This is a genomic window from Legionella bozemanae (genome assembly GCF_900450575.1).
Lineage (GTDB): Bacteria > Pseudomonadota > Gammaproteobacteria > Legionellales > Legionellaceae > Legionella > Legionella bozemanae.
In genome coordinates, this window is record NZ_UGGY01000002.1 from 1 (window position 1) to 57,671 (window position 57,671).

Sequence of the window (57,671 nt, forward strand, 5' to 3'; positions counted from 1 at the left end):
ATGGGGAACCTTTGCTCAATTTTTCATGTGAGATTTAAAAATCTCATGAAAGTGATTCCATCTGCTAGAAAAGCACAGTTAGTAGATTATATACTTCTCGGCTGGCAATCTAGCACTTACAAATTAAAAAACTCCGATCGAGTCTGGTTTATGAAACCCTATGCTCAAATCGTAGAGGACACAGGAATTCCTAAAAGCACGCTCGAGCGATATATCAAGGAATTACATGAGGAGGGGTTTATTGAACGCCGGCAAGCTCTTTACAGCCGAACCAAAGAACAAGGTGGATTTGAAGTCAAGAAGGGAACATACATTCATATTACTGAAAAACTACTTGCTCTGATTAAATCTTCTGATCCTGTTACAGGGTCACCCCAGATTAATACAACACATATCCACAACGATCAAAACGATTCTTATCAGAAATGTAATGAAGAGAAGGGTAATCTAATTTCAGAATGTAATAATTTTGATATAAATGAGGGAATCGATCCCCTCAAAATGAGGGGATTATATATAAGTGATCTTTATTCTTCTTTTTCTATTAATAATATTATTTTTAAAAAGTTAATTTGTTCTGTGGATAAACCAACATTACAAAGATTAAGCCAGCAATTCGAAACAATTCAGAATTTACTTTACTCAGAAATCAAAGAAGAAATCCCTGATGAAGTAAAAAAACTGCTTTTGGGAACTTTTTTCAATTTAACCTTTGAACACAAGAAACAATTTTCATCCCCCAAACAACTGGCAGCCGAATACTTATTTGCCCTATTAAATATCGATTTTTATTTACCTAATGTTGCGTGTTTTAAACACCGAAATAATATTCTTTCCAAAATGATTCGGCGCAATCAATGGCGAACCCCTAAAGGTTTTTATAAGCATTTCTATTTGGGGCAGAATTTTAAAGACAAACATGAATTACTTGAACAACACTGGCAACAAGAAAAAGATGAGGAAATCAATCTTATCTATAGTATGAACCATGATGATAAAGACGATCGGTTGATTCAAATTGAATCTCAAATGTATGAAAAAAGCTGCTTAATTGATAAATTGACTCAAAGTATTTATCAACAATCTAATGAAGAAGTTATATTCAAGATTCGAGAACAGATTCAGAGCTTAAGACTTGAATTGGAATATCTATGGCATCAACAAATGCTTATTGAGCAAGAAAGTGAGCAGCAACATCTTTTGACTAATACAAAACTTTGTGCATGAGTATACTAAAAAATAGTAAATTGAATTATTTAAGATCAAATACAAGAGTTATTCACATTTTCTGTTGATAACTCTGTGGGATAACAGTGGGGTTGCAAAATGGAATATACGAAACAGATATTAGCAATGCTAAGAGAGGGCGATTTTGCACATCCTGGAGAAACTGAGGCAATCGAGCTTTCTTTGTCACCTATCGCTAAAAACAGTGAAGCACGCTTACTTGATGTCGGATGTGGATTAGGTGGAACTGCTCATTATGTACAAAAAAAAGGATGGGGTACAGTTACAGGCGTTGATATCGATAGTGATCTTATTGATCGCGCAAAGACGAGCTATCCTGATGTTCAATTTATATGCGAAGATATTTTGAACAGCACTAAGCTTGCCCACAAATCATTTCAATGTATCTATAGCTTCAGTGCCTTTTTTTGTTTTGAATCGCAAGAAATTGCTTTAAAAAAATTATCACAACTTTCAGATTCCCATGGGAGGCTCGTTTTATTTGATTATTCAAGACCCGATGCGACACCAATTCAAAGCCCCTTTCCATGGTCAAAAACAGCTTCTCGTTTTAATCCAATTTATTTACCCGAATTAAAACAGCAGCTTTCTGAAACTGGATGGAGATTTAATGAAAGTGTTGATCTAACTGAGTACTTTATTCGTTGGTATACGCTTTTATTACACTCGTTTGAACAAAAGCGCGAGCAGGTTGAGCAGCAATTTGGTCAACACGCTTGGGATATTCTGTATTCAGGATTCAAGCAATTATTGAGGGATCTCAATACAAAAAAAATAGGTGGTATTGTGGTGTATGCAAGCCTGAATCATGTTTAACCTATTTTAAGAACCGATATTTCTAACAGGAAAGAAGGGTACTTGAGAGTGTACATGCATTCGAGACTTATTATTCGATGTCTTTATCCGAGATACTTTTTCTATAGAAAAAACAAAGAACCATTTTATAATGACACCTATTTTTTTCTTCATGGTATCTTATGTTTCGACTCTTAGTTCTACTGTGCTGTATCTCTCTAAGTTATGCCCAGTCTCCAGGCTCTTTTTCACAATCTAAGAAATGCAGCCCAATTATTTCAGAAACACCCACAAACCATATATTGCCGATGCCGTTATGAAGATAAAGAAGTCAACTTAGCCAGTTGTGGTATGCAAGTTGCTGATTCAGTCAAAAGAGCACATCGCATTGAGTGGGAGCATATTATGGCTGCCGAACATTTTGGGCGGCAATTTGCATGTTGGCGTGAACCAATGTGTGAGGACAAACAGGGCAAACCCTATAAAGGGCGACGATGTTGTGAAAAAATCGATGAACAATTTCGCCATGTGGAAGCCGAACTTTATAACTTATGGCCAGAAGTTGGGGTGGTGAATCAGGCCCGTTCGAACTATCGGTTTAGCGTGTTGCCAGAACAACCCGATTATCTGGGATGTACGATGAAAATTGATAAAAAATTGCGGCGTGCTGAGCCGCCTGATTCTGCCAAAGGAGTTGTGGCACGCGCTTATTTATGGCCGAACATTATGGATTATCATTAAGCTCATCGCAAAGACAATTGTTTATGGTCTGGAATAAAACATTTCCTCCAAGCTCCTGGGAAAAACAATGGGCATTGCACGTTGCTGCAATTGAGGGATATGAAAATCCTTACATTATAAATTGGCAGGAAAATGCATCGCTTAGGATGACTTCTCGATAAGGAAAATAACTTTGGTGGTTTTTCTTGTTGGGTCATTGGCATCATCCATTTGATAAGAAGATTTTTTTGTGTAAATAATGAACAAAAATTTTCCCTCTATTAACTCAATTTATTTTGAACTGTGTTTCAATACTGAATCAAAAGCAAACGCACGAATTCTTTTTATGAGTAGTTCACGAGACTGTTCTCATTAATCGGGATTAAGGGGCTATACTGATAAGACTTCCTAAATGGACGAAATCATGTGTGGTCGATTTGCTTATGTGGCGTCAATATACAGGGATACCTACTTCAATAGGAATTGGTGCCACCAAAACCTTGGCTAAAGTGGCGAATCATTTATGTAAAAAGGTCTTGAAAATACCGGTATTCAACATCACGTCAAACCGTGAGCAATTATTAAAGCAAATTGCAGTAGGGGATATATGGGGAGTAGGGCGGCAATGGGAAAATAAATTAATCGCGCGCGGCATTCATACTGCCTATGATTTGGCAATGACCAATACACATCTTTTAAAGAAGAGTTTTAATGTCGTGTTAATGCGTACGGCCATGGAGCTTCAAGGAGTTTCCTGTAATGGTTTAGAAGAGGTTGAACCAAAAAAAAGTATCATGTCGTCAAAAAGTTTTGGGCAGATGCAAACCCGATACGCCTCTATTGCCGAATCGGTAAGTAGCCATTGTGCCCGGGCCGTTGAAAAAATGCGTAACCAGCAATTGGTAGCGCAGCGCATGTTTGTTTTTGTCCATACCAATCGGTTTCGGGAAGATTTGGCACAACACTTTCAGGTCATGGAGTTTCGTTTTGTTAATGCAACCGATGATTTGCGATTAATTACTAAAATCGCCAAACGTTGTCTGCAACGTATTTTTAAACCAGGGTATTACTATAAAAAAGCAGGGGTATGTCTTGAAGATTTAATTCCTAAAAACCCTCGTCAGCTGGACATGTTTCATCAGCCAAGTGATGAGCAATTACATCATACGGAACAACTGATGTGCGTGTTTGATCAAATCAATCAAAAGTATGGAAGAAGCACGATTCGACTCGCGGCTGAAGGATATTCAAAACCCTGGGCAATGCGTGCTGAACTTAAATCACCTGCCTATACCACGCGGTGGTCTGAGGTTCCCCAAGTTCGTTTGTATTGAAAGGTTTCTATCATGAATGAATTAAAGGACAAAAAAATTGAAATGAATCCGATAAGAAAAATCATTCATATTGATATGGATTGTTTTTATGCTGCAATTGAAATGCGTGATTTTCCTGAACTTGCAAATAAACCAATAGCAGTAGGAGGGGCGGCTGACCGAAGAGGGGTTATTGCAACATGTAATTATGCGGCACGAGCATTTGGAGTACGCTCAGCCATGTCCACAGCTCAAGCCTTAAAATTATGTCGCCACCTCGTCTTATGGCCTGTACGCATGGAGGTTTATCGAAACGAAAGTCAGTACATTAGAGCTTTATTTGAAGAATATACCGATCTTATTGAACCTTTATCCTTGGATGAAGCTTATCTTGATGTAACAGATTCTTCTAATTGCAAAGGAAGCGCTACGTGGATGGCACAAGAATTGCGCGCGCGAATTTATCAGACACGACAATTGACAGCGAGTGCCGGAATTGCCCCCGAACAAGAGTTTGGCAAAAATTCCTAGTGATGAGCATAAACCTAATGGACAAAAGGTAAGAAGCCAGAAGGAGTGGCTGCATTTATGATTGATTTACCGTTGCGATGCCTATCATTATGGCTCTGTTTACGTCTTTAGTGTGGTAAGTAAAAAGAGTCGATAAGAGCATCAATTTAATTGTTATTCGCATAAAGTGATTTTGAGTTACTTTCATGGATGATATCAGTTATTATGAAATAGGGTTAGCATACTGATTATCTCTAGAATAAATATAAATCAATATAATATCAAACTTAATAAGTTCATCTAGGAACAAGTGGCAGAAGGGAATGCGTTTTTTCATTAAGATATCAATGACAATTTTGTTAAGTGTGCTGTTTCAGGAGGCGGCGGTTCAAGCAGCACCCTTAACCTTTCGTGAAGCTTTGGATATTGCTTGTCGCAATAACCCTGAATTACAAGCAGAAATGGATAAAGCACAAGCTATGCGTGGTGCCTTTATTCAAAGTGGCTTGTATCCTAATCCTCAGCTGACCTTAACTGCGGAAAATTTTGGCGGGTCTGGAAGTTATTCAAGTTATGAGGCCGCAGAAACGACCGCATCTATAACACAACCCATTCCTTTAGGCGGTCGTCTTAAGTATCTGAAAAAAGCAACCTATGCAGATTATTTAGCATCTCTAGCTCAAATAAATGTTCAGAAAGCATCATTGTATATGGCTGTAGGAGGTGCTTATGTCGATGCATTTTATGCAGTTCAATGGCATCAGGTGACCCAAAAACTTGTTCGCTTGAATCAGGATATTGTGACTGCCATCGATAAACGAGTTAAAGCCGGGGTAGGTGCGGAGCTTGATTTGCGCTTAGCGCAAATTCGCTTGGGGGACGCACGTATTCAAGAGCAAAAAGCAGGGCGTGATGCGCTCTTCTTACGGGCAAAATTGGCACGGTTACTGGGTAATGGTTTACGTGTGGACAGACCTTTGGTTGACAAAGGCTTGCCCGATGTGGAGTTAAACTGGTCTGAGTTGTTGAAAAAAGTACCGCAAAGCCCGCAAATGCTGCAAATGCAGCTGCAATTGCAAGCTAAGCGCGCCGCCATTACTGCGGCTAAAAAATCAGTATGGCCTGATTTAAACATTCAATTGGGTGGTCGGCATTTTGAGGATGACGACAGTAATGCTGCGGTAATGTCCGTCTTTGCAGATGCACCTGTTTATAACCGCAATCAGGGGAAGATTTTGACTGCGGAAGCACAATACTCCCAAACAACCTATGAGTTTCAAGGGACGCGTCTTGAGGTACGTCAAAATGCATACAATGCCTTTTTACAGGCGCAGCAAACTAAGTTTGAGGCACAATTGGTGACAAAATCTCTGCTGCCATTAGCGCGCAAGTCAATTAAGCTCGCTCAAGATGGGTATCAAATGGGGCGGTATACGTATGTTGAATTATCTACGTCGTTAAATAATTTATACGAAGAAGAGCGCCATTACCAACAAGCCCATGCCGATTTTCATAAAACACTCATTCAATTGACTGGTCTTTTAGGGTTACATCCGACAAAGGAAAGTAAATGAAACTTATAAAAAAATGTGTCTCCTTGTTCTTCTTAATTATCTTTTTATCGACAATAATGACTTCTGTGGTATTTGCGACAGATGAGGATAATCAACAGAGTGAATCTCAAGAAGAGTTTGAAAAAGGGCCACAAGGAGGGCGTCTTTTTAAAAAAGACAATATAGCCCTTGAATTGCTCCTCTTTGAACGCGGGATGCCACCCCATTTTCGTGCCTATCTTTATCAAGAAGGAAAAAAAATTTCTCCTAATTCATCGCAACTTACTGCAGAACTAACCCGGTTTAATGGAAAGAAGGAGGTTATTACATTTAGTCCCGTTGAGAATTTTTTACAAAGCAATCAAGTGATTAAAGAGCCTCATTCATTTGATGTGTCACTTCAATTACGGGTTTCAGATAAATCCTACAACTGGCAATATAACACTTATGAGGGACGTCTTAAATTAGTTCCTGCCATACTTCAAGCCGCAAATATACAAACCGAAAAAGCAGAAAGCCAAACCATTAAAACTCAATTAAAAGTAGTGGGAAAAATTGCGCCTAATCGCGATACTATGGCCCCCATCTATGCTCGCTATGCAGGCATTATTAAACTGATGAATAAAAACTTAGGTGATGAGGTGATTAAAGGCGATTTACTAGCAACCATTGAAAGCAATGAAAGCTTACAAAATTACAACATAAATGCACCTATCACAGGAACTATAGTACAAAAATATGCAACCAATGGCGAACTAGCGCAAAATAATAAACCCATTTATGATGTGGCGAATTTAACCAACGTATGGGCTGACTTTACCTTATATCGCAAAGAAACTCCGCTAGTAAAAAAGGGAATGACTATTGATGTAATTGGTGATGAAGGAAAACCAAAAACGACAAGTTATATCTCCTACATCGCACCTCTTGGGATAGAAGACAGTCAAACCACTTTGGCACGTGCAGTCTTACCCAATGAGCAGCGCTTGTGGATTCCCGGCATGTATGTCAACGGTTATATTATTATTAAAGAAAAAACCGTGCCGGTAGCGGTGCTTCTTACGGCATTGCAACGCATGGGCGACCAAGACGTAGTATTTGTCCAACAAGGCGATTATTTTGAAGCGACACCTGTAGAACTTGGCCAACGAGACAAACAATGGGTTGAGGTTCTATCCGGGCTTGATGCAGGCCAGCATTATGTAACTAAAAACAGCTTTTATCTAAAGGCGGAGCTGGGTAAGGAAGGCGCAAGCCATGAGCACTAAGGATTAGAGATGCTGGAAAAAATAATACGTTTTTCTTTAAAACATCGTTGGTTTATTCTGTTGTTTACAGTGATTATTGCTTCGTTTGGTGTTTATAATTATCAAAAGCTTCCTATTGATGCCGTACCTGACATTACCAATGTTCAGGTGCAAATTAATACAGCAGCCTCTGGATACTCGCCTTTTGAAGTAGAGCAGCGAATCACTTTTCCTATTGAATTAGCACTCAGCGGTCTACCCAATCTCGACTACACCCGCTCGTTATCTCGGTATGGATTGTCGCAGGTGACGGTGGTTTTTAAAGACGGAACTAATATTTATTTTGCAAGACAATTGATTAATGAGCGCTTACAAGAAGTAAAGGACAAATTACCGCCTGAGGCAGAAACTACCTTAGGACCTATTTCTACAGGTCTTGGTGAAATTTTCATGTACACGGTGACAAATAAGCCCAATGTACCTAAAAGTCAACGATACAACCCCACGGGGCTTCGCACCATTCAAGATTGGATTATTAAGCCACAATTGCGCAATGTGGAGGGTGTTGCGGAAGTGAATACAATTGGAGGTTATGCAAAACAATTTCATATTACGCCCGATCCCTCCAAGTTAGTGCGTTATAATTTAAGCTTAAGTGATGTGGTTGAAGCACTCCAACGTAATAATGCCAACGTGGGTGCGGGTTACATTGAACGCAACGGAGAACAAAATCTGATTCGCGTCCCCGGACAAGTGAAAAACATTCCTGATATTGAAAATATCGTAATTGCCAGCTTCGAAGGAACTCCAATACGAATACGTGATGTGGCGGACGTTGCCTTCGGTAAAGAGTTGCGCACAGGAGCAGCTACTGAAAACGGTCAAGAAGTGGTTTTGGGCACGGTGTTCATGTTGATGGGCGAAAACAGTAGAACGGTTTCTGAGCGGGTTGCTGAGAAGATGAAAGAAATCAACAAGTCGCTTCCTGAGGGTGTTGAGGCTGTTATTGTTTACAACCGCACTTTGCTTGTTAATGCAACAATTAATACGGTTAAAAACAACTTACTTGAAGGCGCCCTGCTCGTTTGTATTATTCTTTTTTTATTTTTAGGAAATATCCGCGCTGCATTGATTACCGCTATGGTCATTCCCTTATCCATGTTACTGACCATTACGGGCATGGTGACTCATAAAATCAGTGCGAATCTTATGAGTTTGGGGGCACTGGATTTTGGTTTGATTGTAGATGGTGCGGTGATTATCGTAGAAAATTGCATCAAGCATTTAGGGGAAAAGCAACATGACGCCCAACGACTTTTAACACTGGAAGAACGTTTAAAAGTGATTTCTTATGCGACCACCGAAGTCATTCGCCCCAGTATTTTTGGGGTTTTTATTATCACCGTGGTGTATCTTCCCATTCTTACGTTAACGGGTGTGGAGGGCAAAATGTTTTTGCCTATGGCAGAAACGGTAATTATTGCCCTAATGTCCTCAATGTTATTTGCGCTTACTTTTGTACCGGCAGCGATTGCTATTTTTTTGCGAGGACGTGTTCAGGAAAAAGAAAATTGGCTAGTGCATTACCTTTCAATGGGCTATGCACGTGTTTTGCGACGTTGTTTTCATGCGCGGCGTTGGGTTATAGGGGCTGCAGCTGTATTGGTTTTGTTGAGTTTGTCCATTGCATCGCATCTGGGTGGCGAATTTATTCCAAGTCTTGATGAAGGCGATATTGCCATGCATGCCATGCGTATTCCTGGGACAAGCTTAACCCAAGCCATCGCCATGCAAGATTTGGTTGAACAGCGCGTGAAACAATTTCCAGAGGTAAAAGCGGTATTTGCCAAACTGGGTACTGCAGAGGTAGCGACCGATCCAATGCCTCCTAATGTAGCAGATACCTTTATCATGCTAAAACCACGCAAGGATTGGCCTAATCCCAAGAAAACTAAACAAGAATTGGTGCAGGAAATTGAAAATGCAGTGCGGCAAATTCCAGGGAATAATTATGAGTTTACCCAACCCATTCAAATGCGTTTTAATGAATTGATTTCCGGAGTTCGTAGTGATGTCGCGGTCAAAGTATTTGGAGATGATATGAATACTTTATTGGAAGTCGCTGAAAACATCAGTGCACAACTAAAAAAAGTACCAGGAGCTGCGGATGTCAAAATCGAGCAAGTGAGCGGATTACCTCTATGGACGGTAGTCATTAATCGCGATACTTTGGCGCGTTACGGTTTGCAAGTTGGCACTGTTCAAGATGCCATTGTCATTGCTACCGGTGGAAAGAAGGGTGGCGAGCTTTTTGAAGGAGATAAGCGTTTTGATATCGTCGTACGATTACCTGAGTCTTTTCGTACTGATCCCGATGTATTGCGTGAAGTCTTTGTACCACTTCCTCCATCTAAAGATGGTGAGCGACATTTTATTCCCCTAAGTGAAGTAGCAAACATGGTGCGAAGTGAAGGGCCCAATCAAATCAGTCGTGAAATGGGTAAACGCAGAGTGGTGGTAAGTGCCAATGTTCGAGGTAGTGATTTAAGTACTTTTGTGACTATTGCAAAACAGCGCATTGAACAGAACGTTAAAATTCCCAGTGGTTATTGGATTGACTGGGGTGGGCAGTTTGAGCAATTGCAATCTGCCTCCCAAAGATTACAGATTGTAGTTCCCGTGACGCTACTTGGCATTTTCTTATTACTATTTATGAGTTTTGGCAGGGTAAGAGATGCATTGCTGGTGTTTACAGGCATTCCTCTGGCTTTAACTGGAGGTGTTTTTGCTTTGTGGCTACGTGGTATCCCTTTATCTATTTCGGCAGGTGTTGGATTTATTGCCTTGTCAGGGGTGGCAGTACTCAATGGCCTTGTGATGATTACGTTTATCAATAAGCTTCATGAACAGCAAAAATTTTATTTAAAAGACGCGGTATTGCAAGGTTCTTTAGCACGGCTAAGACCCGTACTCATGACGGCCTTAGTTGCCTCTTTAGGGTTTGTACCTATGGCACTGGCAACAGGAACGGGCTCTGAAGTGCAACGACCGCTGGCGACGGTGGTGATCGGGGGAATTATTTCTTCTACGTTTTTAACACTATTGGTGCTTCCTGGCTTGTATTATGTGTTTCATAAACGACGCCCAAAGAATCACTTAAAGAAAAACCCTCTGGATAATCAATAAGTGAGCAATGCGATTGAGTTGATTCACTTTGACTGATAAGGGATGACAGATTTGACAATTTAAAGAGGTTGTCTATATTTATAGTTAAATACTTATTTAACTGTTGAACTCAATATGCTAACCCACGATCAACTGATTACTTTAAGCGATACATTGCATTTAATGGGCGAGCCCAATCGCTTGCGACTTCTACTCACATGTCTTAAAGAAGGGCCTAAATCCGTGTCTGAATTAGCAGAACAATTGAAGCTTTCCGTTCCCTTAGCAAGCCATCATTTAAGTTTGTTACGTTCTGCACGGTTACTGAGTGCCAATCGTGAGGGAAAACATATTTATTACAGTATTTTTGATACGCATGTACGTTGTATTTTGGACGACATGTTGCGCCATTTTGCTGAAGATGATGAGGAGAATTAACATGAACCTTTTAAAACGCTTTCTGGGTAACTACTTGAATGGGCATCATGGGCAAAATCGTAGTTCTCATCAAAATGGATACGGTAATTTCCATCATAAGCAAAAAAATCATAACAACAACTACATGTCTCAAAATGAATCACAGGGAGTTATATGTACACGGTGTCAAAGTCGCAATGAGCCAGGAGCTCGATTTTGTGGACAATGTGGTCAGGCAATCCAAAATACAGTGTGCCGTTGTGGTGCATCCATTCCTGCTGGAGCTAAATTTTGTGGCCAATGTGGGAGCTCCTTATGACAACACCATTAACAGCAACCACCTTTTTTGTGGCTGGGCTTGATTGTCCTGCAGAAGAGCAGCTCATTAGAAAACAGTTACAAGATGTTTCTGAAATTGAGCATATGGAATTTAATTTTATTGCGGAAGAGGTCACGATTCATCATCGTCTCCCTGTCATTGATGCATTGCAGCAGCGCATTGAATCATTAGGCATGAGTGTTCGCAGCCAAGGTACACGACGTTTAGCTAAAGAAGGCGAAAAAGCAGTCTCTGATTTTTCTTGGAAAATCATTCTACTAGCGGGTATTTTGGCGTTGTTTTCAGAAATTATGGCCTATTATCTGAATACGGAATTTTCAGTCTGGATTATTGCTCCTGCTTTATTGGCGATTGGCTTAAGCGGTCCTCCGACCTTTAAAAAAGGGTGGTTGGCGTTGCGTACCAAGGCAATGAATATTAACAGTTTAATGTTGATTGCCATTATTGGAGCGATATTTATTGGTGCATGGCCTGAAGCGGCGATGGTGACGGTATTGTTTGCCTTGGCTGAACGTATTGAGCGCTATTCTTTAGATAAAGCTCGTCTTGCTATTCGCAGTTTAATGCAAATCGCACCGGAAATTGCACGAGTAAAACAGGATAATGGGCAATGGCAAACGACTCCTATTGAGCAAGTGCACTTAGATGCTGTTTTTAAAGTAAAGCCTGGAGAGCGTATTCCTTTAGATGGAGTGGTTGTTTTAGGTAAAAGCACGGTTAATCAAGCGCCGATTACGGGCGAGTCCATGCCGGTGAGTAAAGAGATAGATGATACGGTTTTTGCAGGTACGCTTAATGAGTATGGGGTACTTGAGGTCAAAGTCACTAAGGCATCGGGAGATACCCTTCTTGCCAAAATTGGTAAGGCCATTGAACAGGCGCAAGCAGAGCGCGCGCCGACACAACGTTTTGTCGATGTATTTGCTCAATATTATACGCCAATTATGGTGATAATTGCAGTTCTTATCGCATTAATCCCACCTTTGGCTTTTGGTTATCCTTTTTATGACTGGATCTATAAAGCGCTCACTTTATTAGTGATTGCATGCCCTTGTGCGTTGGTTATTTCGACCCCGGTAACAGTGGTGAGCGGATTAGCCTCTGCAGCAAAGCATGGACTTTTAATTAAAGGTGGAAGTTATTTAGAAACTGGACATCAATTAAAATTAATAGCCTTAGATAAAACTGGAACCTTAACTGAAGGTAAACCAGTAGTGACTGATTTTATTGTTCATGATAAGCGTAGAACAAAAGACGAGTTGCTTCTCATTGCTGCAAGCCTTGATAGTCATTCAGAGCATCCTGTCGCACATGCTTTAGTAGCCTATTGGGAGCAAGAACAACCCCGTTCTGAATTATTAGAGATTGATGAGTTTGCGGCACTCCCTGGTCGTGGCGTGAAGGGGTTGGTGCAAGAGGAACTGTTTTATGTAGGGAATCATCAACTGGCTGAAGACAATCTCGTATGCAATCCTGAAATAGAAAAAGAGCTGAAACGATTGGAGGAAGAAGGAAAAACCACAATTATTTTAAGCAATAACACTACTGTACTTGCTTTGTTTGCGGTGGCCGATACGTTACGTCAATCCAGTCAGTGGGCTATTTCAAGGCTTCATGAGCAAGGTATAAAAACAGCGATGCTGACAGGGGATAATGCAGTAACGGCACAGGCGATAGCCAAACAGGTAGGTATTGATGAGGTGAAGGCCAATGTATTGCCTACGGATAAACTGCAAGCGATTAATCAATTGTTAGAACAATATAAAGCGGTAGGAATGGTAGGGGATGGTATTAATGATGCGCCTGCTTTAGCCAAAGCAAGCATTAGTTTTGCAATGGGAAAAGGGACAGATACCGCATTGGAAACAGCCGATGTAGCCTTGATGAATGATAATTTATCCATGCTGCCTTTGTATATTGATTTGAGTCGCAATACAGCAAGGATTCTTCGACAAAATATTACATTATCTATTGCCATAAAAGGCGTGTTTTTCGTTTTAGCCCTTGGAGGTATTGCTACTTTGTGGATGGCTGTTTTTGCGGATATGGGGGCTAGTTTAATCGTTGTAGCGAATGGATTGCGGCTTTTGAACTCTCATAAAGGGCATGCGGAAATTCAAGAGGCTTAAGAATAACGAAAAGAGGAATAACTCGATGGCTCAAGCAAGTGATATGAGGTGTCTTATGGTTGATTCTTTGCTTTTTTTAGTAGTCGATGATTCCTTGGGCGAACGAATTCTTATACGCACTCAATTGCAGAAATTGAATCATAAGGTGGATATGGCCTGTGATGCGAACGCTGGTTTGGATCTTGCTTTAATGAGACGTTATGATGTGATTTTAATTGATAAGAATTTAACACAAGGATTTAATTGTCAGGAGTTGGTTATGCACATTCAAAAGTATTCGGAGTTGAATCAAGCAACGCCTATCGTGATATTGACGAAAAATCGTCACATAGATGAAGTACAACCGGAGGCAATGCAGTGTGTGAAGCCTTTTACATCACAAGATACCTTAAAGCTGATTGAATCAGTAATCCGGCTAAAGCGCACTAAATGAAGTAGCTGCTCTTGATGTTATTGAGTTATCACAGGATATCTATTTTTGAGGAATAAAAATGAAAACAAGAACTGCAAGCGGGTTATTATTTTGGACGATGTGCATTGGCTTTTGGGGAATCGGGTTAGTGTCTTGTACTTCGACTCAATCAATCCCCAAGGAGGCTCATCCTGAAAGTCAGTATGCTGGGGGCTTTGGTGGTAATGGGGAGCATGTGCATGAATTACATAACAAGAAAGTTCAGGAACACTAAATATGGAAATGAATCTATGGACTTGGTTACTGCTAGGGTTGTTGAGTATTGTACTTGTAGGTGTTTTGGTTTTTCTCAAAAAACAGAAGAAAACCATTCACTTTTATTCTTTTTTAATCATCCTTTTAATCTTAGCAGCTATTTTTTTTCATGGAGTATGGTTTAAATTGCAATAATCTGACACTGATTATTGAGCGAAGAGTAGGGGATTTGACTCCATAGAGGAGTAAGTCCATTTGTGTAGGGTATTGTGCTTTTAGTTCCGGGGCTAGTGACTATTCGAAGCACATCAACGAATTAATGATGTCCATGTCCGTGTCCATGGGGACGATATCCACCAAATGATTTATTAACTGATGTTTCATTTTTGATGTCATCCTTAGGGTGGACACAGGAGCATAATAAAGTGACTGAAATTAAAAGACAACCTCTCCAATTTTTTAATAAGGTATGTTTTGTCATATATTTTCTTTCTGTATGGACTTATTACACATTATAGACAATGAGGCATTGAATATTAAAGAAATCGATTCGGATTTTAAATTAATTAACATACTGACTTAAGTAAAAATATAGGTCATTTTGTATTATTTTTTGGAGTGATCACCAGAAAAATTCTATTAAAGAATTATGAATGAGCGGAGATTCTAAAGTCTCGTTCTAAATAGGAGGCGGTAATGAACACTGATGCAATCCCACGACGTTTTGTGATTCCATTGGGTGCCCGATTGTTTATTGGATTTATGACACTTGGATTACCTTTATTAATATTGATTATGCTTTTAGTGCCCAAAGTAAACTATATAATCCACCTGAGTCATAAAATTCAAAATGAGAATTTGCCGCCCATTCTTGATTCCCAAATTTATCAAGCTCAAGACATTTTGGAGCATTGGGCAATGACAGGAGACCCAAAAGATAAGACTTATTTTGACAATATATGGAATGAAATTCATCAAGTTAGAGTCCAGGGTGATCAAGTAATCCAAGTGTTAGATAATCAAGAAATACAACATAAATGGAAAAAGCTTCAACAACTTTATAAATCTTTGCATCAAACTCAAGCATCAATAATAAATACTCCAAGAGATCCTAATAATCCAGATAATGTAGAAAATAGCAGGAACAAAACACGAGCCATTCAAAAATCAATGATAGATCTCATTGTTGGTCCTTATTCGGAGATAACGGGTAAAAGAGAAGGGGGGCTATTTAGAGACTTATCCAAAGAAATTGAATCCCATATAAATGAAATAGATAAGGATTTAATTTCTTTAAAAGAATCTGCTTTGTGGCTGTTGATTTTAGCAATTGTTTTAACAGTGATTGTCCCTTATATGACACAGCGAGCATTATCTATTCCACTGGATTATGCAATAAATGCTGCTGAGCGAATTGCCGCAGGAGAGCGAGACGTAGCAATCGAAATCCTATCATCAGATAAATTAGGGAAGCTGCTTTTATCCCTAAAAATCATGCAAGATGCAATAAAAAAGAATGAAGAAATGCTTCGTACTAAAGAGGAGGAAACTCGAGTGTTATTGGAAACACTGATTAATTCTTCGAAAAAATTTAGTCTACATAGCAGTAAAGTTGCTTCCGGTGATCTTCGTCATCGTCTTGAAATTGAAAACGAAGGCATATTACAAGATTTGGGTCGAGATTTAAATTCCATGACGGATAGACTTTCATCGATAACAAAAAAAATTACACAAGCCAGCAGTGATATCGTCACGATGGTTGGAACGGTACTTATTTCTGCTAATAAACAAGCAAAAGAAATTAGTTCTCAAGCATCTGCGATTAATCAAATCAGTGCTTCATTGGAAGAAATAGACCATAGTTCTAAAAATACTATGGCTAAAGCTCAGGTTTTACGAGAATTGGCTCAAAATACCTATGAACAGGGAAAGCGAGGTGCTCATTCTGTGGAACAAAGCATTCTGGGTATTAGGACCTCAGAGGAAAAGATGAAACTTATTGCGCAAACTATTCTGGATTTAAGTAACCACATGCAACAAATCAGTGAAATTACTTTAGTAGTAAATACGCTTGCCCAACAATCCAAGATGTTAGCATTGAATGCATCAATTGAAGCATCAAAAGCAGGAGAATCGGGAAAAGGTTTTGCCGCAGTGGCCACTGAAGTAAAAAACCTTGCAGAGCAATCAGAACAGTCCACGGTACAGGTGCAAAAAATTCTTGAGGACATACGGCGCAGCACGGAAAAAGCGGTCATCGTTACCGAGGAAGGAGCTAACACTCTTGATTCAGAAATTAAGCTTATTGAGAAAGCAGGCGACGTTATTCATGCACTAAGTAAAATGATTAATGAAGCATCGATTTCTAGCCAACACATCGAGGTGTCTATCAGGCAAGAAGCAGTTGGAATTGAGCAAATAGTGGAGAGCATGAATGAAATTAATCGTGCTACCGCAACTTTTTCTAGTGGCATAGAGGAAATGATGGCATTTATTCATCATTTAGATGATATTGTGAAACACCTAAAAGAGGATATTAGTCTTTATAAAGTTTAGAGGGTTTCATTTTAATTAATTCATGGCAGAGTGTGATTTTTAATGCAGTTATATATCTACAGATGCTTTTTAAAGATACACCGAATTATTGCTATTCCATTACTCAATCGATTAATAATGTTTTACTTCAATAATTAATTATTTTTAATAATCACTGGGTTTTTGTATGCATGATGATATTCATTCAATTGTTCCATGCTTTCAATTAAATTTGGAGGACATCGATAAGCCTTAGCATAAATGGCATGTATACTGATGTCGGTTGTATGACCAGGTTGAGAGTGGTATCTTTCTATTGATGTGTGATGCTTTTCAAATACAACAAGGTTTGCCCCCAATTTGGCTCCTTCATTTTTAAGAAAATTTATGTCATCGGTTTTTAGATTTTTCTCTAAGCCAAGCGTAAAATGAAGTTTTTTTCCATGTACATCACTATTAAATATTTTCCCTAAAAATTCACATGATTTGGCCATTTTAGTACTTTGATTATAGATAACCACCACTTTCTCTGCATTTGGTTCTAACGATCGAGGAACACAGCCTACAATTAATTGTAGGGCTAATATAATTAAAATAAATATTCCCTTAATCATTAAATATCTTATTAATGTATATGTTTACTGAATATTAATCATAATGCATTATCAATTGAAATAACATCATCTACGTTCTAATGATCGGCACCCAAACGGCACGCTCCCGTAGACAATTGCACACCGTGAAAGACAGCTAGTGTTTTTTGGAAAAAAGCACAAGAGCGCAGAATGGTAATGTGTTCGATTCCCGACGCTAACCATATAACTTCTTGATTTATAATTATTTACTTTATACTTATTTTCAAAGGGATTTTTCGGCTTATTCATCTCCATAATGTTATTTAATTATATTGTAATTCCTCAATTTAAACCTTTTGACTCTTATAGGTTTTGTATTATATTTAACTGCATCATGCAGCTAGTCAGATTTTTTTCTTTGTTTTTCACGATTAAGTGGCTCTACAAAACGTGTGGGGAATTTTTATGTTTCAGAGATTAAAAAAGGGGATTGTTTTTCCATGTAATGTAAATGCAATACTTCTTTTTTATTAATGGAAGCAAGAAACTCAAGGTAAAACTCCTCTTCCATATCAATATGTTCTGAATCATTTTTTTGCCTACAGAATTCAAAAAGATTTTTTTCTTCTTCATCAGGAGGGATTAAATCGAATATTGAGCTGGCAATTAATTGGTTCATTTCTTTAGCTGCTTTATAAATTTTAACTCTTCTTTTGGAATTGATTGGTCAGTCAAAGTACTTTTATGGATACTTTGTATCAATGTGATAGTTGTATGTAACTTTTAGCATTATTTGGCAGGGAAATTTGTACTTTAGATGGCATGCTTAAGCTGTACCAATTAATAGGCATTCCCTAGCAGCCAGGACTACTTCATGGGTAATATTTTTTATATCATTCAGCTTTAAAATTCTATCAATCTGCATAAATAATCTATTTATTAATCGAAAATTGCCATTGGTTATACGTATGATGGCTGTCATTGCTTCATGATCAGCAAAATCATCTGGCTTAAATGTTAAATTTAACTTTTTCCAATGATGTTCTAACATAAATATCATTTCTTCTTTTGAAAGAACCCTGTACTCATGCGCAAATCCGATTCTTGAATATAGCTGGGGATATCTTGATAATTTTTTTTCTAAACCAGGCATTCCAATAAAAATAAAGCTTACATTTAATTGATCGTATAACGCTCGCAAAATTTCTAAGGCGGTAACATTCAATCGCTCTGCCTCATCAATAATGATGAGTTTAAAGTAATCCTTATAATCCACAATACTGGCCTCTATTAAAGAATCAATATGCTTTGCAGATAAATCTGGTTGTTCGTATCTTATCCTGTTAATGTTTGCTTCTTTTACTATTTGATTGAAGATTATTTGTTCCTTTAAAAGCTGATTATTCATTTGATAAGGCGAGAATGGAGGCATCGGTGTATACAAAATAGTTTTACAATCATATAACTCTTTCGGAGCTTCACTTGTGATAAGCGTTCCAAATTGATCTTTTGGAATAGAGTCTTTTAGAGGCTTGTCACTATAATGTTCTGCCGATTTTGTTTTTCCCACACCTGGTGGCCCGTAGCAAATTCCAATGTATTTGTACTCCATGCATGCGTCGCAAAATTCTTTAAACCGGAGATATCCTTTCGTCGTAATAAATTCGTTGTCATTCATATTGGTATCTTTTAATTGTGATATTTTTTTGTTTTTCTGGCTTATTTATAGATTCTTTTGGCAGAGTACCTGGTATTTTTCCAGGACATTGTAAAATTGCATCGACTAATGATTGGCGCTTTTTTATATTGTCACGTAGTTCTTTTTTTCTTTGGCTTCTGGCTGCGATAATTTCTTTTAAGCTAGTAGTACCGCTATCTAAATCCTGTGAAATAGCACGGCATAAAAACTTACCTTGATAAAAAACATAAATTTCCGCCATATCTCTTGGATCGTAACGAATTAGCACTTCTTGTCCAATAAAGCCGGCTAACGTTGTAGAAAAATATCGTAATCCTTGGAATTTTATGCCTTCTCTGTGAACTTTTCTTGGCTTCGTAATTGTTAATAATAGTAAGTCGAGAACTTCTTGGCTTTTAGGAAGTTGCGGTAAAAATTGATTGGCTTGCCAGTGTTGAACTGGTGGAATCTTCGTTGTGCTATGGACGCTATGGTTATAGTCACTGAGGATAAATGCCTTTAGCTTGGACTCAAAAATTTCTAAAGTAAAACATTTATCTTTTTGAGTCATTATCCCATTCTGGAGATAACCAGGTAGATCTTGCAGAAATTGTTGATTAATTGTGCCAAAAAATCGTTCTACCTTACCTCTGCCCCTTGGCTTCCCAATACCTGAAAAAATTAATTGGATCTTCAATGAAGCACAAACCTCTTCTATATGTTTTGAAGTAAAATCGGAGCCATGATCAGTGTATAGTATTTCTGGGACCCCACAAATAGGCCAATTACTTTCACTCTTTTTCCATATAGCCTGTCTTAATGCTAATGCAGTTTGTTGGGCTGTTGGGGCATTAAAGCTTAGGTAATAACCAGAAATTGCTCGGCTATAATCATCAATAATAATGGTTAACCATGGTCTTTTCAGCTCTCCTTTACCATCATGCACATAAATATCAAGCAATGTATGATCAGCTTGCCAAATTTGATTTGGTCTATCAGCTTCTCTTATATAAAGAAGATCAAATTTTTGTTGATACGATTTTGTTCCATCACGTGCCAGGCAAATCAAATCGGGAGGAATATTTTTAATTATCTTTGCAACAACCCCATAGCTAGGCTTTGGAAGTTTATGATCTTGTGCATAAAGTAAAATTTGACGATGAATAGAGGCAACCGTTCTTTTTTGTTTTTGTAAAACTAATCCTTCTATAATATTCACTAAATTATCAGATAATTGCCGATATTGCCCTTTATCTCTCCACCTTTTTTGTTCTAATCCCTTTAAGCCATTATTTTTGTATTGATTAACCCAACGATGCAAACTTCTAATGGGGATTTCTTTGTCTTCAGAAATGAAGGTTAGTGTTGAAATATTATCCAAATAAGGTTGAATGATCTTAAATTTATAAATCGCATTCTTTTTAGTCATTTTGATTAAACTAGTCCATTAAATGTATAATAAAAAACGGTCGTTATTATACATATATTTTGGATATACAAAACAGTTTATATTTTTATTATTAATTGTATAATTGATACCATCATTTAAAGTTAAATGTAAACAAGTTAATTTTTGATTAAATTATGACCAAAACAATTGCCTATATTCGCGCCTCCACCGATAAGCAAGATTTGAACAATCAAAAACTGGAAATTTTTGAATTTGCCAAAAAACATAAACTTGAAGTAGATGATTTTATCCAGATGACGATTTCAAGTAGGAAAACTAGCAAAGAACGTCGTATAGATGAAATGCTTGCCGCATTAAATGGTGCGGATACTTTAATTGTTACTGAACTAAGCAGATTGGGAAGAAGTACCGCAGAAGTTATTGGTTTAGTCAATGAACTAATAAAAAAACAGGTACGGGTAATTGCCATAAAACAAAACCTTGATATTAAACAGCATGATATGACATCAAAAGTCATGATTACCTTATTTTCTCTTTTTGCTGAGCTTGAGCGTGATCTTATTAGCCTTAGAACTAAAGAAGCGCTTGCCAATAAAAAGTCACAAGGAATTCAGTTGGGTAAGCCAAAAGGCACGATTCAGAAAAGTAAGTTCGATAAAGATGCGGATAAAATTAAGGAACTTTTAGCATTAGGTTTGTCTGTTAGGAAAATCTCAGTTTTTTTAGGATATAGCAATCATATAGGCCTCAATGCCTATGTTAAAAAGAGGAAACTACGAGCGGCTATTCCGTAACATGATTGTATTTAACTGCATTTACCAATTGCAAGAATTACATTACGAATTTTAGAAATAATTTTTTTTGAAATTAAAATTAATAAGGTATTTATATAAATACCGAGTGTACAAGAGGATACTACATGGGTTGCGAATGCCATCAAGCTGCTGTCATAGCAGATAGAAAAGTGCTAAAAATAGCATTAACATTAAATTTTGCCATGTTTGTTGTAGGATTAATTGCGGGAATTATAGCAGAATCTACAGGGCTTATTGCAGATTCTTTCGACATGCTTGCTGATGCATCCGCATATGCTTTGGGTCTCTTAGCAGTAGGTCGAGCTATGCGTTTTAAAACCACAACTGCAGCGCTTAGTGGAGGTTTGCTATTAATTTTAGGAGTCGGAGTATTAGTTGATGTTGGGCGGAGAACTTTATTAGGTAGCTCTCCTATGAGTACTATTATAATAAGTATTGCTTGTATATCCCTGGTCGTAAATGGTGTTGTTTTGTATCTACTTCGCCGATTTAGGAATGGAGAAATCCATCTTCGTGCTACGTGGATTTTTACCAGAGCTGATGTTATTGCAAATCTAGGAGTTATCTTGTCAGGAGGATTAATAGCAATAACAAATTCTCGCTATCCTGATTTGATTATTGGAACTGCTATTGCTCTGTATGTCATAAAGGAAGCATTTGAAATTTTAGGCGAAACTCATAAAACACATCTTGAATCCAAGCAAAATTAATGGTTGGGAGCACGTCTATAGTGCCAATTAAAAGTCTAATTTTCCTGCCAAATAAAAGGAAAAGTTACAAGGAAACCCATGGATTTATTGGATCGTCAAAATACGAAAAATCAAAAGTTTGTGATAGATAAGATTTTTCATCCTTTGGATGTGCATTTTGACACAAATTCATTATCTGCCTGGCTGTCCTATTATTACTCAGTCCATGTGAAAGGCGCTCCTGAAAAAACAGAGCAAGCAAAAAAGAAAGACTTATCTAAATTCATGCAATTTTTTCAAATGGAAGTAGGGCACGACGTAGTTGACAGTTGGACTCCTGCAGTCAGTAAGCATTTCCAAAAGAACTTATTAAAGACAATTTCTGAGAAAACCGGAAAACCTTTTAAAGCAACATCAATTAATCGTACCATGGCAACCATTCGTCATGTTGGTCGGTGGCTCCATCAGCAGCGCCCATTATTGGCAGGTGATCCTCTAGCTCAGGTTAAGGATTTACAAACCGATGCTCCCGATTGGAATGGATTATCTTCCAGACAATTAATGCGTTTAAAATCAGCGTGTGAACAGCGCATCAAAAGTTGTACTCGAAAAAATCAAAATCCTTTGATGGAAACCGCCCTTTTTTATGTATTATTGGGTACAGGGCTTCGTGAATCGGAAGTGGCTTCGTTAAATGTAGGTCAATATCGACAGAAGAGTTTATGCGAGGTACTACGCCATAAGTCTAAACGTATTAGCCAAAAAATTCCTTTGCCACAAGAGAGTAGGGGATATTTAGATCAATATTTAAATACTAGAAATTCTAACGAGGACGAGCCTCTTTTTGTAACACGTTATGGTACTCGCTTGCAAACCCTTGATGTTTACAGAATTTGCCAAAGAATTTTAAAACAAGCATCGGCATTTTTGCCTGAGCAAGAGAAGTTTGAATTTACGCCGCATAAACTAAGGCATACTTTTTTAAAGAAAGTGACCGATAAATATGGAGTGCACTTTGCTCAAGAACTTAGTGGTAATGTGTCTATTAAAGAAATATTTAGATATGCCAAGCCTAGCCAGGACGAGATACAAGAAACTATTGAGAATCTTTTTGCTTAACGGTGGTGAAAATGGATGAAAAAAGTTATTGGGTTTACATGTTGCTCTGTGACAATAATACCTATTATACAGGATATACAGATAATATTGAAAAACGGTATCAGTCGCATTTGAATGGAACTGGTGGTTGTAAATATACACGAAGCTTTAAACCCATAAAGTTAGCTCAAGCCTGGGAAATTAAAGAAGGAAAGGGCAGGGCGATGCAATTGGAGCGGTTAATTAAAAAATTAACCCGATTGGAAAAGGATAATTTGGTAAATGAACCTAATTTACTGATGAATAAATATAACTGAGGCCATCATGGATTTTAAAATTATTCCTATCCAAGTAGAGCACATTGAAGCTTTTTGGTCTGCGGTAGACAGTGTGGCTTATATTTATTTTCTTATTATGTACTCAACAGAGACTAAGTTCATTATAATTGAGTTACCTAATTATGCTTAATTATCTGATCTATTTTAAAGGCTTTTACAATGACTCTGGATTTAATTCTTACTAAAGATGAACTGCAGAAAAAGATTTATGAAATACGTGGTATCCACGTTATGCTTGATAAGGATTTAGCAGATTTATATGGAGTTAAGCCGATTCGCCTTAGAGAACAAGTCAAGCGTAATATTAAACGTTTCCCAGAAGATTTCATGTTTCAATTAACTCCCGATGAGGTGGAAATCTTGCTATCGCAAAATGCGATACCTTCAAAAAAGAGTCTTGGAGGGTTTCTGCCTTATGTATTTACAGAGCAAGGTGTGGCTGGAATATCAGGTGTATTAACAAGTGAGAGGGCGATAGCAGTTAATATTACTATTATGCGAACTTTTGTGGAAATGCGTCGATTTCTCTCACTTAATGGGGAGATCATTAATAGACTTAGCATCTTGGAAAAACGTCAAATTGTACACGAGATAAAGGCCACAGAGCAGTTTGAAAAAATTTTCAATGCATTAGAGGACAGAAGGGATCATAATGAACAGGGAGTATTTTATGATGGCCAAATATTTGATGCATACCTTTTTGTTTCAAAATTAATTAGAGCAGCAAAATCATCAATAATTCTTCTAGATAATTACATCGATGAATCAGTGTTAGAACAATTGGCAAAGTCAAAACCTAATGTGCAGATTTGTATATTGACTAAGAATATTAGTAATAATTTAAAACTAGACATTAAAAAATATAATGAGCAATATAAAAAAATGGAATTTGTTCAGTTTAGTTTATCTCATGATCGATTTTTAATTATTGATGATCACGATATTTATCACATTGGTGCTTCATTAAAAGATTTAGGGAAGAAGTGGTTTGCTTTCTCGAAACTAGAGTGTGAAAGTTTTGGTCTAATGGAACAAATAAAAAATGCAATAAAAACGAGCTTGAGTCACAATTTATGACTCAACCGATCTTTTCATCCAATTAGCCTATCGGTTACCCCCTAAGTTATCTAATGGCGTATACATCAGATAAACAGAGCCAATGGCTTAAAATTCCTTAGAAGAGGGGAGGGATATCTATCAAATAAAATCTCTTAAGTCTGAATACTTTTGAAACCAAGCATAGTAAAATAAGAGAGCGTTCATATCACTCAAATAATATCTCTTTTGTCAGAGGTGGGGTTACTTCATTACTGTCAAGTAGCTTGATAGCTTTATCTATATTATCAATAAAAAATCCTCTTCCTATCAATAACCGAGTAATTTTTCGATAATCATTAGGATAATTGTTGGGGTCTAATTGACCTATATTTTTTTTCAATGCACTTAGTGTTCTTTCATATTCTAAATGTTGCTGAACCTGGTCTTGTTCAATTCGAATAAAATCTTGCAGATCTTCTGGGCTAGGTTCATAAAAAGAGGCATATGGGCGCAGTTTAATCGTTTCTCCGCCTAATAATTTTAATTTGCAACCATTATGGTTATATTTTATAAAATAACCTTTTAAAACATTCCCGGAAGAGTTAACGACAACTTTATGGTAGATGGGAAGTTTCCAATCATCACTTATAAGCATTCGATTATCATTAATAGAAGGAACGTTGGTTTTAAAATCACAATCAATAGATTGTGGCTGAATACAAACTTGTTTTTGATCAGATTGACGAATTCCCTTTATCAATTCACCTAACTCATTCACCAATAAAACATCTTGTGTTAATAATTCTACGTCAAAGTATTTTAAACTAGCGCCAATAGAAATTTTAGAGGCTAATTTTTCTAATTTGCGTTTCGTATAGATTATATTTTCAATATGGCATTTTAGAATGAAAAGTTCAAAATCGGTTGCATTAGTAATACGCGTTAATTCTTCTTGAAGTAGAAATGGCATTTTGATGGTTTGAGTAGTCATATAACTATTTTACATATAGGTTAAAAGGGAAGAACATCCTAAAAGAACTTCAATATAATCAAATTTTATTTCATTGAATACTATGGCGGATCGATTATTTTCTTAGGTCTGATAACACGATTCTCAGATTTAAGAAGGGCGACCCAACTTTTCCCATCTTGCTGACACATAAATTTATTTTGATTCTGATAAGATTTCTTTCTTATGATCAGCCAGTAATTTGAGAGACTCATTTTTATTAATAAAAGAGACAGGTAAAATCCAATCTATAAAGGTAATCACTGTCTTATCCAAAACAGTTGGCTCAACACCGTAAGTTTTTGCAGCAAGTTCGGAAAGCTCTTTTATGGTGATATAGGTTTGTTTTTCTTTTTTCTCTAGTTTTGATTGAACTGAATAAGAGTGAAAAAGGAATATGCCAATAATAGCTATTGGCGCTAAGTATTTATATGTATTTCTTATAATGCTTTTCACTTAAATATCCTTTTTAAAAATTGATAATGCTAACTAACTTAACTATCTATTCCAATAATCAAATGAATTTAATTGATTATTGGGATGCATATTGCTAAAGCTGGAATGATGATTAATATGGTGATTAATGGAGTGATTGAAATTAAATCCAAATGGACTTCCTCCTGCATCATAGGAACCAATCATAGGCAAACCAGTAACAGGATTTACTCTAAAAATATTATGTGGATTATTATTGATTAATTGCTGGTGGTTAATAGAAAGATGCTCACCCTGATTTAATATACCATGTCCCTTAATTACATTAGGTAAAATATGTCGTTTAAAAAATTCATTTTCCATGTAATTAAAATTAGCATCTTTTGATGTAATGGCTTTTTGATATTCGAGATAGCCTGGTGGTGGTTCTAATACAAAATCCTTAATTCTAATAAGCAATTGCATTAGTTTTTTTATACGATCAATTAACACCTCCTTTTGAAAAAATAGTTTCATTTTTTATCCCACTTTATAATTAATCCCTTCACAAACGCGCAAAGGCACGCGCTCTTTATTTATTCCATTGGCCATTATTCTAACTATACAATAATAGTACTTCATAAGGATTGCGCCTAGTTGTATTTCCTGATTCTACACACACCACGCAATGTGATTGCTTTAAAGAATTTGCGCATAACCATATGATTTATATATAAATAACTAAACAACCCTTTAAAAACGAGTAATTTAAAGTAAAATCCCTATGTATACAATTGTATGCATATACCCCTTGTAAAATCAATGGATATCAACTTAAAAATACAGTTGTATACATAAATAATACTATTGTATACTTGTATTGATTCAATAAATGAGCCCCTCTATGAAAGAAAATGATGTCATTACCTTACGTATTTCAGAATATGAGCGGGAGTACTTAAATAAAATTGCACATCAATTTGATTTACAAAAACGAGGCTCATCAGATATTTCGCCAGCAAAAGCATTAAAATTTCTTTTAGAATTTTGCCTGCATAATGAAATTTCACCACATAAAAAAAGTGAAAATCCATTGCAAGATATAAGAAAAATGATTGAACAAATTCATGCATCCATACCCCATTTGATGTATCACAATCATTATCAAAGCTTAGTTATTTCATCCAATATTAATGACGATTCCTTGAAGGAAATAAAACAAAAAACCATCAAATATTTAAACGATAATTTCTCAGGATTTCAGAATAATTCATATAAAGAAGTTCGGTTTAAAATGAACGGAATTGGACTTAAAACAATACCTATAGAAGAAGGTGAATCGTTATGGAAATAACTATTGATGTTGGTGCAGATACTCTTCATTCGTTGAATAAAATAGCAAAAACAAATAACACCGAATTAAATATAACTGCAGCAGAAATGCTATCATTTGGCGCACGTATTTATCTGCAATCTTTAGAAAAAAAGACAGATGAATCAACCCAATTATTGCTCGAAAATAGTGTTCGCTCGATACAAATTATTACTGAAATTTTATACAGCGTATACAACAAAGACCTGTCTAAAATGGGTGCTTATGATGCAGAAACGGCACTAGCTATGATTGAACGAATGATTCCAAATATATTAAAAGGAATTTCTTAAATCGTTCTCATCACTTCATGATTTTATGGAGATTTTGGGGTGGAAAAAGCGAATTTATTTCCTCCTTCAAAGAAATAACAGACCTGTTTTATGATTAAACCAAATCACTTTGAATGCACATCTTTGTAAGATAACATTTCGAATAATTGCTCTTCTTTTTCAGGAATAAAGCCACAGGTTTTGCTCCATTCCTTGGGTTTTACCGCATATCCAGCCCAAACTGGCAATGAACTTTAATCTGTTCTCTAAATTCCCAAATATTCTCTAATTAATTCAACTTGGTGTTTTGTTGAATCCATACCATTTATAATGAAATCGGCTTTACTCTTAAACTCACGATCTTCAAATAAAGGTCTTGATTCACTTAAGTAAAATTCTAACTCGTCTAAAAGATCTTCTTTAGTTTTATCAGTATTTTTATAGTTTCTAAGTACCCAGCGACACAAAGATACATCTAATGGCACATTAATATGAATCCAAGTATCAATATAGATGCCAGTCTGCTGGTGAAAACGTCCTAAAGGTGCATCAAAAATGATATATTGCTTGGGATTAACAACACTATTCTTTACTGGATGAATAACTGCTTCCCCAGATTTAAGGACTTTAAGAACTTCAGCTAATTTTGGATAGTCCCATTCAGTGTAATTTTCTCCCCTTTTGTACCAATCGATATAATCTTCAGGTCCATTTGAGATCTCATCAAAATCATCCCAAGATATAAAAGGACTATGTAAATAACTGGCTAATTCTAGGGTAAGTGTTGTTTTTCCAGCGCCCATGTTTCCACTAATACCAATGATATGAGGGGTTGAGATTTTATTCATTTTCTGTAAAGTCTTTCGACAACTCTTCTTCTATCTGCTCTATTGTGGGTAATGCAGTCTTAATATCATTAGGCAATGACTCAGTAAGTTTATACTCTGCAAGTCCAATTGGTTTAGTCATATCGCGAAGAGCATACTCAGCAACAACCCCAACTTTTGAACGACATAAAATTAACCCTATAGAAGGGTTGTCCCCTGGTTGGCGTAACAAATCATCTACAGCTGATAAATAGAAATTCATTTTACCGGCGTATTCTGGTTTAAACTTACCTGATTTTAAATCAATCACAACAAATGCCCTTAACTTGATGTGGTAAAACAACAAGTCGATATAAAAATCTTGATCTTCAATTTGAAGATGGTATTGACGTCCCAGAAAAGCAAAGCCTTCTCCAAGTTCAAGCAAAAATCGTTCAATATGAGCAACCAATCCTTTTTCTACTTCTCTTTCATGAGCATCTTTCCCTAAACTTAAAAAATCAAATAAATATGGGTTTCGAAGTGTTGCTTGTGCAAGATCAGAATGAGGAGATGATAATTTTTTGTTAAAGTTAGTAATAGCTTTCCCTTCTCGTTTATATAAATCGGATTCAATTTGCATTGATAATACATTTCGAGACCAGCTGTATTCTTTTGCTTTTTGGATGTAGAATTCTCTTTCCTTTTTATCTGGCACTTCATACATCAGTGTAATGTTATGCCCCCAGGGTAATTGGTCAATAGCTTGTTGACCAATTTCATCTAGGTTATATTCTTCAGCGAAACGTCGCATATACTTTAGGTTTTGCGGACTAAACCCTTTCATTTCTGGAAATTCACTACGTAAATCACGACTTAGCTGCGTAATAATTTTAGCCCCCCACCCATGTTGCTTCTGAGAATTGATAATTTCTGTTCCAATATGATGGTAAAGCAGAATAAGTTCTTTATTTACACTCAGAGCCGCTCTGTACTGACTTGCAGCAACTTTCGTCTTAAGATCATCCAAGAATTGAGTGTAATTGATACCAGTAATGTTCTTTTCCATATTAAGTTCTCTTTGGTAATTTCATTACCATTAAATGAGTTTTATGGCCTGTAAAAAAACCGCCTTGCATCGAGTATTCACCTACTGGTTCGAATCCAGCTTGCTCATAAACATGCTTAGCTCTAGGATTGTTTTCATCAGGATCAATGAAAAAAGTATCAGCCAGATTATCGATCTGATTGTGGTAGAATGCAGTAAATTTCTTCAAGGTTGGTGCAGCCAATCCTCTTCCTAAAAAATCCCTATTCCCTATGCCAAAATCAAGAGAGACGGTATGCCCATCTTTTGATAAATAATATTTATGAAGATCAGTTACATCATTTTGTGACTCTAATATTTCGTCGCTTAGCAGAAAAGCAAATGGCTCATTATTAACAAACCCTACCCAATATTTAGTGGTACCGTAAAAATAGTGTTGCTTACGTCCATAGATAAAGTTGAGTATGTCATCTTTATGTTCTTTGCTGTTATCCCAAAAATCTTGTATATGGGGTAAGCTAAGCCAGTCAAATATAATTTTTTCGTGTTGAAGATTAGCTTTCTCAAAACATATTGAGTCGATTAAATTTTGATTCATGAAAAATCCCTGCATTTATTGATAAAAGCTTTTAGTGATAAATACTTGCCATAGCCTAAGTGTGTTGCAATAATCTTTTGAATAGGAACACCCAGTTGATATAGATGTAAAATTTTATCTTTGTCTTTATCGTACATTGAGGCTTGTATTATCCCTTTCGGTTTACCAAGCTTAATACCTTTAGCAACTCGTGCGCGTAACCCTTCCTTGGTTCGTTCTGAAATAAAATCTCGCTCCAATTCAGCCAACATTGAAAAGATCGTGATGAGCACTTTATTTGCCACATTATTCTTGGCATTAGGATTTAAATCCAGATTTTGTTTGATAAGTATCAACCTGGACATTTTATCATGAATAATTATTTCTATAGTATTCAACGTTTCTTTTATTGATCGACCAAGCCTTGATAATTCAGAGGCAATAACCACATCATCAGGTGATAATTTATCTAACAACTCATCGATACGACGTAACTTAGTAGACTTACGGGAGGACATCTCTAATTCAATCCATTCGTCAACCATGAGTTTTTGCTCAATGCAGAAACGACTAATGCTGTTTTTCTGACTTTCAACACTTTGATCCTGAGTACTCACCCGAACATATCCATAAATCATGCTAATGCCACCTAATTTTCACTGGGTTTTGTATTAAGGTATTTTGCACATATAACACCATCATATTGTTAATCGTTTATAATGCACCTTAATGATATAATTTATCGCCTAATAAAACGAGCGTTAAAAGAATTAAATTTGATGTCCCGGATGTACCTTAATGGCAAAGCTTGAAATAATGACCCCTGCAGAACAAATTATTTTTAATAGTCCGCCAAATTTTTCCCCTGATGAACAAAATAAATATTTTTGTTTACCACCAGAGTTAGCCGTCTGGCTGAAAAGCGTGGATAGCGTCACCAATAAAGCTGGATTTATTTTATTGTTTGGGTATTGCCTGGTAGGAGCGCGATTCTACCAACCAAGACAGTTTTATGAATCTGATCTCAAGGCCATATGCCAGCTATACGGCTTTGACAACAATGAAGTGCAACTAAAAAAATATAATCAGCGGACGTTTAATTACCACAAACAGATAATTCGTGAATATCTGGCGATAAAACCCTTTGATGAAGAGGCGAAAACATTATTCAGGGAGAGTATTCATGATCGCGTTGCCCGTCGCTACCCACCAAAACAGATTTTACAGGATGTATTCGATCTGCTGAAAGCCAGGCGTATTGAGATCCCCCGCTATAATCGATTTGCCCTGAACATCACAGAGATAATCAGTGATTATGATAAACATCTGATTCATTTGATTGAGGATCAATTATCCGATGGTCACAAAATCAGTATGGATGCTCTTCTAAAAATAGATGATGCTGATTCTTCAACCATTGCCAGACTTAAAACCATCAGTCACTCAAGAAAGCCAAAGGAGATTAAGAAAAGTATCGAGGATTTTCAACTAATCCAAAGTATTTATAACAGTGTTAGTCCCTTGCTCGATAAACTAAATCTGCACAATGACACCGTCAAGCATTATGCAACCTGGGTTCGCAAGGCCAGTCTGTTTCAGATTAATCAGCTTCAGCCTGATAAACGCTATCTCCATATCATTTGTTTTCTGGTTCATCAATATCAGTTAAGACAGGATAATTTTGCAGATATTTTACTCAACTGTGTGAAGGCAACAGAAAACGCCGCTACAAAAAATGAAAAGGAACAGATCTTTAAACAGAAAGACCAGCAAAAGGAAACCCTGCAATTATTATCAGATGCAAGAATATCCTATAAGGCTCAACTGAAAAAAATTGAAAAGCTGGCAACATCACCTGTTTTAAGCGATTCGGAGAAAGTTCAGCAAATCAGGCAATTGCTGGAGGACTATCACCAGCACCTGGAAATCTATCCACCGGAACCAAAACTGGATGAATATACAAAACAGGCACTTGATGAAATGAATGCACAGAACTATTACCAGATATTGGAGGATTTGTCCCTTAAATTACAGAACAGGGTGGCTGATATCTTGCGCAATATTGCATTTGATATCCCGGAAAATCAGGATATTCCTGCCATTTTAGTGGCCATCAAACACTATCAGGCCAAAACAGGTAATGTGGGGAAAGAGGCGCCAGTCAGCTTTTTATCTGAAAATGAACAGGCTGCACTTTATTCCAGTGAAGGTAAATTCAGGATCTCCCTTTATAAGGTGTTGCTGTATTTTTATACGGCTGATGCTTTAAAAGCGGGTGTTATCAGTCTGAAGCCAGCCTATCGCTATCTGTCACTGGAAAACTATTTACACCCCAAAGAACATTGGCAGGCTAACAGGAACAGGTTACTGGAAGAAGCAGGGTTACTCGATTTTGCAGACATTGATCAATTAATGGAAACCCTTCATAAAAAGCTCCACGGGGCATACCATAAAACTAATCGCCGTATCAAGGCAGACAAAAATCCTCACATCAAATTTGATTCAAAGGGACGAATGGTGCTGGCAACACCCAAAGTCGAAAAAATAAATACGCAGTCAGTATCTTCTCTGTTTGCTGATCAGAAATATACATCGGTACTAAAAATGTTGAGTGATATTCAGCGGTTAACTGGTTACCTTGATTGCTTTCGCCATCACAGCGTTAAAGACAAGAAGATCTTGCCCAAAACATCCATATTTTATGCATCGATTTTAGGAATGGGATGCAATATAGGCATCAGCAAGATGGCCAATGTCTCCAAAGGGATTACGGAAGATGCCCTGGAAAACTTTGTAAACTGGCACATGAGTCTTAATAATATTAACGCAGCAAATCAATGCATTCTTGAGCTGCTCGGCAAGCTATCATTAGCCAGCATCTATCAAAAAAATCCTGGTGAATTACATACATCCAGCGATGGACGAAAAGTCAGCGTAGTTGTTGAGTCATTGAACGCCAATAAATCATTCAAATACTTTGGAAGCGGCTCAGGATCTTCACTTTACAGCTTTATTGATGAGCTAAACCGCCTGTTTTATACTACGTCCATCAGTAGTTCTGAACGAGAAGCAGCCTATGTTGCTGATGGATTATTACATAATCTTTCGATCAAGAGCACAATCCATTCCACTGATACACATGGTTATTCTGAAGCAATTTTTGGGATATTGAACATGCTTGGGATTTATTTTGCACCCAGAATTAAAGGTCTGAAGAAAGCCACCCTATACAGCTTTAACTCCAGAAGCACCTATGAAACCAAAGGATATAAAATACTCCCGCATCGCTATATTGACACTGATTTAATTAAAACCCATTGGGATGATATTTTGCGTTTGATGGTTACGATTAAACTTAAAGCCACAACGGCATCACAACTGTTCAAGCGTCTCAGTTCATATTCAAAACAACATCCATTGTACTGCGCCATAAAGGAATTTGGACGGATTATTAAAAGTCTGTTTATTCTTCGATATATTGATGATGTAGAATTACGACAGGCTGTTGAAAAACAGTTAAATCGTATTGAGTTATCGAATAAATTCTCAAAAGCCATTCTGTTTGGTAACAACCAGGAAATTCAATACAGCAGCAAGGAGGAACAAGAAATGGTTGTTGGTTGCCAGCGCTTAATCCAGAATGCAATTGTATTATGGAATGAGCTATACCTTTCGCAAAAATTGGCTCTGTTAGAGGATGAAGCAAGCAGGAAAGCACTACTAACCATTATTCGCAATGGATCGACTTTAATCTGGCATTATGTCAATTTGCATGGGGAATATGATTTTACCCAGGATATTGAAGAGCAGGGTATGGTGTTTGATATGGACAAAATATTGGCACTTAAAGTCGCTTAGCTATCTCATTGCCAGTTTGGGCTGGATATGCGGTGAAACCCTTCCTTGGGGTTTTCGTAGGTGCCAAATAACATATCCCACCATACAATATCCCCGTAATTATTTTTATGTCGATTGAATTGGTGGTGAATTCTGTGCATCTCTGGACGCTGAAATACATACCCTATCCACTGTGGTGTTTTAACATTGGTATGGTAGAAAAACTCACCTATCGCGGTACAAGCGGTATAAACCATACCCGCCTCAATGGATAGACCAAGAACTGTATATACCAGTAGGCTGCCAATGATAGAGTTCACAATCATTTCGCCAGGATGTTTGTAAAACGATGTGATGACCTCAAGCCTTTGTGGACTATGATGGATCTGATGAAACCCAACCCATAAAAAATCAAATTCATGACGTGCTCTATGCCACCAATAGAACACAAAAGTTGCGATAAAATAGGCAAAAAAACCACCAGCGTAAGGAGGTAAATAATGTGACATATGAAAAATAGACCATGCAGAAAACCATAATTCCCATGTATAACCTGCCAATGTAACAACGCCAATTTGCACTAGATTAAGCAATACCACCCTAATAGGCCATGTTTTAACATGAGGTAACTTCCAACCAGGAACTAATCGCTCAATTACAAAGCAGATTAAAAACAGTGCGAATACAATTTTTAGCATAGTAAACTCCGTTAAAACATAATACCCGAATGAAAAATAGTGCAGCACAGACATAATTCAGCCTGCTCATTTTTAAATTTAAAGCTCTCGCTCCATTTCTCGGTTAGGCTGTGGTTTATTAAAAGAACGAGTACGTTCTACAAGTTCCCTGTGTTGCACGCGCTCTTTAATTCCATTAATTAACCCTTGATTGAGCCGTATAAACTCATTGCCATTTTGTATATTCAGTTTGTGATCTTGCTTGATCAACGACTGAATTTTCTTATCTTGATTTATTTTTTTGAGCTCCGGCTCCTTGTTCTCTAAGGCACACTGCTTTTTAAATTCGTCTAAACTCATGAGCCGGTTTAATTGTTTTTTAAGCTCGTCCATTCCTTCCTTAACAAGCACATCGTTTAAATCGGTATTTTCTTTTTTAGGGATCACAATGGACACATGGATACCAGAATCGTGTAATTTCTGAGCAGCTTTTATAATCGTATTGGTTTGTTCATTTTTTGCATATTTATAAGTGTCTTTTCCGTCATTATCCAAGCAAAAAACCACTTGTTTAGGACTATTTTTGGGATCAATATTTGAAAAATTTGCTTTTCCCAATACAGCATACACACGCGCATATTCATCGACCTGAAGTATACTTAATCCTGTCTCAATCCCTTCTGTAAAATAAGCGATGTCGCCTTTACCATGGTGATTTAAATTGACAAAATAATTACTGATTGAGCCAAACGTTTGTTTCACAGATTCACAAGACTTATCCTTATTAGCAGAATGAGGTTCTAATTTAGTGATCTGAACATGGTGTATGTTACCCTGTTCATCTTTACTAAAAGCCAATAGTGCAGGAACATGCTTTTGCCCATCTTGGGTCCTGGTGTATACCGAACGACAAAAGCGAAGATCAGCATGATCATAATGCGCTAACCCACGATGAATGATTAAGTATTTTTCAGCGATGGTGCCTTGAATAGGCTGTGATTGTTGAAATAACTTTTGGGCCAGTTGACGTTTCCCTTCTTTGACTTCCCTCTCTTTTTTCTCATTCAATTTTTGTGGTGCTTTACGCTCGTATTCAGGAATGTAATGGATATATTGCGCTGCATGCTCCAGAGTTTCTTTAAAACCGGATAAACCCTTCTCACGTTCAATAAGATGAAATAAATTTCCCGACTCCCCTGTCTCAAAATGGTGCCAAAGACCTGAATCAAGATAAATTTTCAAGCTTCCTTTGGCTCCATATCGATATTCGGATTGGGTTGATAATCGATGATTCGGCTCTCCTAAAAGGCTTTTAACTAAAGAATCAGATACGTTCAATAATCCATTATACAGTTCTTCCGCATTAATAGACGGCTTTTGAGCAAACTCATATTTTTTTATGAATGGAAAATCTTTTACCTGTTCCTTAGATTCTTCCAGAATGTGTTCCTGAGCTCGATCCAGTAATTTCGTACTAATTCTTTGCTGTTTTTGTTGCTTCAAAAGATAAGCCTCTTCAGTCAATACAGCGGAGGTTTTATCCGCATCGCGTTGTTTCAGGGGATCTTCAAGTCTTTTAATTAAACCCTCAAAATTATCGGTATAAAAAGTTGCTTGATGGCTTGCACGAGTTGCATCAATTTCATGAGATCGGTGGGTGGTTACAACAAGACGGTCCTCCAATTCCAAGGCAATCATGAACTTGGATGTAGCACCCTGACTGGAATAAGCCGTATTCGTATAGGAATAATCCCAATGAAGATCTGATTGTTTTTTTAAATTCAGCGTGACCTGATTTTTACTGTTGCTTAAGCCTATTGTTTCACCAAAAACCTGTGTGACCGTATATTCTTCATTGGCAATAATGCCGCGAGCGTCATCATTTCGTTTTAATCGAATCCGATCCCCTGAGGCTAAAGGCCGTTCGTGCAATTTATAGAAGGAAGGCATTGTTTTGGGTAAAATAGAAGCGCTGATTGTAAACGCATCCTGTGACTCATCAACACAGAACAATTTGTTTGCTTCCCTATCAATGGATTTGACGGTGAAATAGTCGTCCTTTTTAGCCACCGAATAGTTTTTACCAAACCGAATGACATCACCTGGTTCAAAAGAATGTGCCTGTACTTGGTCAGCTTGATCCATGCTGACTGGGAATAAGCGCTTACAAAGTATATCTTGACCGTGTAGTTGATATTGTTGGTGCAACCCTTCACGTATTAACACTTCAATGGGTGTTCTGTCCTCATGAGCATGAGCAACTATTAGCGTATTTTTTTGACACTCATGGGTTCGGCTGAGAAAATCGTCAGCAATGGCACGATAAATGGATGTGTAGTCCTTTTTTCCTTCCTCATCAGTACAATTAATTTCAATCAGTGATGAATGATTCAACCCCTGTACCGGTGTCTTTCGCTGCACGTACTCTTCTGGATTAATGTTTTTTATGAGTTCAAAAGCCTTCCCAATTTCTCTACGTGATGCAAACTCCGCTGCTTTTTTTAATTCAGGATTCGGATTTTGGCGCACAATCTCCGTCATAAATGCTGTTTTTTGCGATTGGCTTTTGATGGTAAGCTCATGAGGAATCCCTGAAGCCAGCGATTGCAACTGAGTAATATCCCCTGTAAACACCATTCGCGATTGGGTGTCAATGCACTTTTGTTGTAAGGCATGGTACTTCTCATTATCAATCATGGAGCTTTCATCCACAATGACTAAGTGATTAGCACCCAACCCACCGTCATTGCGTAAAAAACTATCAATGGTCTGCGCCTGGATGCCATTCGCATTGAGTTCCTCTACGGCTTTATGCGTCGGTGCTAATCCAAGCACTTGAAACTGATTGCTCTCAGCAATGTCCTTCACATGCCGCATCATTGTGGTCTTACCAACACCTGCAAGCCCTTGAATGGATACAAACCGGTCGGATGTGCTCACCACCAACGTGATAGCATCTTTTTGACCTTGCGTTAAGGTTTCAGGTAATGACAAAAGCTTTTGTGCAGAAGACTTAATGGGCTTTACCGTATTTTGCTCTTTGTAATTAGCCTGCTGTATCGCCTCTTCAATGTGTAACGCCTCTTTGGTCGTCCAATAAGTATCCAAATAAACTAAGGAATCTGCTATTCGCCCTTTAAGTAATGGAGCAATGTCTTCAAAATCTGCCGTTCCTAATGCATGCATTAAAGCATGGGTCATTAAATCACTGTGTTTAAAGGCTGCATTGCGTTCCGTGCATTTAGCAAGCGCATACGTGAGCGCTGTGGCCGCAATGCGTTCTTTGTCTTCTGATTTTAGATCCAGGTGATGAATTAACGTGTTAAGTTCTCGTTCCAATGCTTTATTGGCATAGGCCATATCACGGTAGACTAAATCTGGCTTTTTTTGTTGCACATCATAGGCGGTCCATTTCAATTGCACACTCTCTAAAAAGCGCTGTGCTTTTTGCCCATCATCAGTAAACAGAATCACATGCTGCGCGTGTTCACCGATTTCTCCGATAAGGTTACGATTGAGTTGGTAAGGTCGTGCCGCCATAAACACTTGTGTGGTGTCTGGTTTTATCTCATGAGGTTTTTTACAATAATCATAATCAAAATGGTATTCAGACAACGCTTTATTAGTCAAAAATAAGGTGTTGGACTCATGGCGTACATAGATGCCTTCTTCAGTAATTTTTGACACAACAAACGAACTCTTAGGCGCATATTTGACTCGTTGATGATATAAGGACTGTTCATTGATTAACCGTTCACCAACAGCGACTTCTAGTATTTTTTCTCGTGATACATGAAAGTCTTCTTTGGCATCATAAGCAAACAAACTTGTCTTGCCCTGGGCATTTTCTAAATGCAGCCCATTGGCACCGACTTCACATACCTTATAGTGCTTCGGTATTCGTCCTTCGTTATAAAACGTGATTTTATCGCCTACTTTATAAGAATGAGCATATCCTTTTTCCGTTTGAGTCAAGGAAACTGTCGTCAAAACAGCTACCTTTTTCATTTGCCTGGATAATTGCCCCTGCTGCACCAGACCTTCTCGTATCTGGCTCGTCAAAGTCTCCTTTTGTTTGTTATTCAAGGCAACCAGTGCACTTTTTTGCTGTTGTTCTGGCGTTAATTGAAGCCAAGCATAACTCATGGATTCATTTGCTTGTTTCCCAATCGAGAGCTTAAGCGCTCCTTTGATAGGGGCTGTTAACGATTTATACGAATGAATGCCCTGCTCTTTTAATAGCTTAATCGGATTTCCTGCATTAAAACCCAATGTTCCTGCCGAGTTATTCAATAAAATGAGTTTGCTTCTGTGTGCTTGAGTGATGTCGCTTAACGCGGATAAATCATCAAAAGAAAGTTTTTGTGCATCATGAACAATCACTAAATCTTGCTTTTTTTTCGTAAACGGTGATGATTTGATGTGTTTCCCATAATAATATTGAAATCCAGACACCGTATGCACAATATCGTCTTTAAACAAATTTTTAATCCTGGAAATAAATCCTGTATCCAAATGTTTGATGTCTGCTCGAAGTTGCTGCGTTTTTAGGCTACCAGGATGGAGTACATAAGAATTGAGTTGATGTGCTTCTGCAAGATGAACCATGTCTTGAATCAGTTCTTTTTCGCACCGAAAACCCTCTACATCAATGATTTGAATGCGCTCGTTATTTTTAAATACCTGTGAAGAGAGCCCGTGATTTGGTACTGAAATCGAAAAGCTTACTTTTAACTCGTTGGTAGTTTTTGCAATAAAGTCCTTCTCGCGAGCAAGAAGATGCGCCGTTGTATAATATTCCAAGGGTTTTCCCTGGAGTACCCTTGCCTCCAAAAGCGATTCAATTTCCCGTTCAATGTCCTCATGGCCAACAAGACCTGCTGAAAAAGTCATAGCCTGGCGCACCAAAGCCCCATGCTGGATTTGAGTGGAATATTCGGACAAATGAGCCAGCGCATCATTCACTGCTTTATGCGCATCAGGGCTTAAAGGTGAGGTATGCGTGCTTTTAACCGCTCCTCGTCCGCTATTTAATTTGGAATCATGAATTATCGCACCTAAATCAATACCAAGCTCTTTAATTTCCTCTACCCACTGTTGATGCAGTGCTTGACTGTCTATTTCAGTTTTTGGCTTGCGCGTCGATAAATTAGATTTTTCAGCAGCCTTGGCACTGCTTGTGCCGCGTTCCTTCATATCATCAAGAATCTGCACACGCCTTTTAGATGTAGCAGTAATGGCCTCATCACTAATACCTACAACCTCAAAATTACCGTACCTGTCTTTAATGCGAATATCGTAGCCCAGCTCCTTAACTTTTTTCGCTAAAGAGGACATGTATACCAATCCCAAATAATGCTGATTAGAATAAATTAATTCACGAAAACCATGATCCAGATGTTCTTTATCATTTTTTGCTCGTGACGATAAAGAACGCCATAATCCATCCGAACGCTCAGTCATATTGAGTATGGGTACATGTGTGTGCAAATCGGGATCTAATTCACGAGAGGTTGTATGGACAAACATGGCTGCTACTAAATTACGGGTTTTTTCAAAGGTGGTTTCGCCATTAAATGTAATGCGTGCTTTCTGCTGCCAGCTGCTCAATCCGACCAAAGGTAATGTTCACGGCTTCTTGATGGGCTTGAAGCAAGCGCGCGTCTTGCCCCACCAGGGCTAAATGGATACGGACTTAGGCGCTGATAAGGTCACATCGGTGCCAGGACGATGTTGACGTACTCCCTTATCGATAATACCTAGCAGTTGCCCGCTGGGCAATTGTCCATCCAATAATTGCAAAAATTGCGAAGGCTCAATTTCACCGGACAATTGTAACTTTTGCGCACCGCGCCCGATCCATCGGGACAGACTGTTGAGCGAATCTCGATCGCTTAAATAATAATTATCTTGATTGGTGTAATAATGCAGCGCGTCTTTAGCCGCACTTATTTTATTTAAGGTCAACATAATACCTCCCTGGATGACTTAAAAATTTCTTTTATAACAATGGAGGCCTCACGCAGCTCAATAGCATCGGTGTCGTTTTTGCTGGCTGTAACGTGATCTTTGGGTTCCGCATAAGGGATTGTGGAGGTACTATATCCTTATCCGATACCTCATGCGCCATTGCCTTCAAATTGATGAATTTTTTTAACATCGTCATTTCTTTGAGGATTATTTTGAACCATTAACGCGCGGTGATTTACTTTTCCAACGCATCAAAATTGATGGATCGCTCAACAAGTGGTACGCAATTTCTTTACGCTCAATGTATTTGTTTTTCAAACGAGTGATGGGATGATTTCCTACCAAACGACATAACACTCCATGTCGTCAAGAGTCATAATATCGCCTTCTTCAACCGTATTTCTCTTAGTGCGTTGGGAGCCCACCGTATTACCATCACGAACAGAATCAGGACCATAAGACTGACTTTCTTTCATCTCATTAATCACCTGTGAGCCTAAATCCTCTGAAACCCACTTTGCCACTTTCGATTTTGGACTCCTAAAATAAATGGATGTATTGAGTAGATCCGCTATGGCTCCGGCCTCATGAGTTCCATAGATAAAATCTAATTGCGCAATAGATTGAATGCCAATGGCAACACAACCTCCAAATTTACGGATATCAGCCAGAGTGTCTGAAATGGTTTCTAAACGATGCAGGCTTGCTAATTCATCCATGACAAGCCATATACGCCCCTTATTATTAGCCACCAAGGATTGCACCCCTTGCATAGCGAGTCCTAACCACAGAGAAATTAAAGGCTTTATCTCTTATGGTATTTGGAGGTGAGGTAATAAATAACCACCCTTTATTGTATTTTTTAGGATATGGGGAATATGATTTTACCCAGGATATTGAAAGCAGGGTATGGTGTTTGATATGGACAAAATATTGGCACTTAAAGTCGCTTAGCTATCTCATTGCCAGTTTGGGCTGGATATGCGGTGAAACCCTTCCTTGGGGTTTTCGTAGGTGCCAAATAACATATCCACCATACAATATCCCCGTAATTATTTTTATGTCGATTGAATTGGTGGTGAATTCTGTGCATCTCTGGACGCTGAAATACATACCCTATCCACTGTGGTGTTTTAACATTGGTATGGTAGAAAAACTCACCTATCGCGGTACAAGCGGTATAAACATACCCGCCTCAATGGATAGACCAAGAACTGTATATACCAGTAGGCTGCCAATGATAGAGTTCACAATCATTTCGCCAGGATGTTTGTAAAACGATGTGATGACCTCAAGCCTTTGTGGACTATGATGGATCTGATGAAACCCAACCCATAAAAAATCAAATTCATGACGTGCTCTATGCCACCAATAGAACACAAAAGTTGCGATAAAATAGGCAAAAAAACCACCAGCGTAAGGAGGTAAATAATGTGACATATGAAAATAGACCATGCAGAAAACCATAATTCCCATGTATAACCTGCCAATGTAACAACGCCAATTTGCACTAGATTAAGCAATACCACCCTAATAGGCCATGTTTTAACATGAGGTAACTTCCAACCAGGAACTAATCGCTCAATTACAAAGCAGATTAAAAACAGTGCGAATACAATTTTTAGCATAGTAAACTCCGTTAAAACATAATACCCGAATGAAAAATAGTGCAGCACAGACATAATTCAGCCTGCTCATTTTTAAATTTAAAGCTCTCGCTCCATTTCTCGGTTAGGCTGTGGTTTATTAAAAGAACGAGTACGTTCTACAAGTTCCCTGTGTTGCACGCGCTCTTTAATTCCATTAATTAACCCTTGATTGAGCCGTATAAACTCATTGCCATTTTGTATATTCAGTTTGTGATCTTGCTTGATCAACGACTGAATTTTCTTATCTTGATTTATTTTTTTGAGCTCCGGCTCCTTGTTCTCTAAGGCACACTGCTTTTTAAATTCGTCTAAACTCATGAGCCGGTTTAATTGTTTTTTAAGCTCGTCCATTCCTTCCTTAACAAGCACATCGTTTAAATCGGTATTTTCTTTTTTAGGGATCACAATGGACACATGGATACCAGAATCGTGTAATTTCTGAGCAGCTTTTATAATCGTATTGGTTTGTTCATTTTTTGCATATTTATAAGTGTCTTTTCCGTCATTATCCAAGCAAAAAACCACTTGTTTAGGACTATTTTTGGGATCAATATTTGAAAAATTTGCTTTTCCCAATACAGCATACACACGCGCATATTCATCGACCTGAAGTATACTTAATCCTGTCTCAATCCCTTCTGTAAAATAAGCGATGTCGCCTTTACCATGGTGATTTAAATTGACAAAATAATTACTGATTGAGCCAAACGTTTGTTTCACAGATTCACAAGACTTATCCTTATTAGCAGAATGAGGTTCTAATTTAGTGATCTGAACATGGTGTATGTTACCCTGTTCATCTTTACTAAAAGCCAATAGTGCAGGAACATGCTTTTGCCCATCTTGGGTCCTGGTGTATACCGAACGACAAAAGCGAAGATCAGCATGATCATAATGCGCTAACCCACGATGAATGATTAAGTATTTTTCAGCGATGGTGCCTTGAATAGGCTGTGATTGTTGAAATAACTTTTGGGCCAGTTGACGTTTCCCTTCTTTGACTTCCCTCTCTTTTTTCTCATTCAATTTTTGTGGTGCTTTACGCTCGTATTCAGGAATGTAATGGATATATTGCGCTGCATGCTCCAGAGTTTCTTTAAAACCGGATAAACCCTTCTCACGTTCAATAAGATGAAATAAATTTCCCGACTCCCCTGTCTCAAAATGGTGCCAAAGACCTGAATCAAGATAAATTTTCAAGCTTCCTTTGGCTCCATATCGATATTCGGATTGGGTTGATAATCGATGATTCGGCTCTCCTAAAAGGCTTTTAACTAAAGAATCAGATACGTTCAATAATCCATTATACAGTTCTTCCGCATTAATAGACGGCTTTTGAGCAAACTCATATTTTTTTATGAATGGAAAATCTTTTACCTGTTCCTTAGATTCTTCCAGAATGTGTTCCTGAGCTCGATCCAGTAATTTCGTACTAATTCTTTGCTGTTTTTGTTGCTTCAAAAGATAAGCCTCTTCAGTCAATACAGCGGAGGTTTTATCCGCATCGCGTTGTTTCAGGGGATCTTCAAGTCTTTTAATTAAACCCTCAAAATTATCGGTATAAAAAGTTGCTTGATGGCTTGCACGAGTTGCATCAATTTCATGAGATCGGTGGGTGGTTACAACAAGACGGTCCTCCAATTCCAAGGCAATCATGAACTTGGATGTAGCACCCTGACTGGAATAAGCCGTATTCGTATAGGAATAATCCCAATGAAGATCTGATTGTTTTTTTAAATTCAGCGTGACCTGATTTTTACTGTTGCTTAAGCCTATTGTTTCACCAAAAACCTGTGTGACCGTATATTCTTCATTGGCAATAATGCCGCGAGCGTCATCATTTCGTTTTAATCGAATCCGATCCCCTGAGGCTAAAGGCCGTTCGTGCAATTTATAGAAGGAAGGCATTGTTTTGGGTAAAATAGAAGCGCTGATTGTAAACGCATCCTGTGACTCATCAACACAGAACAATTTGTTTGCTTCCCTATCAATGGATTTGACGGTGAAATAGTCGTCCTTTTTAGCCACCGAATAGTTTTTACCAAACCGAATGACATCACCTGGTTCAAAAGAATGTGCCTGTACTTGGTCAGCTTGATCCATGCTGACTGGGAATAAGCGCTTACAAAGTATATCTTGACCGTGTAGTTGATATTGTTGGTGCAACCCTTCACGTATTAACACTTCAATGGGTGTTCTGTCCTCATGAGCATGAGCAACTATTAGCGTATTTTTTTGACACTCATGGGTTCGGCTGAGAAAATCGTCAGCAATGGCACGATAAATGGATGTGTAGTCCTTTTTTCCTTCCTCATCAGTACAATTAATTTCAATCAGTGATGAATGATTCAACCCCTGTACCGGTGTCTTTCGCTGCACGTACTCTTCTGGATTAATGTTTTTTATGAGTTCAAAAGCCTTCCCAATTTCTCTACGTGATGCAAACTCCGCTGCTTTTTTTAATTCAGGATTCGGATTTTGGCGCACAATCTCCGTCATAAATGCTGTTTTTTGCGATTGGCTTTTGATGGTAAGCTCATGAGGAATCCCTGAAGCCAGCGATTGCAACTGAGTAATATCCCCTGTAAACACCATTCGCGATTGGGTGTCAATGCACTTTTGTTGTAAGGCATGGTACTTCTCATTATCAATCATGGAGCTTTCATCCACAATGACTAAGTGATTAGCACCCAACCCACCGTCATTGCGTAAAAAACTATCAATGGTCTGCGCCTGGATGCCATTCGCATTGAGTTCCTCTACGGCTTTATGCGTCGGTGCTAATCCAAGCACTTGAAACTGATTGCTCTCAGCAATGTCCTTCACATGCCGCATCATTGTGGTCTTACCAACACCTGCAAGCCCTTGAATGGATACAAACCGGTCGGATGTGCTCACCACCAACGTGATAGCATCTTTTTGACCTTGCGTTAAGGTTTCAGGTAATGACAAAAGCTTTTGTGCAGAAGACTTAATGGGCTTTACCGTATTTTGCTCTTTGTAATTAGCCTGCTGTATCGCCTCTTCAATGTGTAACGCCTCTTTGGTCGTCCAATAAGTATCCAAATAAACTAAGGAATCTGCTATTCGCCCTTTAAGTAATGGAGCAATGTCTTCAAAATCTGCCGTTCCTAATGCATGCATTAAAGCATGGGTCATTAAATCACTGTGTTTAAAGGCTGCATTGCGTTCCGTGCATTTAGCAAGCGCATACGTGAGCGCTGTGGCCGCAATGCGTTCTTTGTCTTCTGATTTTAGATCCAGGTGATGAATTAACGTGTTAAGTTCTCGTTCCAATGCTTTATTGGCATAGGCCATATCACGGTAGACTAAATCTGGCTTTTTTTGTTGCACATCATAGGCGGTCCATTTCAATTGCACACTCTCTAAAAAGCGCTGTGCTTTTTGCCCATCATCAGTAAACAGAATCACATGCTGCGCGTGTTCACCGATTTCTCCGATAAGGTTACGATTGAGTTGGTAAGGTCGTGCCGCCATAAACACTTGTGTGGTGTCTGGTTTTATCTCATGAGGTTTTTTACAATAATCATAATCAAAATGGTATTCAGACAACGCTTTATTAGTCAAAAATAAGGTGTTGGACTCATGGCGTACATAGATGCCTTCTTCAGTAATTTTTGACACAACAAACGAACTCTTAGGCGCATATTTGACTCGTTGATGATATAAGGACTGTTCATTGATTAACCGTTCACCAACAGCGACTTCTAGTATTTTTTCTCGTGATACATGAAAGTCTTCTTTGGCATCATAAGCAAACAAACTTGTCTTGCCCTGGGCATTTTCTAAATGCAGCCCATTGGCACCGACTTCACATACCTTATAGTGCTTCGGTATTCGTCCTTCGTTATAAAACGTGATTTTATCGCCTACTTTATAAGAATGAGCATATCCTTTTTCCGTTTGAGTCAAGGAAACTGTCGTCAAAACAGCTACCTTTTTCATTTGCCTGGATAATTGCCCCTGCTGCACCAGACCTTCTCGTATCTGGCTCGTCAAAGTCTCCTTTTGTTTGTTATTCAAGGCAACCAGTGCACTTTTTTGCTGTTGTTCTGGCGTTAATTGAAGCCAAGCATAACTCATGGATTCATTTGCTTGTTTCCCAATCGAGAGCTTAAGCGCTCCTTTGATAGGGGCTGTTAACGATTTATACGAATGAATGCCCTGCTCTTTTAATAGCTTAATCGGATTTCCTGCATTAAAACCCAATGTTCCTGCCGAGTTATTCAATAAAATGAGTTTGCTTCTGTGTGCTTGAGTGATGTCGCTTAACGCGGATAAATCATCAAAAGAAAGTTTTTGTGCATCATGAACAATCACTAAATCTTGCTTTTTTTTCGTAAACGGTGATGATTTGATGTGTTTCCCATAATAATATTGAAATCCAGACACCGTATGCACAATATCGTCTTTAAACAAATTTTTAATCCTGGAAATAAATCCTGTATCCAAATGTTTGATGTCTGCTCGAAGTTGCTGCGTTTTTAGGCTACCAGGATGGAGTACATAAGAATTGAGTTGATGTGCTTCTGCAAGATGAACCATGTCTTGAATCAGTTCTTTTTCGCACCGAAAACCCTCTACATCAATGATTTGAATGCGCTCGTTATTTTTAAATACCTGTGAAGAGAGCCCGTGATTTGGTACTGAAATCGAAAAGCTTACTTTTAACTCGTTGGTAGTTTTTGCAATAAAGTCCTTCTCGCGAGCAAGAAGATGCGCCGTTGTATAATATTCCAAGGGTTTTCCCTGGAGTACCCTTGCCTCCAAAAGCGATTCAATTTCCCGTTCAATGTCCTCATGGCCAACAAGACCTGCTGAAAAAGTCATAGCCTGGCGCACCAAAGCCCCATGCTGGATTTGAGTGGAATATTCGGACAAATGAGCCAGCGCATCATTCACTGCTTTATGCGCATCAGGGCTTAAAGGTGAGGTATGCGTGCTTTTAACCGCTCCTCGTCCGCTATTTAATTTGGAATCATGAATTATCGCACCTAAATCAATACCAAGCTCTTTAATTTCCTCTACCCACTGTTGATGCAGTGCTTGACTGTCTATTTCAGTTTTTGGCTTGCGCGTCGATAAATTAGATTTTTCAGCAGCCTTGGCACTGCTTGTGCCGCGTTCCTTCATATCATCAAGAATCTGCACACGCCTTTTAGATGTAGCAGTAATGGCCTCATCACTAATACCTACAACCTCAAAATTACCGTACCTGTCTTTAATGCGAATATCGTAGCCCAGCTCCTTAACTTTTTTCGCTAAAGAGGACATGTATACCAATCCCAAATAATGCTGATTAGAATAAATTAATTCACGAAAACCATGATCCAGATGTTCTTTATCATTTTTTGCTCGTGACGATAAAGAACGCCATAATCCATCCGAACGCTCAGTCATATTGAGTATGGGTACATGTGTGTGCAAATCGGGATCTAATTCACGAGAGGTTGTATGGACAAACATGGCTGCTACTAAATTACGGGTTTTTTCAAAGGTGGTTTCGCCATTAAATGTAATGCGTGCTTCTGCTGCCAGCTGCTCAATCCGACCAAAGGTAATGTTCACGGCTTCTTGATGGGCTTGAAGCAAGCGCGCGTCTTGCCCCACCAGGGCTAAAATGGATACGGACTTAGGCGCTGATAAGGTCACATCGGTGCCAGGACGATGTTGACGTACTCCCTTATCGATAATACCTAGCAGTTGCCCGCTGGGCAATTGTCCATCCAATAATTGCAAAAATTGCGAAGGCTCAATTTCACCGGACAATTGTAACTTTTGCGCACCGCGCCCGATCCATCGGGACAGACTGTTGAGCGAATCTCGATCGCTTAAATAATAATTATCTTGATTGGTGTAATAATGCAGCGCGTCTTTAGCCGCACTTATTTTATTTAAGGTCAACATAATACCTCCCTGGATGACTTAAAAAATTTCTTTTATAACAATGGAGGCCTCACGCAGCTCAATAGCATCGGTGTCGTTTTTGCTGGCTGTAACGTGATCTTTGGGTTCCGCATAAGGTGATTGTGGAGGTACTATATCCTTATCCGATACCTCATGCGCCATTGCTTCAAATTGATGAATTTTTTTAACATCGTCATTTCTTTGAGGATTATTTTGAACCATTAACGCGCGGTGATTTACTTTTTCCAACGCATCAAAATTGATGGATCGCTCAACAAGTGGTACGCAAATTTCTTTACGCTCAATGTATTTGTTTTTCAAACGAGTGATGGGATGATTTCCTACCAAACGGACATAACACTCCATGTCGTCAAGAGTCATAATATCGCCTTCTTCAACCGTATTTCTCTTAGTGCGTTGGGAGCCCACCGTATTACCATCACGAACAGAATCAGGACCATAAGACTGACTTTCTTTCATCTCATTAATCACCTGTGAGCCTAAATCCTCTGAAACCCACTTTGCCACTTTCGATTTTGGACTCCTAAAATAAATGGATGTATTGAGTAGATCCGCTATGGCTCCGGCCTCATGAGTTCCATAGATAAAATCTAATTGCGCAATAGATTGAATGCCAATGGCAACACAACCTCCAAATTTACGGATATCAGCCAGAGTGTCTGAAATGGTTTCTAAACGATGCAGGCTTGCTAATTCATCCATGACAAGCCATATACGCCCCTTATTATTAGCCACCAAGGATTGCACCCCTTGCATAGCGAGTCCTAACCACAGAGAAATTAAAGGCTTTATCTCTTTATGGTATTTGGAGCGTGAGGTAATAAATAACCACCCTTTATTGTATTTTTTAGGATTGGTTGTATTTTCAATCCATTCTTTAATCGAAAAGTCTTCTTTACCCGACTTCTCAAGCCCTTCAAGAAAGCGCAGCGCCTTGGTATAGGTTGCCAACACGGATTTAATGGAAATGGCCGTTTTTTCAATTTCCTTACTCACCAGATTTTCAGATTCCGTACCTTTGAGAATGTTCCTGATTTCCTCCAATGAGGTGGTGAGTAATAACTGCAGAAGAAACACGGGATCTTTTTCTGCATAATCCCTGATTTTCCACGCCATCGAGGTGAAAATGGTTCTTGCTGAGTCAACCCAAAATGGATCGCTGCCTTGAACTGATTTAGGAATTAAATAAGTGGCAAAGGAGCCAAACTCCAACGGATTGGCACATTCTCGCCACATTTTCCAATTGGCACATAATTCTGAAATGGGATTGAGCTCCACATCAATGCGCTCATCAAAGAAATAAGGTTTGATGGTACATTCTTTATCATAAATGATTGCCGGCTCGCCCAGCGCCCTAATTTGCTCCAACAGCATCATCATGGCTTGCGTTTTTCCTGCACCTGTTGTGCCATGAAACAACATCCCTTGTTTTTCAGAATACTTAGGCATAGGTAAGCGATTCAACAGCTTAATTTCTGAAGCACCACGTTGTGATTCGTTGACTGATTTGATGGTTTCTTTAGGCGATAGAGCTAAGCGCGTACCGGAAACAAACTGATCTTTGGTGTATTTTTCACCTAATTTAATAAAGAAACGGGAAAACAACAGCGTAATCAACAAATACACCGCTCCACCAAAAAATAAAGAAACTTGCGCTTTTCTCCAAAGAACATCCAAAGCCTGCTGCACGGATGCTTGAATAAGGGGACTTTTTTGATAAAAAAGCGCTGTAATTTTACTCCCATTGAGGTTAGTCCATAACACATACTCCCCATTATGGAATTTCACGAGAAACCTTGAAATGTGGTGAAGCGCCACCAGTTTTAATTCAGACGAGGCATAAAACACCATAATCAGCGAAAAAAGCACGACAAAACCTAAGACAGCCCAGTGAAAAATACGGTTACTCACCTGAATCATCATTTTGGTTTTATAGTCAAAAATCTGACCGCCACTCATAAATTGCCACATATTTTGCAAGGAATTGTGTTTCATGATTCTAAATCCATCGATTTGACCGCTCTTCTAAGCGCACGTGTTTGCTTATTCATAACGTCCTTCCTTAAACCCGCGATCATTGTCCACATAATCCTGTTTTTGTTTTGCTTGCCGATTTGCTAAATCCGCTTGCGAGGCCTTAATCTCGTGTTGTGTACTGCCCTCTTGGTGTTGATAGGCTTTCGATAAATCTTCTCGATTATCCATACGCAGATCGTGCGCTTGCTGGATGGTGTTATCTTGCACCTGGCTTAAATGTCGCTCTTGCGATTTATTTAAAACGCTTCCAGCACCATCCTGATGGGCTTGGTTGATGAGTGCTTTTTGATGGGCAGTCATCGAAGCACGTTGCGCTTCAAATTGACTTTTCACTTGATCAGGTGATGAGTGGATGATGCGGCTTACTTGCTCTTTGACTGCCGATTGTCCTTGGGAAGAACTCATAAACTGATCGGCCAGTTGTTGTTGTGCGCCTAAGCTCGAAGCATCGGTCCCCATCAGTGCCTTTTCTACCTGGACCCCATGATGCTGCACCGCCCAATCATGAAACGCTTGATCCAATACTCTATCCATCCCGTCGGCGTGCTCTTTCACACGGTTAGCCATGTGTTGATAATGTTCGCCCTTACTGTATTCTGCTGAGGCCATATCAGATAAAGCATGTCCTTGAGATAGGTTGGCTGCGATTTGTTCGGATTTCGACAAATTAAATGAATCATTAACATCTAAGTGATGCGTCTTGGCTGTAGCCTCCATGTGGTTCAATGCACTAGAGAATGATTGACCTTCACTGGAGTTAAAAAAGGCTTGAACCGAGTTAGAAACAGACACACCTGTATTCAAACTCGTGCTCGCTTCCCCAGAAATACCCGTGACTGCATGAGCGAACGATCCAAATACCCCTTTGCGAGTATCAATTCTGGCCGAAACCGCCGCATCCCACGACACCTGTCCTGATTTGTCGTGATGCTGATTGTATTGGTTAACCGCATCTTGCATTTGACGAATATCTTGATTCAACGCATTACTGAGCGTTCTATTAATGCCAGTACCTTCTCGTACCTCACTGGCATCGCTTTCATTAAATTGAGATAGTCCACTCAAGGCTTGTTGATAATGAGAATCCGCACTGGTTCGATGCGATTGTGCATTCTGGAACGAAAGGCTTGCACTGTCTTGCAATGAAGCGCTGATTCTGTCGGATGCGTGTAATCGCGTTGCCATCTGACTCATTGCAGACTGTGCGTTAATCACGCGTGACCCATCCAATCCTTGCGAGAGCAACGCACCATTATCCGCTTGAACAGTAGCTCGTCCTTCCATATGCTGATAATTAGTATCCCATTTATTCGCATGCGTGTTGTTGTAGTTCATGTTCCAACCACTGTAAGACGCCATGGAAATATTTCCTTGCGTGGCCGATTGAGCCTCTCCTGTAGATAACGATTGCGCCATTCCTCCTAGATGTTGAGACGCAGCACTTAATAAATTAGGTAAGCCTTTGGCAATAAAAAGGGCAATCACTGGAACACTAATGGCCAAGCCCCCTGCCGTATACGCAAAGCTACTTTGAATACTGGCGATGGAATCAATTGTTGAAAAAGTAACCCCACCATTTTTAGAACCAAATAAAGTCAGGGTGGTGGAAGACGCTAATGACACAAAAAAATGAATAATGATAAACATCGGAGGCCAAGACCATAAAAACACTTGGGTTTGCATGTAGATCATGTATACCCCATGCAAGCCAGGCACCAGCGCTAACAACATCACTAAAGGGAAAATACACAGAGTCAGCATCCAAAAGACAGTCATATAATAAGGAAGCCGATAGCCTGCAAGCCAAAAACTATTCGCTTCAGCCACGTGCATTTTTTGCAGACTGGAACTGTTGGTGTAATTCATCAGCTCCGCATCCGCGCCAGCAAAAGCAAAGGCATCAAGGGCTGATTCACGGGTGGCATTAATTAAAATATTTTGCGTAAGCACATTGGCCGCATCTTTGGACACGTTCATAAAATAGGAATGAGCTGCTGCTAAACCATCACTAAACTTCTCTTTATCACCCTTGGTCATAATATTCGATAAATGAACAAGTTGTTTTTCTATTCCCTCATTCAGTTCTGGTTTTAAACGTGCTGCAGCCTCAATGCAGCTCAAATTAGTACCATCATGAAATAAGACACGATAAATAGGAGAGGGATGCTCAAAATACAAACGAATTAAATCAGCGCTGTGCTTCATTTCATTGGGTGAAATTTGCTGACTCCCCAAAAGTTTGGCTGAAAAAATGCATTGCCTGATGTAGGTGGATAAATCACGGGAGAGCTCAGGCGACAAAGACAAGTTAGAACTGGTGGAAGCTAAAAAGGTACGTGAGCCAAACAACATGCCGGTTCGGGTATAATCTAAATCTTGCGGCATATGTAATATATTGCTGGAGACTTGAGTAATCCCATACCCAATGCCACTAATAAGTGCCGCAGGCAGCCCAACACCTAAAGGCACATTATCTACGGTTAGCGCAGGTCCCGCTGAATCAGCCGTTTGCATGTCAATGATGGCCACCGGCGTTTTGATGCCTAAAATACAAAACAAAAAGACAAACGTACACAAAACATAACGACTAATGGCTTGAATCCTTTTACCACTGACGTATTGAAACCCGACCACCCCTACAGCAAGAATACTCACAATGTCCTGAGCCGATTTGTAAGTTGAGGTGCCAAGCAACGTCACCATGGCATCCAGTACTGTTTTGAGATACTCGCCATTTTGTGGTGTATATATGGTTAAAAGACTCATTGCGCGTCTCCATAATAGGCTGTTCTTAAGGTAGGTGTTAATGCACTTAAAGCTTGTTTAACGTTGTTGCGGATTAATTCATTCGTCTGTAAAGCCGCATTAAACCGCTCACGGCTCTCCGTGCCAAACCGCGCCACAAACTGTTGTGCCGTCTGCAGATTTTTGTATAAACGCTCTTCATTGTGAGCGCCTAGTTCACGCCCTGAGAGCGAAGCGCGAATAATATCGAGGGCATTGGAAAGGTATTGCGCCAATAAATCGGTTGCCACACTTTGAGCCAGCTCATAACTGCCTTGAATACCCGTGTTTTGTTGCGCATTGGCAGAAATAAGATTAAAAACTGCGGGTTGTGTTAACTCAATCAGCCCTTTTTGCTTATCAGATAACTCTTTGCCCATTTTAATGTTGTCATAAATTCCCTGCAGTAATTCCTGGACTTGAGCCACTAAGGCTTTTTTGGCACTGATTTCTTGCGTGCTTGTGGCATCAATAGATAAACAATGCGATTGTGGACCAGTGTCGGTACAGCGGTAACTGGGTAACTTTCCTCCGTACAACAAGGCTTTAATAAAATCTTGATTGGTTGCAAGCGAAGGGTAAGTCATTAACGCCCCTTTCGCGTTAAAGACAATGGTTCCTGAAATGGACATGTATACTTCCGCTAATTTGGGATCTTGTGCAATAAACTGATTAATTTGTAAGGAGTCCCAAACAATATTGGTGTTAATTAACACACGGTCTTTATATTCAGGATTATTTTTAGCCTCAGCCAATATGGAATCGGCTTCACCACCTGTGGAACATTTCTGACGTGCCATGGCCCAATCCGTAAAGGTTCCTTTGTGGCGACCCAAATCTTCGCAAAGACGCTGTTGTGCCGCCCTATTTCGCGGCCACACAGCAGCACTTAAATTTTCACCCATTTCACAGGAATTAAAATTGGTGCCATTAATTTCATTCGCCAGTTTCTGCATAAACTGCATCGCATGTGCAATTTCAGGCAATTCTGTTTCTAAAGCCAGGTTTAATGCGTAGCCTGCTCCTCCTGATAAAATATTTTGCATGAACTTCACAATCTGATCCGACTTGATGAAGGAAAAACCGCCTGCGAAGAGATCAATGCCACCACAACCAGAGCGCATTCCAGGTACATCCACATGCGCAAGGCGGATGGTACGTACTTGATTACGAGCATATACAGAACCAAGAGCAGCATAACCCGCCGCTTGTGTTTGATAAGCATGCGATCCCGTCACATTGGCATCAAACCCCAAATTATTAAAAAAATGGGATAAATCGGATTCTGCATTTGCAAAGAGCTGACTGGTCCCTAATAACAATAAGGCTGCAACGGTTTTTTTAAACATAGTCATCTCGCAAAGTTGTGAATCTATTCATCATGAAATTGTTCCTCCAAATGCGTCATGAGTTCATCCACGCGGTTTGCAAGTTGTGCAGGCTGTGCCTCACCAAACAACACGGCATACGCTTGATTCGTAGGACGATTCACAAGATACAGGGCAGGCACTACAGGCTTGTATTCGCCAGACACATATAAGGTTTGAAACAACTCAGGCGTTAAATTGGCTGAATCAAATCCATCTAAAGACTCCCCATCCAAACTGTACGCCTCTACAGGGATATGAAAACTGGATGCAAAATCACGAAGTATGGGCGCAAATTGATGACAATGAGGGCAGGTGGAACGGTATATAAAAATAAAGTAATGTTGTTCCGAAAGCGCATTGATTCTTTTGTTTTTGGTGCGCGCCAATACCTGTTGCTCTTGTTTTTTATCTAAGAGCTGGGTTAACTCATCCAAAGCTACATTCGCAAACGTCTCTGTGCTGAGAAGGAATAGTACGATTAAAAAGAACCTTTTTTTCATTCATTCACTCCTTCATAACTAAACCGTTTAAACTGCGTCATCACATCAAAAATGCGCTGCTTCAGCTCTTCTAAAGATAAAAACCCGTAAGACACTGGCGACATCTTGTTGCTCTTTAAATCCACAAAATAAAGAGCGGGCATGTACTTCGCCTCAAGTGCTACTTGTTTTTGAACCGTTTCCAGAGGAATTGATTTAGGATTAGGAAGCCCATCAATGAGTTGGCCATCCGTACTGACTGAGATCATGGAAAAACCATATTCTTTAATAAAGGGAAGCAAATGCATGACCATTTTTTGTGAAATGGAGCTCGTGCCACGATAAAATAAGATAAAGCCATAACGCACACTGCTTTCTTGAATGACTTTGTTGATTAATACTTTTTGTGCATCATTGCGTACTGCAATCGCTGAGTTATCGGTTGGAAAATTAAGCGTGCTGTCCAGCTCAGGATGGATTAATAAGACTTGTTGCCAATAGCGTACAAATTGCTGGTTATTTTTTGAATAATCCATCTGTGCCTTCATGTATTCATGTGTTGAATCAAATGAAGGAGAGAGCAATGCTTCGGCCAATTTATTCAGTGTAATCTTACGCTTATCCATTAAGCGTTCATAAGGAGATTTCGCAACGGTTGCAGGTCGTGGCTGCAGTGTTTTTTTAATCGGTTTGGGCGCCTCTTCAACGGTATACCAATGAAAGCCTTTTGCATGCTCCTGCACAATGTCCGCATGAAGCGATGTCATGAACAGTCCCCATACCATCAGCATCAACAGGCGACTCATAATTCACCTGCCTTTTTTTGCATTCGCAGTAACACTTCATCAATGGACTTTTTAGGATCTTGAGACTTGATCTTTAGATCACCTGCAATCCCTGCCGCTTTATTGGGTGTCCCGTGACCAAAAGGATAGATTGGGGTCACAAAATCAACCCGCCCCAAATCCATCTTCTGCAGTTCCGCAACACTCATTCCTGCACAGGTTGGATGCTCTGCATCACCCAAACCATGACCATTAACTTGTGTAAGACGAGCCTCCTGGATAATTCGGGCCATTTTGCTTGGAAATACGCAGTAAGAGCGTTTGTGTTCTAAACAAACCCCAGCCACTTTTTCACTACAATACTCGCCCAGATAATGAGCTACATAATTTAATTTGGCGCGACCCAGCGCTTTGTCTTCATCACGACAATGAAGCAAATCAATGTCTTTTCCCCATCCTTTATCATGACAACAATCAATAAGATCCAAGGGCCATATTTTGCATTGCACGGCTTGTCCGCCAAAAAGAGACGCATTGGGTTGTTGACTTAATTCATGCCCCGCTTCCCCCACAACCGCTAAAGAAGAAACACTTTGCCCAAAATCAGTATTTTGGGTTTGGGAATGCTCTGTACAGTCACCATCGGCACAAAATAAGTCTTTAATGCATTCGATAGGTGCTTCACACACATTTTCTTGACAACTGTACGTTTGCTTATACAGGGCACAAGTTTGCTTATCAAAACGCGCACACTCAGAGGCCGTTTGAAAACACCCTTTATTTTTCTGTGTGATGCATTCATCAGCAGCCGCGCTAGAACAAGAGTACGTCAGCTCTTTTGCCCAACACGCACGGGATACAGGAAGACCATCAATTACTTTAGGTGACTGAGTATCCGTGCATTGTTCTTTTTTGATTCGACACAGCGACCCCTTATTTTCAAAGCTCATGCAATGATTGTCCCAATATTCTTGGCTGATGTAGGGTTTGGAGTGTGCTGTGACCGTCAAAGCAACTTGAATGGGATAAATTCGTCCCCATCCTTTATTAATATAAAAGGTCAACAACCCATTATTAGCGCATGTTGGAGTACCAATCACCTGAACCCAATACGCATTCGCCCCATTATTTCGTATCGAATGAATGGTGGCACTCATTCCATCACACGAATGTTTCATCCGAATGGGATAAGGAACAGAGCCGCCCACAGCATTAGTGATTGCGCCAGTCACCAAATTTACAGTAATCACTCCGGTCCATTTTTTAGCAACATAAAACGAAAAATCAGCGCGTTGCACCACTTTTTCGGAGTCCACCAGGACCTTAAGGTACTTGGTGCAGGTTTGATCGGGCAATAAACGAGAGCTGAAGCATTGTTCTTCATGTGTCTTCATCGTGCAGGTAGGCTTTTGATTCGAGCATTGAACGCGATTATTGGATTGTCCGTGCGTAATCGCATAACTTTCATCCTGAATTAATTGAGATTGAGCCAATACGGAATTTGCTTGATTGAGTTCAAATTTGTTTGTTCCAAAATGATCAATGATCGTTTTGGCACCAGGATCATTTTTAATCGCCGCATTGGCCTGGCTTGATAAATCTGTTTGCTCCTTTTGAATCCCTTGATAGTATCCTTCTTGCGCAGGGTGCTCTGAGTACTGATCAAAAAGCGCATGGGGATCAAATCCGTGCATGGCATCTTTAGGTTGGGCGTTTAACGATTTAGCATAATTTTTAAAGGCGTTAAAATCGGTTCCTGTTTGATTCGCAAAACATCCCATAGAAAGTAACGCCATTAAAACAACCCACTTAGACATGAGTGTTCTCCAAAAGAGCTTGCGCCACCTCGTTTGCACTATCCCCTTTCTGTGCAATGAGTTGTAAACTGTTTTTTATAGATGCATTGCCATACACCACATCATAAGTCTGTTCGGGACAAATAAGTTGCTGTCCACAGGAGCTCGGCCTTTTGCTCACAACAAGTGCAGGCACCGCAGTGATATGAAATTGTTCAAACCATAGAGGATCAATCGATACTCCATTAAACGCCCATTTGGACTCTTTGGCCTTAGCATGAAGCTTGGAAAACGCTGTTATGGTTTTTTTAAAATCCCCCTCAATCAGACCATTAATCACAACCGGAATTTTATAAGAAGCCGCCTCATCGCTCAGTGAAAACAACAAGGGTTCTGGCATGGAAAAAGACACAAATAATACGGCTCCATCAACGGTTTGGCCTTTTTGGGCAATAGGGGCTCCTTGCCGTGACTGTTCAATAATCTGATCAATCAAGGTCTTATTTTGTGCATAGGATTGATTGGATGTCGCATTCCAATGAGCCAACGTGTCCTGGCT

The 57,671-nt window shown here is 38.9% G+C and carries 44 protein-coding genes and 4 pseudogenes (1 of these 48 running past the window's edge); 24 read left to right on the top strand and 24 right to left on the bottom strand.

Going from position 1 to position 57,671, the window contains the following annotated elements; translation table 11 throughout:
* From DY223_RS16915 to DY223_RS19285, 15 genes and pseudogenes are all read left to right on the top strand, one after another.
* Positions 1–1,227, top strand: a 1,227-nt coding sequence (locus DY223_RS16915) for a helix-turn-helix domain-containing protein (RefSeq protein WP_058460975.1), incomplete at its 5' end; no start/stop codon positions are given.
* Positions 1,228–1,326: 99 nt separating this feature from the next.
* Positions 1,327–2,064, top strand: coding sequence for a class I SAM-dependent methyltransferase (locus DY223_RS16920; RefSeq protein ID WP_115684368.1), 738 nt, complete (start codon positions 1,327–1,329; stop codon positions 2,062–2,064).
* 204 nt (positions 2,065–2,268) lie between these two features.
* A complete protein-coding gene (locus DY223_RS16925; protein ID WP_235810542.1) occupies positions 2,269–2,784 on the top strand; it encodes an endonuclease in 516 nt (171 codons plus the stop codon).
* Between the two features lie 23 nt (positions 2,785–2,807).
* Positions 2,808–2,945 carry a hypothetical protein gene (locus tag DY223_RS19570; protein WP_259293216.1) on the top strand — a complete coding sequence of 46 codons (138 nt, stop codon included), beginning with the start codon at positions 2,808–2,810 and terminating at the stop codon, positions 2,943–2,945.
* A 270-nt stretch (positions 2,946–3,215) separates the two neighbouring features.
* Positions 3,216–4,097 (top strand): annotated as a pseudogene (locus tag DY223_RS16930) (DUF4113 domain-containing protein); the annotation flags it as partial.
* Between the two features lie 42 nt (positions 4,098–4,139).
* Positions 4,140–4,691 (top strand): annotated as a pseudogene (gene dinB / locus DY223_RS16935) (DNA polymerase IV); the annotation flags it as partial.
* Between the two features lie 242 nt (positions 4,692–4,933).
* Complete coding sequence (locus tag DY223_RS16940) at positions 4,934–6,160, top strand: TolC family protein (RefSeq protein ID WP_420812531.1); 1,227 nt, start codon at positions 4,934–4,936, stop codon at positions 6,158–6,160.
* A gap of 56 nt (positions 6,161–6,216) precedes the next feature.
* Positions 6,217–7,407: an efflux RND transporter periplasmic adaptor subunit gene (locus DY223_RS16945; protein WP_231294692.1), complete on the top strand. Its 1,191-nt coding sequence runs from the start codon at positions 6,217–6,219 to the stop codon at positions 7,405–7,407.
* Between the two features lie 9 nt (positions 7,408–7,416).
* Complete coding sequence (locus DY223_RS16950; protein ID WP_058461040.1) at positions 7,417–10,572, top strand: CusA/CzcA family heavy metal efflux RND transporter; 3,156 nt, start codon at positions 7,417–7,419, stop codon at positions 10,570–10,572.
* 114 nt (positions 10,573–10,686) lie between these two features.
* A complete protein-coding gene (locus DY223_RS16955) occupies positions 10,687–10,989 on the top strand; it encodes an ArsR/SmtB family transcription factor (RefSeq protein ID WP_058461042.1) in 303 nt (100 codons plus the stop codon).
* Between the two features lies 1 nt (position 10,990).
* Positions 10,991–11,287, top strand: a complete 297-nt coding sequence (locus DY223_RS16960) for a zinc ribbon domain-containing protein (RefSeq protein ID WP_058461043.1) — start codon at positions 10,991–10,993, stop codon at positions 11,285–11,287.
* Complete coding sequence (locus tag DY223_RS16965; protein WP_115684370.1) at positions 11,284–13,437, top strand: heavy metal translocating P-type ATPase; 2,154 nt, start codon at positions 11,284–11,286, stop codon at positions 13,435–13,437. The genes DY223_RS16960 and DY223_RS16965 overlap by 4 nt, the downstream gene beginning before the upstream one ends.
* Before the next feature lie 25 nt (positions 13,438–13,462).
* Positions 13,463–13,870: a response regulator gene (locus DY223_RS16970; protein ID WP_235810605.1), complete on the top strand. Its 408-nt coding sequence runs from the start codon at positions 13,463–13,465 to the stop codon at positions 13,868–13,870.
* A gap of 58 nt (positions 13,871–13,928) precedes the next feature.
* Positions 13,929–14,123 (top strand): hypothetical protein, encoded by a 195-nt coding sequence (locus DY223_RS16975; RefSeq protein WP_058461044.1) that lies wholly within the window; start codon positions 13,929–13,931, stop codon positions 14,121–14,123.
* 2 nt (positions 14,124–14,125) lie between these two features.
* Positions 14,126–14,299, top strand: coding sequence for a hypothetical protein (locus tag DY223_RS19285; RefSeq protein ID WP_165483289.1), 174 nt, complete (start codon positions 14,126–14,128; stop codon positions 14,297–14,299).
* A gap of 121 nt (positions 14,300–14,420) precedes the next feature.
* On the opposite strand, the gene DY223_RS19160 is transcribed toward DY223_RS19285, so the two are convergent.
* On the bottom strand, positions 14,421–14,585 hold the full coding sequence (locus DY223_RS19160; protein WP_154669256.1) for a hypothetical protein: 165 nt from the start codon (positions 14,583–14,585) through the stop codon (positions 14,421–14,423).
* 215 nt (positions 14,586–14,800) lie between these two features.
* Here DY223_RS19160 and DY223_RS16980 point away from each other — a divergent pair, with 215 nt between their 5' ends.
* A complete protein-coding gene (locus tag DY223_RS16980) occupies positions 14,801–16,660 on the top strand; it encodes a methyl-accepting chemotaxis protein (RefSeq protein WP_115684371.1) in 1,860 nt (619 codons plus the stop codon).
* 134 nt (positions 16,661–16,794) lie between these two features.
* Here the strand turns inward: DY223_RS16980 and DY223_RS16985 are convergent, their stop codons facing one another.
* The 4 genes from DY223_RS16985 to DY223_RS17000 form a co-directional block, all read right to left on the bottom strand.
* Entirely contained in the window at positions 16,795–17,253 is a 459-nt protein-coding gene (locus DY223_RS16985) for a DUF4156 domain-containing protein (protein ID WP_058460628.1), read from the bottom strand.
* Positions 17,254–17,677: 424 nt separating this feature from the next.
* On the bottom strand, positions 17,678–17,893 hold the full coding sequence (locus DY223_RS16990; protein WP_058460627.1) for a hypothetical protein: 216 nt from the start codon (positions 17,891–17,893) through the stop codon (positions 17,678–17,680).
* 147 nt (positions 17,894–18,040) lie between these two features.
* The gene (locus DY223_RS16995; RefSeq protein ID WP_058460626.1) at positions 18,041–18,892 is read right to left on the bottom strand and encodes an AAA family ATPase; all 852 of its coding nucleotides are present in this window, start codon (positions 18,890–18,892) and stop codon (positions 18,041–18,043) included.
* Positions 18,885–20,321, bottom strand: coding sequence for a Mu transposase C-terminal domain-containing protein (locus tag DY223_RS17000; RefSeq protein WP_058460625.1), 1,437 nt, complete (start codon positions 20,319–20,321; stop codon positions 18,885–18,887). Before DY223_RS17000 ends, DY223_RS16995 begins: the two co-directional genes overlap by 8 nt.
* Before the next feature lie 155 nt (positions 20,322–20,476).
* Here DY223_RS17000 and DY223_RS17005 point away from each other — a divergent pair, with 155 nt between their 5' ends.
* The 5 genes from DY223_RS17005 to DY223_RS17030 all read left to right on the top strand — a co-directional run bounded on the left by DY223_RS17005 (position 20,477) and on the right by DY223_RS17030 (position 24,320).
* The gene (locus tag DY223_RS17005) at positions 20,477–21,097 is read left to right on the top strand and encodes a recombinase family protein (protein ID WP_058460624.1); all 621 of its coding nucleotides are present in this window, start codon (positions 20,477–20,479) and stop codon (positions 21,095–21,097) included.
* Positions 21,098–21,222: 125 nt separating this feature from the next.
* The gene (locus tag DY223_RS17010) at positions 21,223–21,828 is read left to right on the top strand and encodes a cation efflux transmembrane domain-containing protein (RefSeq protein WP_058460623.1); all 606 of its coding nucleotides are present in this window, start codon (positions 21,223–21,225) and stop codon (positions 21,826–21,828) included.
* Positions 21,829–21,906: 78 nt separating this feature from the next.
* Complete coding sequence (locus DY223_RS17020; protein ID WP_058460622.1) at positions 21,907–22,926, top strand: tyrosine-type recombinase/integrase; 1,020 nt, start codon at positions 21,907–21,909, stop codon at positions 22,924–22,926.
* Positions 22,927–22,937: 11 nt separating this feature from the next.
* The gene (locus tag DY223_RS17025; protein WP_058460621.1) at positions 22,938–23,222 is read left to right on the top strand and encodes a GIY-YIG nuclease family protein; all 285 of its coding nucleotides are present in this window, start codon (positions 22,938–22,940) and stop codon (positions 23,220–23,222) included.
* 180 nt (positions 23,223–23,402) lie between these two features.
* Positions 23,403–24,320: an ORF6N domain-containing protein gene (locus tag DY223_RS17030; RefSeq protein ID WP_058460620.1), complete on the top strand. Its 918-nt coding sequence runs from the start codon at positions 23,403–23,405 to the stop codon at positions 24,318–24,320.
* Between the two features lie 187 nt (positions 24,321–24,507).
* Here DY223_RS17030 and DY223_RS17035 read toward each other — a convergent pair whose 3' ends face one another.
* The 3 genes from DY223_RS17035 to DY223_RS17045 form a co-directional block, all read right to left on the bottom strand.
* On the bottom strand, positions 24,508–25,272 hold the full coding sequence (locus DY223_RS17035) for a hypothetical protein (protein ID WP_058460619.1): 765 nt from the start codon (positions 25,270–25,272) through the stop codon (positions 24,508–24,510).
* Positions 25,273–25,446: 174 nt separating this feature from the next.
* Positions 25,447–25,746, bottom strand: coding sequence for a hypothetical protein (locus tag DY223_RS17040; RefSeq protein WP_176580215.1), 300 nt, complete (start codon positions 25,744–25,746; stop codon positions 25,447–25,449).
* A gap of 42 nt (positions 25,747–25,788) precedes the next feature.
* Positions 25,789–26,241 carry a hypothetical protein gene (locus tag DY223_RS17045; RefSeq protein WP_058460618.1) on the bottom strand — a complete coding sequence of 151 codons (453 nt, stop codon included), beginning with the start codon at positions 26,239–26,241 and terminating at the stop codon, positions 25,789–25,791.
* A 367-nt stretch (positions 26,242–26,608) separates the two neighbouring features.
* Between DY223_RS17045 and DY223_RS17050 the strand changes: the two genes are divergently transcribed.
* Positions 26,609–27,058: a hypothetical protein gene (locus DY223_RS17050; protein WP_058460617.1), complete on the top strand. Its 450-nt coding sequence runs from the start codon at positions 26,609–26,611 to the stop codon at positions 27,056–27,058.
* The gene (locus DY223_RS17055; protein ID WP_058460616.1) at positions 27,049–27,369 is read left to right on the top strand and encodes a hypothetical protein; all 321 of its coding nucleotides are present in this window, start codon (positions 27,049–27,051) and stop codon (positions 27,367–27,369) included. The genes DY223_RS17050 and DY223_RS17055 overlap by 10 nt, the downstream gene beginning before the upstream one ends.
* A 245-nt stretch (positions 27,370–27,614) precedes the next feature.
* Here DY223_RS17055 and DY223_RS17060 read toward each other — a convergent pair whose 3' ends face one another.
* The 4 genes from DY223_RS17060 to DY223_RS17075 are packed head-to-tail and all read right to left on the bottom strand — an operon-like array spanning position 27,615 to position 30,417.
* A complete protein-coding gene (locus DY223_RS17060; RefSeq protein ID WP_058461005.1) occupies positions 27,615–28,196 on the bottom strand; it encodes a nucleoside/nucleotide kinase family protein in 582 nt (193 codons plus the stop codon).
* Positions 28,189–29,223 carry a PDDEXK nuclease domain-containing protein gene (locus DY223_RS17065; protein WP_058461004.1) on the bottom strand — a complete coding sequence of 345 codons (1,035 nt, stop codon included), beginning with the start codon at positions 29,221–29,223 and terminating at the stop codon, positions 28,189–28,191. The genes DY223_RS17060 and DY223_RS17065 overlap by 8 nt, the downstream gene beginning before the upstream one ends.
* A 1-nt stretch (position 29,224) precedes the next feature.
* A complete protein-coding gene (locus tag DY223_RS17070) occupies positions 29,225–29,800 on the bottom strand; it encodes a GNAT family N-acetyltransferase (protein WP_058461003.1) in 576 nt (191 codons plus the stop codon).
* Positions 29,797–30,417: a recombinase family protein gene (locus tag DY223_RS17075; protein ID WP_058461002.1), complete on the bottom strand. Its 621-nt coding sequence runs from the start codon at positions 30,415–30,417 to the stop codon at positions 29,797–29,799. The genes DY223_RS17070 and DY223_RS17075 overlap by 4 nt, the downstream gene beginning before the upstream one ends.
* 160 nt (positions 30,418–30,577) lie before the next feature.
* Here DY223_RS17075 and DY223_RS17080 point away from each other — a divergent pair, with 160 nt between their 5' ends.
* The gene (locus DY223_RS17080; RefSeq protein ID WP_058461001.1) at positions 30,578–33,637 is read left to right on the top strand and encodes a Tn3 family transposase; all 3,060 of its coding nucleotides are present in this window, start codon (positions 30,578–30,580) and stop codon (positions 33,635–33,637) included.
* Positions 33,638–33,642: 5 nt separating this feature from the next.
* Here DY223_RS17080 and DY223_RS17085 read toward each other — a convergent pair whose 3' ends face one another.
* From DY223_RS17085 to trbC, 12 genes and pseudogenes are all read right to left on the bottom strand, one after another.
* A complete protein-coding gene (locus DY223_RS17085) occupies positions 33,643–34,314 on the bottom strand; it encodes a sterol desaturase family protein (RefSeq protein WP_058460613.1) in 672 nt (223 codons plus the stop codon).
* 78 nt (positions 34,315–34,392) lie between these two features.
* Positions 34,393–40,263, bottom strand: a pseudogene (traI, locus tag DY223_RS17090) (conjugative transfer relaxase/helicase TraI).
* Positions 40,264–40,601: 338 nt separating this feature from the next.
* Positions 40,602–41,036, bottom strand: coding sequence for a type IV secretion system DNA-binding domain-containing protein (locus tag DY223_RS19575; protein ID WP_259293217.1), 435 nt, complete (start codon positions 41,034–41,036; stop codon positions 40,602–40,604).
* 167 nt (positions 41,037–41,203) lie between these two features.
* Positions 41,204–41,739 (bottom strand): annotated as a pseudogene (locus tag DY223_RS19835) (sterol desaturase family protein).
* A gap of 230 nt (positions 41,740–41,969) precedes the next feature.
* On the bottom strand, positions 41,970–47,840 hold the full coding sequence (gene traI, locus DY223_RS17105; RefSeq protein ID WP_115684372.1) for a conjugative transfer relaxase/helicase TraI: 5,871 nt from the start codon (positions 47,838–47,840) through the stop codon (positions 41,970–41,972).
* An 18-nt stretch (positions 47,841–47,858) separates the two neighbouring features.
* A complete protein-coding gene (gene traD / locus DY223_RS17110) occupies positions 47,859–49,856 on the bottom strand; it encodes a type IV conjugative transfer system coupling protein TraD (RefSeq protein WP_064115151.1) in 1,998 nt (665 codons plus the stop codon).
* A 48-nt stretch (positions 49,857–49,904) separates the two neighbouring features.
* Positions 49,905–52,664 (bottom strand): conjugal transfer protein TraG N-terminal domain-containing protein, encoded by a 2,760-nt coding sequence (locus DY223_RS17115; RefSeq protein ID WP_115684373.1) that lies wholly within the window; start codon positions 52,662–52,664, stop codon positions 49,905–49,907.
* Entirely contained in the window at positions 52,661–54,031 is a 1,371-nt protein-coding gene (locus tag DY223_RS17120; protein WP_058461051.1) for a conjugal transfer protein TraH, read from the bottom strand. Before DY223_RS17120 ends, DY223_RS17115 begins: the two co-directional genes overlap by 4 nt.
* A gap of 23 nt (positions 54,032–54,054) precedes the next feature.
* Entirely contained in the window at positions 54,055–54,552 is a 498-nt protein-coding gene (gene trbB, locus DY223_RS17125; protein ID WP_115684375.1) for a type-F conjugative transfer system pilin assembly thiol-disulfide isomerase TrbB, read from the bottom strand.
* On the bottom strand, positions 54,549–55,337 hold the full coding sequence (gene traF / locus DY223_RS17130) for a type-F conjugative transfer system pilin assembly protein TraF (protein WP_064115164.1): 789 nt from the start codon (positions 55,335–55,337) through the stop codon (positions 54,549–54,551). The genes trbB and traF overlap by 4 nt, the downstream gene beginning before the upstream one ends.
* Positions 55,334–57,133, bottom strand: a complete 1,800-nt coding sequence (traN, locus tag DY223_RS17135; RefSeq protein WP_115684376.1) for a type-F conjugative transfer system mating-pair stabilization protein TraN — start codon at positions 57,131–57,133, stop codon at positions 55,334–55,336. The genes traF and traN overlap by 4 nt, the downstream gene beginning before the upstream one ends.
* Positions 57,126–57,671: the 3' portion of a type-F conjugative transfer system pilin assembly protein TrbC gene (gene trbC, locus DY223_RS17140; protein WP_058460582.1), read on the bottom strand. The gene runs 117 nt beyond the window's last position; the window shows 546 of its 663 coding nt (coding positions 118–663); its start codon lies off the right edge, out of view — the gene reads right to left on this strand; its stop codon occupies positions 57,126–57,128. The genes traN and trbC overlap by 8 nt, the downstream gene beginning before the upstream one ends.

Coding starts and splice junctions, on each gene's coding strand:
- DY223_RS16990 (WP_058460627.1), bottom strand. CDS start 17,893: ATGAACCAATTAATTGCCAGCTCAATATTCGATTTAATCCCTCCTGAT.
- DY223_RS17055 (WP_058460616.1), top strand. CDS start 27,049: ATGGAAATAACTATTGATGTTGGTGCAGATACTCTTCATTCGTTGAAT.
- traN (WP_115684376.1), bottom strand. CDS start 57,133: ATGTCTAAGTGGGTTGTTTTAATGGCGTTACTTTCTATGGGATGTTTT.
- DY223_RS16960 (WP_058461043.1), top strand. CDS start 10,991: ATGAACCTTTTAAAACGCTTTCTGGGTAACTACTTGAATGGGCATCAT.
- DY223_RS17035 (WP_058460619.1), bottom strand. CDS start 25,272: ATGACTACTCAAACCATCAAAATGCCATTTCTACTTCAAGAAGAATTA.
- traF (WP_064115164.1), bottom strand. CDS start 55,337: ATGAGTCGCCTGTTGATGCTGATGGTATGGGGACTGTTCATGACATCG.
- DY223_RS16970 (WP_235810605.1), top strand. CDS start 13,463: ATGGCTCAAGCAAGTGATATGAGGTGTCTTATGGTTGATTCTTTGCTT.
- DY223_RS17060 (WP_058461005.1), bottom strand. CDS start 28,196: ATGAATAAAATCTCAACCCCTCATATCATTGGTATTAGTGGAAACATG.
- DY223_RS17010 (WP_058460623.1), top strand. CDS start 21,223: ATGGGTTGCGAATGCCATCAAGCTGCTGTCATAGCAGATAGAAAAGTG.
- DY223_RS17005 (WP_058460624.1), top strand. CDS start 20,477: ATGACCAAAACAATTGCCTATATTCGCGCCTCCACCGATAAGCAAGAT.
- DY223_RS16965 (WP_115684370.1), top strand. CDS start 11,284: ATGACAACACCATTAACAGCAACCACCTTTTTTGTGGCTGGGCTTGAT.
- DY223_RS17115 (WP_115684373.1), bottom strand. CDS start 52,664: ATGAGTCTTTTAACCATATATACACCACAAAATGGCGAGTATCTCAAA.
- traI (WP_115684372.1), bottom strand. CDS start 47,840: ATGTTGACCTTAAATAAAATAAGTGCGGCTAAAGACGCGCTGCATTAT.
- DY223_RS17070 (WP_058461003.1), bottom strand. CDS start 29,800: ATGAATCAAAATTTAATCGACTCAATATGTTTTGAGAAAGCTAATCTT.
- DY223_RS16925 (WP_235810542.1), top strand. CDS start 2,269: ATGCCCAGTCTCCAGGCTCTTTTTCACAATCTAAGAAATGCAGCCCAA.
- DY223_RS17020 (WP_058460622.1), top strand. CDS start 21,907: ATGGATTTATTGGATCGTCAAAATACGAAAAATCAAAAGTTTGTGATA.
- DY223_RS19570 (WP_259293216.1), top strand. CDS start 2,808: ATGGTCTGGAATAAAACATTTCCTCCAAGCTCCTGGGAAAAACAATGG.
- trbB (WP_115684375.1), bottom strand. CDS start 54,552: ATGAAAAAAAGGTTCTTTTTAATCGTACTATTCCTTCTCAGCACAGAG.
- DY223_RS16985 (WP_058460628.1), bottom strand. CDS start 17,253: ATGATTAAGGGAATATTTATTTTAATTATATTAGCCCTACAATTAATT.
- DY223_RS19160 (WP_154669256.1), bottom strand. CDS start 14,585: ATGACAAAACATACCTTATTAAAAAATTGGAGAGGTTGTCTTTTAATT.
- DY223_RS17075 (WP_058461002.1), bottom strand. CDS start 30,417: ATGATTTATGGATATGTTCGGGTGAGTACTCAGGATCAAAGTGTTGAA.
- DY223_RS17025 (WP_058460621.1), top strand. CDS start 22,938: ATGGATGAAAAAAGTTATTGGGTTTACATGTTGCTCTGTGACAATAAT.
- DY223_RS19575 (WP_259293217.1), bottom strand. CDS start 41,036: ATGCAAGGGGTGCAATCCTTGGTGGCTAATAATAAGGGGCGTATATGG.
- DY223_RS16920 (WP_115684368.1), top strand. CDS start 1,327: ATGGAATATACGAAACAGATATTAGCAATGCTAAGAGAGGGCGATTTT.
- DY223_RS17030 (WP_058460620.1), top strand. CDS start 23,403: ATGACTCTGGATTTAATTCTTACTAAAGATGAACTGCAGAAAAAGATT.
- DY223_RS16980 (WP_115684371.1), top strand. CDS start 14,801: ATGAACACTGATGCAATCCCACGACGTTTTGTGATTCCATTGGGTGCC.
- DY223_RS16950 (WP_058461040.1), top strand. CDS start 7,417: ATGCTGGAAAAAATAATACGTTTTTCTTTAAAACATCGTTGGTTTATT.
- DY223_RS16955 (WP_058461042.1), top strand. CDS start 10,687: ATGCTAACCCACGATCAACTGATTACTTTAAGCGATACATTGCATTTA.
- DY223_RS17085 (WP_058460613.1), bottom strand. CDS start 34,314: ATGCTAAAAATTGTATTCGCACTGTTTTTAATCTGCTTTGTAATTGAG.
- DY223_RS17045 (WP_058460618.1), bottom strand. CDS start 26,241: ATGAAACTATTTTTTCAAAAGGAGGTGTTAATTGATCGTATAAAAAAA.
- traD (WP_064115151.1), bottom strand. CDS start 49,856: ATGAAACACAATTCCTTGCAAAATATGTGGCAATTTATGAGTGGCGGT.
- DY223_RS17050 (WP_058460617.1), top strand. CDS start 26,609: ATGAAAGAAAATGATGTCATTACCTTACGTATTTCAGAATATGAGCGG.
- DY223_RS17080 (WP_058461001.1), top strand. CDS start 30,578: ATGGCAAAGCTTGAAATAATGACCCCTGCAGAACAAATTATTTTTAAT.
- DY223_RS17000 (WP_058460625.1), bottom strand. CDS start 20,321: ATGACTAAAAAGAATGCGATTTATAAATTTAAGATCATTCAACCTTAT.
- DY223_RS17120 (WP_058461051.1), bottom strand. CDS start 54,031: ATGTTTAAAAAAACCGTTGCAGCCTTATTGTTATTAGGGACCAGTCAG.
- DY223_RS16975 (WP_058461044.1), top strand. CDS start 13,929: ATGAAAACAAGAACTGCAAGCGGGTTATTATTTTGGACGATGTGCATT.
- DY223_RS16940 (WP_420812531.1), top strand. CDS start 4,934: ATGACAATTTTGTTAAGTGTGCTGTTTCAGGAGGCGGCGGTTCAAGCA.
- DY223_RS16995 (WP_058460626.1), bottom strand. CDS start 18,892: ATGAATGACAACGAATTTATTACGACGAAAGGATATCTCCGGTTTAAA.
- DY223_RS17065 (WP_058461004.1), bottom strand. CDS start 29,223: ATGGAAAAGAACATTACTGGTATCAATTACACTCAATTCTTGGATGAT.
- DY223_RS16945 (WP_231294692.1), top strand. CDS start 6,217: ATGACTTCTGTGGTATTTGCGACAGATGAGGATAATCAACAGAGTGAA.
- DY223_RS19285 (WP_165483289.1), top strand. CDS start 14,126: ATGGAAATGAATCTATGGACTTGGTTACTGCTAGGGTTGTTGAGTATT.